Below are 56838 nucleotides of genomic sequence, written 5' to 3'. Positions count from 1 at the left end.
CCACAACGTACTGTCGACCCTGGCTCATATAGGTCAAGGGCGAAGCCTGATTGCCTGCCGGAAGGCGTTCTTCCCAGAGCAGTTCGCCGCTTTCGCTGTTGTAAGCCCGCATAAACCGGTCAATAGCGGCACCGATAAACGTCACGCCGCCGGCGGTTGTCACACCCGTTGCATCACTCGGTGTACCGATTTCGAAGCGCATCCGGGAGGCGATCCCCCAAGGTCCGCTGTCATAGCCTGTGCCGAACGGGCGGCTCCAGACGACATCGCGAGTGCGCAGGTCGATACCGGAGATAAAGCCCCAGGGTGGCGCAATGCAAGGCTGGTCAAGGGATGACATCCACGGATCTTTAATCGCGCCGTAAGGCAAGCCGGCCTGGACGCGGAAGCCCTGGGCATTGCCCGGCGACTCCTGGAACGACTTGGCATTGATGGCGTCGAGTTGTTCGCGAGGCACCAGCCCCTGCATATAAGGGAGGCGCTGGTTATTGATGATCAGCAGCCCTCGCTTGAGGTCTACCATCACACCGCCCCAGTTCAAGCCCCCATGATGGCCGGGGAAGATCAGGCTTTGCTGGCCCACGACCGGCGGGGTGAAGATCCCTTCGTAGCGTGCCTGGCGAAATTCGAGGCGACATTGCATCTGATCGAAAGGTGTCAGGCCCCAGGCATTGGCTTCGGTCAGCACTTCCGGTGTTTTCGATGGGCGCCCCATGGTGCTCGGCATATCAGGGGACAGTGGCTGGGTGGCTGCGGTGTAGTCTCCCGGGGCTGTGCCCTGTGGGACGGGAGCTTGCACGACATCCACCAGCGGTTCGCCGGTGGCGCGGTCAAGCACGAACAACTGGCCGGATTTGGTCGCTTGGATCACGGCCGGGCGTGGCCCGGCAGCCGACGGAAAATCAATCAGGCTGGGTTGCGGGCTCAGGTCGTAGTCCCATAGATCATGGTGGACTGTCTGGAAGTGCCAGCGGACCTTACCGGTGGTGGCGTCCAGTGCGACCAAAGAAGAGCTGAACTTGTCTTCTTGTTCTGTGCGAGTGCCGCCATAGAAGTCGCCCGCTGCGTTGCCGGTGGTGACGTATACCAGGCCCAGCTCATCGTCGGCCGACAACGGTGCCCACGAGTTGGGCGTGCTGAGGGTGTAGGTTTCGTTGTCGCGAGCGGGGGCGTTGGTGTCTGGACGGCCCAAATCCCAGGCCCACTTCTGTTTGCCGGTCACTGCATCGTAGGCGCGCACCACGCCCGAGGGGGCAGGGCGCACATCCGAGTCGAGCACTCGGCCCCCGGTGATCACGACCCCGCGAATGACCAGAGGGGCAGACGTAATGCCCGTCGAGCCTTTTCTGAAGGTGCCCAGCCCTTCTTTCAAATCCGCAAAACCTGCGTTGCCGAAGTCGGGGCAAGCCTGGCCGGTCAGGGCGTCTACCGCTCCCAGGCGAATATCATTGGTGCCCCAGATGATGCGCGAGGCGCACAAGCCACTGGCATTGGGGACTTCGAAATAAGAGACACCACGGCAGTAGGCGCCGCCATTGGCAAAGTAGTCCGGGTCGACTTTGGAGTCGAACCGCCAGTTCTCCTTTCCGGTGGTGGCATCCAGGGAAATGATGATTTGCTTGGGGGTGCAGGTGTAGAGCGAATTACCTACCTTGATCGGCGTGGCTTCGTTCAAGTACTTGGTTTTCTCACCGGGTTGCTTCACGTCGCCGTGGTGGTATTCCCAGGCTTTGACCAGGCCCGACACATTTGAAGGCGTGATTTGCGACGCGGCTGAATAGTGGTTGCCCAGGTTGGAGCCTGCATAGGCGGTCCAGTTGGTCTCGGTGTGTGACGCGGCAGTATTGCCGTCTGGAGAAGCGACGGTACTGCGGCTGAAGGCGGCGGTGGGGCGTATGGTGGCGAGCGCCGAGTCGGCGAGGTGAACGCTTTTGGGGAAGAACAGCGGCACCAGGATGGTGGCCCCCATCACCAGCGGCAGCATTCCCATGATGATCAAGTAATGACTTTTTCTGGCATTGGCAAAATCACGCCGTACCAAGGGCCAGAACGCCAGGAACGGCACGCTGAGAATCGCCAGCCAGGCCAGGCGTGGAATATAGGCCCAGCCATCGTAACCAGACTCCCACACCGCCCAGGCGTAGGTGGCCACAGAGGCTGCGCCATAAAGGTAGAGACCGAGGGACTTTTTCAGGCCCATGAGGATGGCCGATAACAACAACGCGGTGCCCATCATCGCGTAATAGGGTGAGCCGCCCGCGGTCATCAGCGCGCCGCCGTTATAGGCCAGCATCACGCCAAGCAGGGCAACCACTGTGTTGTACACCCCGAACAGGAGGTTTGAGACTCCCGCTGCGCTACCCAACGTCCTTTCGTTCATGGCAACCATCCCTGTGCGATTCGATACGGATCCGTGTCCGAGCGGCGCGCATGATTGCCTATTGTTGTAATGAAATACAATATGCAGTGGAAAAATTAACTGTTTGGTGATTTTTTTGTATTCTGCTTTGAGAGGAAACAATTGTGCTAGGCTGCTTGGCCCCGTTATTGGGCGGGATGGCGAAGCTCCGGCACTGACGGGTAGTCAGTGACGTGCTCTAGATTTGGCTATCTTCTGGCATGACGCGCTGATCAGTCTTGAGTCGGCCGACTTGATCCAGGTGGCGCCAGAGAAACTGTGCGGCTTCTTCACGCCGGTCAGACTCGATGAGGTCGAGCAAATGGATGTGTTCCTGGCATTGCGCCTTCAGACGCGTGCGATCGATGTTGGCCTTGTAGCCCATAAAGCGCCTGAGCTGATTCTGGTGGCGTATGGCGTCGATGAAAAACACATTGCCGGAACACTGCACGATCATTTCGTGAAACTGGGCGCCCACCTGGAACAATTGCGCGCGGGACAAAGTCTGGATCTCGCCGTCGATCAGGGCTTGTTGCTGTTGCCTGGCCTGGGCAAACGCGGCGTGATCGATCTGATAACCGGGCTCAAGCAGCGCCGCCGGTTCGATGGCCATTCGGAAACGGTAGCTTTGAATGTGCGCCTGCGTGTTATGCACGAAGTCCTTGAGGCCCCACCCTTGGCCCGGCTTACGCTCCACCATGGCTTCGCTGGCCAGCCTGTTCAGCACCTTGAGCAACTGCCCTCGGGGCACCTCGTAACGCCGCAACAACTGCGCTTCGAAAAAGTGCGCAGGTATTTCCCCGCTCAGGATGTCGTCGACCACACGCAGGTAAAAGTCCTCGAAAGGATCGCTGGCGCAAGGGACTGCGGCTTCCTGAATCTGCCCGGCACCTTGTTTAAGGAAGTAGCCACGATTGGGCTCCTGAATGGCAAGGTCCCATTCGGCGAGCAAGGCGAAAACCCGCCGGATCGGCGAGCGCGACACCCCAAGCGCTTGCGCAAATGTCTGCTCGCGCAAGGGCTCACCGGCTTTCATCGAACGGGCGCGAACCATGTCGATGACGCGTGGGGCCAACTGCAGGGCGAGGTCTTTCTTGATCACAGGTTTTATTCCGAATGGTTAGCTTCAGTCCGTTCCCGTCGGGGCAGATGCCCCCACCGCACTGGAGTGGGAAAATACCATACGAAGAGCATGAGTATTTGCACTGACCACTTTCGATAGCGTGGCGCTGGAGCCGCGAAGGAGGCTCCAGGCTGATGATTTGTTTATTCCCAGGATGGATATTTACCCATGCTCAAATTCAATGCTCACCTCGGTTTTCAATTTAACGAATTGCCTTTTCTGCAACGCATCGAAGCCGCTGCCGCTGCCGGTTTCAGTGCGGTGGAGTTCCCGTCACCCTATGAATTCGACGCAAGCCTGCTCGCCGACCACCTGGCCCAATACAACCTGCCGTTGATTCAGTTCGCGGCACCGGCTGGTGTTACCAAGGGCATCGCTGCCTTGCAAGGCAAGGAGCAGGAATTTCGCGATGGGCTGCGCGAGGCGGCCCGCTATGCGAAGGCGCTGAACTGCTCGGATGTGCACATCATGTCTGGCGTGACCACGCCCCAGGATGAGAGCGCGCCTGCCTATGCAAGTAACTTGGAATACGCGGTCAAGTACCTCGAAGATCAGGGTTTGCGAACGCTGATTGAAGTGATCAGCCCGCAAGCGATGCCAGGCTATTACCTGTCCGACTTCAGCAAGGCCCAACAGGTGCTGGAAACCTTTACGAGTGTCGGACTGATTCTGGATCTTTACCATGCTCAGCTGTTGACCGGCGACGCAGCCGGGGTGCTGGCGCAGTTTTACGACAGAACCGTCCATGTACAAATCGCCGACAACCCGGGGCGTCATGAGCCGGGCACTGGGAACATGGACTTTGCCGCCTTGTTCGCGGCGCTGGAGCAGCGTGGCTACCCTGGGTGGATCGGCTGTGAATACCGCCCATCCGGCACCACTGTTGCCAGCCTTGAGTGGCTTAAGCCGCTGCATGCCTAGGTGTTGAAAGGCTAGGGGTCATTGCGCGGCAGGCAGCAGGAACCGGCCAATCACCGGCAAATGGTTGGAAATACGCAACGTGTCTTCCTGCCTTACCTTGGCCGCCACCCGCTTGATCCGCGAGCTGTAGAACAGGTAATCCAGCGTACGGTCCGGCCCGTCGAGGCTTGGGTCATTGGGGAAATGCGTCAGCCATTTCTCTCGGTCGATCCCGCTGGATTCACTGTTGCTCGGGATCATCGGGTATCTGTCCCACAGCAGATGCAGCTCACTGTCCGGCGAATATTGGCCGCGTTTTTGCGCATCCAGGCGCAGGAATTGGCCCAGCGGCAGCGCATTGAAATCCCCGCCAATCACCCAGGGCGTGCCACGGCCTTCCAGTTTATCCAACAACTTCACGGTGGCCTGCACTTGCTCCTGCACGGCACTGCGTCCAGGCATGCCGCCGTCCAGCCGCGTGTTGAGCACCGCCAGTTGGCCACCGTCGCTCAGGGGCAGGTAAGTCAACAACAGGGCAGGCTTGGGCTGGAATTGGCGGCTGATGAAGTTGGCCTGCGGGGTCGGCAATTGCAGGCGCTCGGCGTGTTCGATCTGGTAGCGGCTGAGGGTCGCCAATTTGCGGCCGACGCTGCCGAAGATATGCAGGTTGGGCACAAAGTCAGCTTTCCAGTCGAAGGCCTGGGCGCTGCAGGGGTAGAGGTCGACCAGGCGCTCCTGCAGTAAGGCAAGCTGGTCCTGATAGTGGGAAGGCTTTGCGCCTTCGTCGATTTCCTGCAACAGCAGGATGTCGGGCTGTTCGTCGCGGATCACCCGTGCCACTTCGTCAAGGCTGAAGGCCATGTCTTCAACCGTGGGGCGCTCGTCCGGGCCGCTGCCGTCGGCGGTGTCGTACCAGAACACGTAGTTCTTGCCGGCCAGGTATTGCACGTTCCAGGTCATCACCTTGAGTGCCTGCCCCGGCAGCAGGGTCGGCGCACGCGGCGCGACACAGCTGACGGGCAGGGTTTCCTTGGCGACGGGGCGCCAGGTCAGGCTGTAGACCAGGGCCGTCAGCAGGCCCGCAATCAGCAGCAGGCTCAACAGGGTGATGCGCAATAAACGGGTCATCGGCTCGGCTTATGTGCGTTTCAGGATGGGCACGGAGCATATCACCGCACGTCGGCGTCGCCACCGATCAACATGAATAAACGGAACAGCACCACACTGGTGAACAGTTGCAGGAAACTGTGGGCGCTGTCCATTAACAGCCCCAGCAATGGCGCGGGTTCGGGATAGGCCGCCACGCTGGCGCCCTTGAGCAGCCACAGCGGGGTCATCACGCACAATAGGCACACCAGGATTCGCCAGAAGTGCCCACGGGTCAGGCGCAGGCTTTCCTTCATCGCTTCAAGCGCCGACATGCCGCGCAAAACCAGCAGGTACTCGGCGAACGCCAGCACCACCATCAGCCACAGGCCCGGCAGGAAATACAGCGACAGCCCGAGCAGAATCAGCAGCGTGCTCATGGCGGTCAGCAGGGCGAAGCGCGGCCACATCGCCAGCGCCATGGCCCACACGTCCTTGGTGCGTGGCGATTCGCCACGGGTGCGAGCGTCGAGAAACAGGATCAGCGCGCCGGTATACAACGGGTACACCAGCAGTCCCACTACCACGCTGTAACCGCTGAAGGCATCCGGGCCCAGCGTGTGGTCGAGCACCTGTTGCAGCAGGGCTTCGAGGATTACCAGCGGCAGGCACAGCTGGACGATGGCGCCCAGGTTGCGTTGGGTGAAGCGCAAGGAGTCGCGCAGTACGTCTAGCGGATTCATCAGAGTCATCACAGGCCGAAAAAGCAGGGGCACACTTTAACCGATAGCGGGCCTGGGCAAGCAAACGTAAACCTTGCGTAAAGACCATTGAAACAATTGGTAACAGCCCCATAACTAGGGCGTACCTTGCCTGACGCCAGGCGGGACCCTGATTTTTACCGGCAATCTAACGAGGTCGCCATGAACAGCGAAGAACAAACCCTGATCGACGGACTGTTTTCACGGTTGCAGCAAGCCGAAACGGACTCAGCCCCCCGCGACGCCCAGGCCGAAGCGCGGATCAAGGAACACATGACTCGCCAACCGGCCGCCGGCTACTACATGACCCAGTCGCTGCTGGTGCAGGAACACGCGCTGCAGAGCCTCGATGCGCAAAACAAGCAGCAGGCCCAGCAGATCCAGCAATTGCAGGAAGAGCTGCAGCGCGCCAAGTCCGCGCCAGCGGCCCCGGCGAGCGGCGGCGGGTTTCTCTCGAGCATCTTTGGCGGCGGCGGTTCGCGCGATGCACAGCCTGCACCGAGCAACGCGGGCGGCGGTTGGCGTGAACCGGCGCGGCCAGCCTTCAACCAGCCGGCACCGCAACAGAATTATCAACAGCCGCAACCACCGGCCGCCGCCGCGCCTGCGGGCAGCGGGTTCCTCGGTGGCGCGATGAAAACCGCTGCCGGCGTGGCCGGTGGTGTGTTGCTCGCCGAAGGCATCAGCAGCCTGTTCCACCACAACCAGCAGCCGCAGGTGGTGGAAGAAATCATCGAGCAACCGGCGCCTGCCAGTGATCAAGGTGGCTGGGGCAACGATGATCAGAAAATCGCAGGCAATGACAGCTGGGGCAACAACAACGCGGACAGCTTCGCCGACAGCGATTATTCCGACGATTCCTCCTCCTTTGGCGATGACGATTCCTTCGTCTGACACACCCGGCCGGGGCGCTACGGCGCTCCGGTCTGATTTTTTCCCGGAAACCTTCCCTTGGCTGGCATACTGGCACCCTTTCCGGGCGCTGGCGCCTGGCTGTCATTGAGGAAGTGCGGTGAAGAAAATTGCAGTGTTCGCCGATGTGCAAAACCTCTATTACACCGTTCGCCAGGCCTATGGCTGCCACTTCAACTACGCGGCGCTGTGGGCGGATATCAGTGCCCATGGGCAGATCGTGGAGGCGTACGCCTACGCCATTGACCGTGGCGACAGCAAACAGCAGCAGTTCCAGCAGATCCTGCGCAACCTCGGCTTTATCGTGAAGCTCAAGCCTTACATCCAGCGCAGTGACGGCTCGGCCAAGGGCGACTGGGACGTCGGCATCACCATCGACATCATGGACGCCGCCGCGAACGTCGACGAAGTGGTGCTGGCCTCCGGCGATGGCGATTTCGACATGCTGCTCGACCGCATCATCCACAAGCATGGCGTGCAGGCCGTGGCCTACGGCGTGCCGGGGCTGACGGCCAACTCACTGATACGCGCCGCCAGCCGCTACGTGCCGATCGAAGGCGCGTTGCTGCTTAAATAAGCGCTGTGGCTCACTCAATTGTCAGACGGAGTTGGAACAGGTTTGGAACGTATAGCGGTCATCGACTTTGAAACCACCGGCATCACCCCGAGCAACCACTGCCGGGCCACGGAAATTGGCGTGGTCATCCTTGAGCGCGGGCAAATCGTCGACCGCTACCAGAGCCTGATGAATGCCGGCGTACGCGTGCCAGGCTTTATCGAACAACTCACCGGCATCAGCAACGCCATGCTGCGCAGCGCGCCGCCGGCCGAGCGGGTGATGAACGAGGTCAACGAGTTCGTCGGCACCACGCCGTTGATGGCGCACAACGCCGCGTTCGACCAGAAGTTCTGGGATTTTGAGCTGAGCCTGATCCGCCGCACCCGCCTGCAGAAATTCGCCTGTTCTTTATTGCTGGCTCGTCGGTTGATGCCTTCGGCGCCAAACCACAAGCTCGGCACCCTCAACACCTACGCCCAACTGCCCCACACCGGCAAGGCTCACCGGGCGCTGGCGGATGCGGAAATGGCCGCCAACCTCACCGCGCACCTGGCCCAGGAACTGCGCCAGACCCATGGCCTGCGTGAGCTGTCGCATGATTTGCTGTGCACCTTGCAGAAAGTGCCGGCGGCGAAGATCAATGAGCACCTGAAGAAACATCGCGGGTTCTGAAAACCCCGCAATTCCAAATGTGGGAGGGGGCTTGCTCCCGATAGCTGAGTGTCAGTCGCCAGATGTACTGGCTGACATACTGCCGGGAGCAAGCCCCCTCCCACATTAGTTATGTGTTGTTCATCGAGGCTGTGTGCACGCCAACGCCTGGTCCACCACCCCCTTCGCCATCTCCACCAAATGCATCACCGCCCGCTGCGGCGCCTTCATCACCTCTCCCGAGGCATGTGCCGTCTCCACCGCGCAATGCAACAGATCCGCCGCATGGGCCAGGGCTTCTTCGAAGCTCAGGTTGTCATTCAGGATAAAAATGGGCGCATCCGGGGCGGATGCTTTGAGGTAGTAGTCGATGGCGCGACGGTGAAGCAGGGCGTCTTCGCTGAGGAAGTCGGCTTTGGACTTGGGTGGAGCGGGGGTGACTTTGACCATGGTGAAACTCCTTTGAGAAAAAGAAGCCATGACCACTCGCTTGCACGCGAATAGGTGGCAGCTGTACGCAGGTGTGCAAGACCGGGGCAAAGGAAACCCGGCAGACCCGAAGGTCTCCAGCGCACAGCCGCCATAACAGATGAACGCCGCCATAAAAAATGGGCGTTGAGATGTAGGGCGCTTGTGCACCTTTGCTGGTCGGACTTGCACGTCCGGTCACCGAACATTCGATGACGGGGCGAGACTAGCTACCGAATCCGACGGAAACAAGGCCGTGGGATTCTCTAGGAATCGTCCCGCAAATGAAAGAGATCGGTCTTGCTGGCTATGGAATATCGGCCTTTTTTCAGCTCGTTCCCACGCTCTGCGTGGGAATGCCGCTTGCGACGCTCCGCGTTGCGATCAGCTCCACGACCAAGTGTACGGGCGGTTTAAACAGGTTTTGTAACTTATGTTTATCCCTCTGCCTTTCTAGAATAAGCCTCCCACCTCCTGCCATAGAGCCGCCCAATGCCTGGCCCACGTCGCTTTCCCTTACCGTTGATCGCCGCCTTTTTTGCGTTGTATGTGATCTGGGGTTCCACTTACCTGGTGATTCGCATCGGCGTGGAGTACTGGCCGCCGTTGTTGCTGGCGGGGATTCGGTTTTGCACGGCGGGCGCGTTGATGTATGGCTACCTCAGGTGGCGGGGCGCGCCCGCGCCGACGTGGGCGCAGTGGAAGGCTGCCGGGATGATCGGCATCTTGCTGCTCACCGTGGGCAATGGCGGCGTCAGCGTGGCGGAACATATGGGCGTGTCGTCCGGCGTGGCCGCGTTGGCGGTGGCGACGGTACCGTTGTTTACCTTGTTGTTCGGTTTTTTCTGGGGCGCGCGTAATACGCGGCTGGAATGGGCCGGGGTGATCCTGGGGATTATCGGCATCGCCATGCTGAATATGGGCAGCACTCTGCAATCGAGCCCGATGGGCGCGGTGTTGCTGTTGATGGCGGCGGCTTCCTGGGCGTTCGGTTCGGTGTGGAGCCGCCACTTGCCGCTGCCCCAGGGCGCGATGGCGAGCGCTGCGGAAATGCTGGTGGCCGGCGTGGCGTTGTTGATTGTCAGCGTGGCGTCAGGTGAGCAGTTGCAGGCGATGCCGCCATTGGAAGGCTGGCTGGCCCTGGCCTATCTGACGGTGTTTGGCTCGATCATCGCCTTCAACGCCTACATGTACCTGCTCAAGCATGTGCGCCCGGCGGCGGCCACCAGCTATGCCTATGTGAACCCCGCCGTGGCGGTGTTGCTGGGGATTGTGTTCGTCGGCGAGTCCATCGGCCTGGAAGAAGCCCTGGCGATGCTGGTGATCATCAGTGCCGTATTGCTGATCAGCCTGCCGCAGTGGCGCAAGCCGAAGGCGGAAATAAGGTAAACTGCCGCGCATTACGCCCTTGCGCTGAATTTTTCCTACGGTAAACACATGACTTTCGCCTCCCTTGGCCTGATCGAACCCTTGCTGCGCGCCCTTGAGACGCTTGGCTACCAGACCCCGACGCCGGTGCAGGCGCAAGCCATTCCGGCGGTGCTGGCCGGTCGTGACCTGATGGCCGCGGCCCAGACCGGCACCGGCAAGACCGCCGGCTTTGCCTTGCCGCTGCTGCAACTGCTGACGATGGAAGGGCCGAAAGTCGCCGCCAATTCGGCGCGTGCGCTGATCCTGTGTCCCACCCGCGAACTGGCCGAGCAGGTTCACGCCAGCGTCGCCGAGTACGCCCAACACCTGCCACTGACCACTTACGCGGTATATGGCGGCGTGAGCATCAACCCGCAGATGATGAAGCTGCGCAAGGGCGTGGACATCCTGGTTGCCACGCCGGGTCGCCTGATCGACCTGTTTCGCCAGAACGCGCTGAAACTCAATCAGCTGCAAACCCTGGTACTGGATGAAGCCGACCGCATGCTCGACCTGGGCTTCTCCGAAGAGCTTGCGAATATCTACCGCATGCTGCCGAAAAAGCGCCAGACCCTGCTGTTCTCCGCCACTTTCTCCGATGACATCCGCCTGCTGGCCGGGCAGATGCTCAACGACCCGCTGAGCATCGAAGTCAGCCCGCGCAACGTCGCCGCCAACACCGTGAAACAGTGGGTGGTGCCGGTGGATAAAAAGCGCAAGGCGGAGCTGTTCGTGCACCTGATGCGCAAGGGCCGTTGGAAACAGGTGCTGGTGTTTGCCAAAACCCGCAACGGCGTGGATGCGCTGGTGGATAAGTTGCAGGGGCTGGGCATCAACGCCGACGGCATCCATGGCGACAAACCCCAGGCCACCCGCCAGCGTGCGCTGGACCGCTTCAAGGCCAGCGACGTGCAGATTCTGGTCGCCACCGACGTGGCGGCCCGTGGCCTGGACATCGAAGACTTGCCGCTTGTGGTCAATTTCGACCTGCCGATCGTCGCAGAAGACTACATCCACCGCATCGGCCGCACCGGTCGCGCGGGCAACACCGGCGAGGCGATTTCGCTGGTGTGCGCCGATGAAGTGAACATGCTCTCGGCGATCGAAATGCTGACCCGCCAGACCCTGACCCGCAAGATGGAACCGGACTTCGAGCCGGAACACCGCGTGCCGGATACCGATGCCAGCGGGCAGGTGGTAAAGAAGCCGAAAAAGCCGAAGAAGCCCAAGACGTCGGGTGGCGGTGGTAAGCGCAATTTGGGCAAGTGGGTGGACAGCGGCGACGTGGCGCCGGCGGAGCCTTCGATCAAGCCGGTGCGCAAAGTGCCGGTTTTCAACACCGGGCCGCGTAAGAAGAAGTGATTTTGCGGTGTGGCTGATGGCCTCATCGGGGGCTTGCCCCCGATGGCGGCTTCGAATCCACCACCCCTCTCAGCTATTAAGCCATTCCAACAGCCCAAGCCCAGCCGCCCGGCCACTGGCAAAACACCCCGTCAGCAAATACCCGCCGGTCGGCGCCTCCCAGTCCAGCATCTCCCCGGCACAAAACACGCCCGGCATTTGCTTGAGCATCAGCCGCTCATCCAGCGCTTCGAACGGCACACCGCCGGCCGTGCTGATGGCTTCATCCAGTGGCCGCGTCCTGACCAGTTTCAATGGCAACGCTTTGATATCCACCGCCAACTGCGCCGGGTCATTGAAGTGCTCAGCAGGTGCCAGCTCACGCAACAGCGCCGCCTTGACCCCATCCAGGCCCAGTTGACTGTGTAAATGCTTGCTCATCGACCGCGACCCGCGCGGCTTGGCCAGTGCCGCCTGCACCTTGTGCAACGGCTTGCTCGGCAGCAGATCGATATGCACGGTGGCGGCGCCGTCGCGGTTGATCGTTTCCCGAATCGGCGCTGACAGGGCATAGATCAGGCTGCCTTCGATACCCGTGGCGGTCACTACGCATTCGCCCAGGCGAGGTTTATCGTCGCCCAGCCCAATGGCGACGTTTTTCAACGGCGCCCCGGCGAATTTGCTGACCATCAAGTCGCTCCACGCCGACACCTCGAAACCGCAGTTGCTCGGCTGCAGGCGCACATAAGGCACGCCACGCTCTTCGAATAAATTGAGCCAGGCGCCATCGGAGCCCAGGCGCGACCAGCTGCCGCCGCCCAAGGCCAGGAGCACCGCAGCGCTGCGCACGGTTTTCTCGCCCTCCGGGCTGTGGATAAGTAAGTCGCCTTCAGCATTCCACCCCAGCCAACGATGCCGGGTGTGGATAACCACACCTTGTTCACGCAGGCGCTTGAGCCAGGCCCGCAGCAGCGGCGCGGCTTTCATGTCCGTAGGAAATACGCGGCCAGAGGTGCCGATAAAGGTTTCGATGCCCAGGCCGTGAATCCACTCGCACAATGCTTCGGCACCGAAGCTGCGCAATAACGGCGCCATGTGCGGCGCGCGGTCGGCATAGCGCGAGAGGAACGCCGGGTAGGCTTCGGAGTGGGTGATATTCATGCCGCCCACGCCGGCCAGCAGGAACTTGCGCCCCACGGAAGGCATGCCGTCATACAGCTCCACGCGCACGCCCGCCCGGCTCAGGACTTCTGCGGCCATCAGCCCGGCAGGGCCGCCGCCGATGATGGAGACAGGGTGAGGAGAAGTCTGAGGCATGGGCAGGGCTACGGTGCTGTGAATAGGCCGAGCATTCTACCCGACGAAGGCGTAGCTGCCTGATCAAAAAACGTACACTTTCCTACAAGCCATACGGCTAAGCGCTTTCAGGCCGTTACGCTCAAGTTATCCACAGCTGGTTCCACAGGCATTGTGGGTAACGTCCACAGTTCAATGACAACCTGATGACGTCCACACGCGCTGCGCGCTGTGGTGCAGGATGCCGTGGCGGCGGGCCAGGGCAGGGCGGTCCTTGCTGTAGCCGCCACCGATCACGCCCATCAGCGGAATGTCGCGGCCCAGGCAGTGCCGCATCACGCTTTCATCGCGGGCGGCGACACCGGCATCGGTCAGCTTGAGGTAACCGAGTGCATCGTCCTTGTGTACATCCACGCCGGCGTCGTACAGCACCAGGTCCGGCTGGTAGAGCGGCAGCAGGTAGTTGAGCGCGTCATCCACCACCTTTAGGTAGTCGGCATCGCCCATGCCCATCGGCAACGGAATGTCCCAGTCGCTCTGGGCCTTGCGCGCCGGAAAGTTTTTTTCGCAGTGCAGCGATACGGTGATGGCATCCGGCGTGTCGTGCAGGATGCGCGCGGTGCCGTCGCCCTGGTGTACGTCGCAGTCGAAGATCAGCACACGGTTGACCCGACCGCTGGCCAGCAGGTAATGGCTGATCACGGCCAGGTCATTGAAGATGCAAAAGCCCGCCGGGTAATCGTAGTGGGCATGATGGGTGCCACCGGCGAGGTGGCAGGCCAGGCCGTGCTCCAGCGCCTGCTCCGCCGCGAGGATCGAGCCGCCCACCGCGCGCACGGTGCGGCGCGCCAGGGCTTCGCTCCACGGCAGGCCGAGGCGCCGTTGGTCCTCGCGAGACAACTCGCCGCTCATATAGCGTTCGATATACCCAGGTTCATGGGCCAGGCCCAGAATCTCTGCCGGGCACAACTGCGGGCGCAGCAAATGGCTGTCCTCGGTCAGGCCGCTGTCCACCAGGTGATCGCGCAACAGGCGAAACTTGTCCATGGGGAAGCGGTGGTCCGCAGGGAACTCGGGGCTGTAGTCATCGTGGTAGATCAATGGCAAGGGCATGGGATTTTCTGACTGGAATCTGCGTCGGATCTTACCAGCGCTGTACACTCACGCACATGGCAAGGGAGGGGACCCATGGAGCCGATACTGGAATTGGAAAGCGCACGGCTGGTCATGCGCCAATGGCGTGACAGCGACCTGCTGGCCTTTGCGCAAATGTGCGCCGACCCGCAGGTGATGCGTTATTTCCCGGCTAAATTGAGCCACCTGGAAAGCGCTGCACTGATTGGCCGGATCCGCGGCCACTTCGCCGAATATGGTTTTGGCTTTTGGGCTTTGCAGCGCAAGGACACCGGTGAATTCATCGGCCTCACCGGGCTGCAGAACGTCAGTTTTGAAGCGAATTTCACCCCGGCGGTGGAAATCGGCTGGCGTCTGGCCCGCGAGCACTGGGGCCTGGGTTACGCCAGCGAGGCGGCCTGGACCGCATTGCGCTGTGGTTTCGATCGCTTGAGCCTGGATGAGGTCGTCGCCTTCACCACCGAAGCCAATCTGCCATCACAAAAAGTCATGCAGGCCATCGGTATGCATTACGATCCGCAGGCAGATTTCGAACACCCCAAAGTCGCAGCCGATGACCCGCTGCGTCCGCATGTTTTATACCGCATCACCCGCGCCCAATGGTTGGACACGCTGCACGGATAAGCAGCCCGGAATGCCCTATCGAGTTTAGGAGTTGCTCTATGAGCCAAGTATTGGAAGATCTGGTGGACTTGCTGACCCTGGAGCCGATCGAGGAAAACCTCTTTCGCGGCCGCAGCCAGGACCTGGGTTTTCGCCAATTGTTCGGTGGCCAGGTGCTCGGCCAGTCGCTGTCAGCGGCCAGCCAGACTGTAGAAGAAGCGCGCCACGTGCATTCGCTGCACGGTTATTTCCTGCGTCCAGGCGACGCCGCATTGCCGGTGGTGTATTCGGTGGACCGCGTGCGCGACGGCGGCAGTTTCAGCACGCGCCGCGTCACGGCGATCCAGAAGGGCCACCCGATTTTCACCTGCACCACCTCGTTCCAGTACGACGAAGCAGGTTTCGAACACCAGACCACCATGCCCGTGGTGGTCGGCCCGGAGAACCTGCCGTCGGAGCTGGAACTGACTCAGCAGCGTGCGCACCTGATCCCGGAGCATATGCGCGACAAGCTGCTGTGCCCCAAGCCCATCGAAGTGCGGCCTGTTACCGAAAAAGACCCGTTCAACCCGCAGCCGTCCGACCCGGTCAAGTACGTGTGGTTTCGTGCCGACGGCGCCCTGGCCGATGCGCCGGCGTTGCATAAATACCTGCTGGCCTACGCCTCGGACTTCGGCCTGTTGACCACCTCGCTGCTGCCCCATGGCAAGACCGTGTGGCACAAAGATATGCAGGTCGCCAGCCTCGACCACGCGCTGTGGTTCCACGCTGATCTGCGCGCCGATGATTGGTTGCTGTATGCCATGGACAGCCCATGGGCCGGCAATTCCCGAGGGTTTTCCCGGGGCAGCGTGTACAACCGCGCCGGGCAACTGGTGGCGTCGGTGACCCAGGAAGGCTTGATTCGTCATCGCAAGGACTGGGCATGAGCCTGGCCGACGTCCGGCATTGGGTGTTTGATATGGACGGCACCCTCACGGTGGCCGTGCATGATTTTGCGGCCATCCGCGTGGCGCTGGAGATTCCTGCTGAAGACGATATTCTCACGCACCTTGCCGCATTGCCGGCGGATATCGCGGCGGCCAAGCATGCCTGGTTGCTGGAACACGAGCGCGAACTGGCGCTGGGTTCGGTCGCCGCCGCGGGCGCGGTGGAACTGGTGCGCGAGCTGGCCGCACGCGGTTATCGCCTGGGCATTTTGACGCGCAATGCGCAGGAACTGGCGCATGTCACCCTGGCAGCGATTGGCTTGGCGGACTGTTTTGCCGCCGATGACGTGCTGGGGCGTGAGGACGCACCGCCCAAGCCGGATCCGGGCGGCTTGTTGAAGCTGGCGGCGGCCTGGGATGTCACACCGAGCGAGATGGTGATGGTTGGCGATTACCGCTTCGACCTGGATTGCGGCCGGGCGGCCGGGACGCGGACGGTGCTGGTTAATTTGCCGCAGAACCCGTGGCCGGAACTGGCGGATTGGCATGCCGAGGATTGTGCGGCGTTGCGCCGAATGATCTAGCCCAGGCAATGAAGGTCAACTGTGGGAGGGGGCTTGCTCCCGATAGCGGTCTGTCAGCTAAATATGTGCTGGTTGACACACCGCCATCGGGAGCAAGCCCCCTCCCACATGTTTATCCGGTTTCGGCAGTTATTGCGCGAACAGGACTTTCTGGCCCTCGGGCGAGGTAAACATTTTATCCCCGTCATGCCCCACTCCCGGTACTTCTACCAGCCTGTGACCCAACTGCGGATGCCGCTGCTTGAGGGCGTCAAAATAGTTGTGCCCGCGAATCAGCCTATACGCACCCTGGGTTTCGGCTTCGCAGCTTTTGTCCAGCGCCGGGTGGTTGGGGTCGGTGTCTTGTTGGCCCAGCAGGTACGTGACATCGCGTGAAACATAAGCCTGCTCCAGTTGCTCGGCGCCCTGGCCCTTGGCGTAGTCCGGTACACCTTGCATGCCGTACTTCCAGTCGTTGAAATCAGGGCAACCGGCCGTTTCGAACTTCACCGGCCGTTGTGGGCTGAAGTAGGCGTAGGACGATGGGTTGGCCACCACATACCGCAGGCGGATGCCTTCGGTCTGCAGCATTGGGTGAGCGTGGCCGGTGACCGCGAAGCGCTGTACCACCTGGCCGCCACCGGAATGGCCGGCGACGACGATTTCTTTCAGATGCGGGAACAGTGCGCGGTTGCCCAGGTGTTGGATGATCTGGTCGAGGGCGCCAAAAGAGCTGACCGCGCCCGGACCGATGGACGGCGCGCCGGCCATCCAGTCATTGCCCTTCCAGCGCAGCACCTGGTCATCCAGGTGGTGACGTTCAACGTCCGACTGGTTGAGAAACTGCGGCGCAATCACCAGCACGGTACCGCCAGCCCCGGCATGGGCCGCGGCATCGATCCCGCTTTTCAGATAGGTCTGCGCATTGCGCAGGCGGCCGTGCACGATAATCAGCGCGCGGGTGACCTCCGGCAGCGGCTGGCGCCAATCCTGGCTCAAGCCCAGGCTGAGCTCGCCCGCATCCACATGAAAACGCTCAGGGCTGACCAGGTTGACGCCGTGTTCGGCAGCCAACGCTGAACAGGACATCAACCACGCCAGCAGCCAGCCCACGCGTTTATGCATTTAAAGACTCTTGGCCGTAAAGGTATCGCACTGGGCGATCTGCCCCTGGGCGAAGCCGGTCTTGAACCAGCGCACGCGCTGAGCCGACGTGCCGTGGGTAAACGAGTCCGGCACCACGCGCCCTTGGCCCTGCTGCTGCAGGCGGTCGTCGCCAATGGCGTTGGCGGCATTCAGTGCTTCTTCGATATCGCCGGGTTCCAGCCAATTCAGGCGCTTTTGCGCGCGGTTGGCCCAGACGCCGGCAAAGCAGTCGGCTTGCAGCTCCTGGCGGACCAGCAGGCCGCCGTCGCCTTGCATCGGCCGACCCTGCTGGCGCGCGGCCTGGATCTTGGACGAGATGCCAAGCAGGGTTTGTACGTGATGCCCGACTTCGTGGGCGATCACATACGCCTGGGCGAAATCGCCTGCGGCCTGGAAGCGTTGCGACATTTCACGGAAGAAATCCAGGTCCAGGTACACCTGCTGGTCAGCCGGGCAATAGAACGGGCCGCTGGCCGAGGTGGCGCCCCCGCAGGCGGAGTTCACCCGGCCACGGAACAGGATCAGTTTCGGGTTCTTGTAAGCCAGGCCGTTCTCCTGGAACACCTGGCCCCAGGTGTCTTCGGTATCGCCCAGCACCGCGCGCACGAAGTCGGCCTGCTCGTCGTTGGCCGGCGGAGCCTGACGCGATTGCGTGCTGACCGACGGCGCCTGCTCCATCTGGCCGGTCAATTGGCCGAGGATCTGCATCGGGTCCTGGCCGGTGAGCCAGCCGATGCCGACGATCAGCACGATAGCGGTCAGGCTCAGGCCCTTGCCGCCACCGAAGCGCATCCCGCCACCGCCGCCACCGCCGCCACCGCCGCTGTCATCGCGGGCATCCACCACGTTGTCGCTGCGTCGGCCTTTTTTCCATAGCATGGGGCAATCCTCTTGTTAACGGTCCGGCAAAAATATGGATGGAGTATGGTCGTAGTTAGCGGCAATAGCCTTCGCCGCTGGCGACAATCAGGCAGTCTTTTTTATCGGCCAGCCATTTCAAGCCAGTGGCTGCGCCATCCCCGGCGCGCAGCACCTGCGGGCCGTCAGGGCGGGTAAAGGCGATGCCATCATCGGTTGCCTGGCCTTTGAACGTGCCGGATGCATCGGCATCCAGGCCATACTGCATGGTCAGAAGGTAGTGGCCGCGGCCGATGCTGTCGTCCTTGGCGATGTTCAGGTTCAAGCCTTCGACGCCGATCCACTTGCCCACCCATTTATCGGTGGGTGGCGTTTCGGGTACAAGGGTCGCCTGCACGGACGCGGGGGCGGTCTTGGGGGCTTCTTTCGGCGTTTTATCGCAGGCAGAGAGCAGGGCGAGGGCAGACAGCACAAACAGGATTTTTTTCATAGCGGCAGGGCCTTGATTAAAAAGTGTGCAACGCCGGGGCGCGCGTGCAGGGTTGGACTCAAATCCACTGATTTAGTGCGCTGTTCGCCCGGTGTTTGGTTATGCTCTTGGGGCAGACGCATGCCCGGCTGCTAGATTACTTCGGTTGAGTGCCACCGTGTTCAGCTCGCCACACAAGAGAATTCAATGACTGTCAGTACCCCGCTTTCCGGCGTCAATCATCCCTTCAAAGGCATCCTGCTGATTGTGCTGGCGACGTTCCTGTTCTCCAGCCACGACGCCCTGTCCAAATACCTGGCCGGGTTCTACCCGATCGTGATGGTGGTGTGGGCGCGGTACATGGTGCACACCTTGCTGATGGCCGGGATCTTCCTGCCGCAATCGGGCCTGCGCGTGCTGCGCAGCAAACGGCCGGGGATGCAGGTGGTGCGGGCGTTGTGCTTGTTGGGCACCAGCCTGTTCTTCACCACGGCGCTGCATTACATCCCGTTGGCGGAAGCCACGGCGGTGAACTTCCTTGCGCCGATCCTGGTGACCGCGCTCTCGGTGCCACTGCTCGGCGAGCACGTCACGCGTGGCCAATGGCTGGCGGTGATCTGCGGGTTTATCGGCGTGGTGATCATCATCCATCCGGGCGGTGAGCTGTTCACCCCGGCGGTGCTGCTGCCACTGTGCTCGGCGCTGTTCTTCTGCTTCTACCAACTGCTCACGCGCATCCTCAGCCAATACGACAGCCCCACCACCAGCAACTTCTTCGCCGGCCTGTGCAACACCCTGGTGATGAGTGCGATGGTGCCGTTCTTCTGGCAGGTACCGACCCTGTGGCATGGGGTGATGATGCTGGCGCTGGGCACCTGCGGGATGACCGCGCACTTGATGCTCACCCAGGCGTTCCGCTTCGCGGCGCCGGCCTTGCTGGCGCCGTTCGGCTATTGCCAGATCGTGTTTGCGGGGTTGTTGGGTTGGCTGGTGTTCAGTCATACCCCCGACATGACCACGGTGGTCGGTATCGGGGTGATCTGCATGAGCGGCTTGGCCGCTGCCTGGCAGCAGCGGCGGCGTTGATTACACCTCTACCGTAGGAATCTTGCGCGGCGCCATGAAGTACATCCACACCAGTGCGATGAAATACATCGCCGGAATCAGGGTGAACAACAGCGTGTAGTTGTTGTTGGTCACGGTCAGGATATGGCCGACGATCTGGGTCATGAACATGCCGCCGATGGCCGCGCACATGCCGCCGAAGCCGAACACCGTGCTCATCATGTGCTTGGGCGTGTAGTCCATCACCAGGCTCCAGATGTTGGCGGTCCAGGCCTGGTGCGCGCCGATGGCCAGGGAGATGGCGAACACCGCGACCCACAGCTGGCTGGAACCGGCCGCCATGATCACGCCGACGATGCAGCAGGCGAACAAGAACATCGACAGCAGCCGCGCCTTGATCGAGTTCATCCCGCGACCGATCAGGAACGAGGACAGAATTCCGCCGCCCACGCTGCCGAAGTCGGCGGTGAGGTAGATGATGATCAGCGGGATGCCCATCTGCGTCACGTTGATGCCCAGGTTGTATTGCTGGTTCAGGAATGGCGGTAGCCAGTACAGGTAGAACCAGAACACCGGCGCGGTCAGCGAGTACGCCAGTGCGAAGGCCCAGGTGCCGCGCATGCGCAGGATGCGGCTGAACGGTACGCGGGGTTGTTCCGGCTCGACTTCCTGTTGCACGTAGTCCAATTCGGATTGTTTAACGGTGGGATGCTCTTCCGGGTTGTAGTACTTCAAGCCCCACAACACCAGCCAGATACCCCCGAGCGCCGACATGCACAGGAACGCCGCCTGCCAGCCCCACACGTGCAGGATCAACGGCAGCAGCATGGGCGTCATCATCGCGCCGACGTTGGTGCCGGCGTTGAAGATACCGGTCGCCACCGCGCGCTCGCCGGCCGGGAACCACAGGCGCGTAGTTTTCACGCACGCCGGGTAGTTGGCGGCCTCGGTCAGCCCGAGGATAAACCGGCAGACCATGAAGCCGACTGCCGAGGTGGCCAGGCCGTGGGCGCCGGTGGCCAGGCTCCACAGCAGCACCGCGCAGAAAAACACGCGCTTGACGCCTACCCGGTCGATCAAGCGGCCCTGCAGCACAAAGCCGATGGCGTAGCCGACCTGGAACCAGAAGTTGATGTTGGCGTAATCCATCGCCGTCCAGCTCATTTCCTTGGCCAGAATCGGTTGCATCACGCCCAGGGCGGCGCGGTCGATGTAGTTGAGGGTGGTGGCGAAGAACACCAGGGCCAGCATGCCCCAGCGGGTTTTACCCACGGCCAGGGCGCCGCGGATCTTGTCGCCGATGCCGGCGTGCGGGGTGCCGGGGCGCGCGGCCAGGGCGGAGTTTTGCAGAGGCATGAGGTCGTACCCGTTTTTGAAATTTTTATGGTGTGTTCTGGGTCTTGATGCAGGTTCGATGGTGCGCAGTGGTTAAAAAGTCGTCAATTCGCCAAAGGGGCATAGTGTTCGATAATCGCACCAAAAACTAACCGGTTCGTACATTTTAATTGCCGCGTGTAGGCTGTGGGCGAATAATTTGCCATAAACAACAATTGCCGGGAGTGACCCATGCAACGTTCCATCGCTACCGTGTCGTTGAGCGGCACCCTGCCGGAAAAGCTCGAAGCCATTGCCGCCGCCGGGTTTGATGGCGTTGAGATTTTTGAAAACGACCTGCTGTACTACGACGGCAGCCCGCGTGAAGTCAGGCAGATGTGCGCCGACTTGGGCATTGCCATCACCCTGTTCCAGCCGTTTCGAGACTTCGAGGGCTGCCGCCGTGATCGTCTGGCGCGCAACCTCGAGCGCGCCGAGCGCAAATTCGATCTGATGCAGGAGCTGGGCACCGACCTGGTGCTGGTGTGCAGTAATGCCTCAGCCGATTGCGTGGGCGATGAGCGCATCCTGCTGGACGACCTCAGCCTGCTGGCCGAACACGCGGGCCGCCGCGGCTTGCGAATCGGCTATGAAGCGCTGGCCTGGGGCAAGCATGTGAACACCTGGCAGCAGGTGTGGAACCTGGTGCGCCAGGTGGACCATCCCAGCCTGGGTGTGCTGCTCGACAGTTTCCACACCTTGTCGCTCAAGGGCGACCCGAGTGGCATCGCCGAGATCCCCGGCGACAAAATCTTCTTCGTGCAAATGGCCGACGCGCCGATCCTGGCCATGGATGTGCTGGAGTGGAGCCGGCATTTTCGCTGCTTCCCCGGCCAGGGTGAGTTCGACCTGGCTGGGTTTCTCGCGCCGATCATCCAGAGTGGCTACACCGGGCCGTTGTCCCTGGAGATTTTCAACGACGGCTTTCGCGCCGCACCGACCCGGGCCAACGCGGCAGATGGTTTGCGCTCGTTGCTGTACCTGGAAGAGAAAACCCGCCAGCGCCTGGCGGCGGAGCAACCCGCCGCGCCCGTGGATATCCTGTTCGAAACCCCGGCGGCCAGCGAGTACGACGGCATCGAATTCCTCGAATTTGCGGTGGATGAAAGCCTCGGCGCGAAGCTGACCCATTGGTTGGAACGCCTGGGCTTCGCCAAGGCCGGCCAGCATCGTTCCAAGAACGTGAGCCTGTTGCGCCAGGGCGATATCAACCTGATCCTCAATTGCGAACCCTATTCCTTTGCCCACAACTTTTTCGAGGCCCATGGCCCGTCGCTGTGCGCCACGGCGATTCGGGTCAAGGACAGCGCCAAGGCGTTGGAGCGGGCGGTGGCCTACAAGGGCCAGCCCTATCGCGGCCTGGTCGGGCCCAATGAGCTGGAGTTGGCGGCCGTACGCGCGCCGGATGGCAGCTTGATTTACCTGGTGGACCAAAGCGAAGGCGGGCTATACGACACCGATTTCAACCTGCAACCCGTCACCGCCAGCGGCGGCTTGCTGCGCATCGACCATATGGCCATGGCCCTGCCGGCCGACAGCCTCGACAGCTGGGTGCTGTTCTACAAAAGCTTGCTGGATTTTGAAGCTGATGACGAAGTGGTGCTGCCCGACCCTTACGGCCTGGTCAAAAGCCGCGCACTGCGCAGCCGCTGCAGTTCGATTCGCCTGCCGCTGAATATTTCCGAGAACCGCAATACGGCGATTTCCCACGCGCTTTCGAGCTATCGCGGCTCGGGCGTGCACCACATTGCCTTCGATTGCGCGGATATTTTCGCCGAGGTGCGCCGGGCCAAGGAGGCCGGGGTGCCGCTGTTGGATATCCCGCTCAACTACTACGACGATTTGGCTGCACGCTTTGATTTCGACGATGAGTTCCTCAGCGAGCTGGCGTACTACAACGTGCTGTACGACCGCGACGCCCAGGGCGGTGAGCTGTTTCATGTCTACACCGAAGCCTTCGAGGGGCGGTTTTTCTTCGAGATCATCCAGCGCAAGAACGGCTATGCCGGTTATGGCGCGGCCAACGTGGCGGTGCGTTTGGCGGCAATGGCCAAGTCGCGCAGCGGTGCGGTGCGTCAGGCACGTTTATAACGGTGGGGAGGTGCTTCCTTCGGGGAGCGCCTCGGCCCATAATCGGGCCTGCATAAAAACGCCGTGAGCGCACCATGACCCTGACTCCCGACCTCTCTGCCGTGTCAGACGCACCGCGCAAGAGTCGCAAGAACAATCCGGAAAAGACCCGCGAGAATATTCTCCAGGAAGCCATTGTCGAGTTCGTTCAGCAGGGCCTGTCCGGCGCCCGCGTGGACGCCATCGCCGAGCGCATCCACACCTCCAAGCGCATGATCTATTACTACTTCGGCAGCAAGGAACAGCTCTACGTCGAGGTGCTGGAGAAGCTCTACGGCGATATCCGCAACACCGAGACCCGCATGAACCTCACGGCCCTGGAACCGCGCGAAGCGATCCGCCGGCTGGTGGAGTTCACCTTCGACCACCATGACCAGAACGTGGATTTCGTGCGCATTGTCAGCATCGAAAATATCCACAACGCCGAGTACGTAAAGCGCACCAGTACGATCAAGGACATGAACAGCAAAATCCTCGAGGGGCTCGGTGAGACCCTGCGTCGCGGCGCTGAAATGGGGCTGTTTCGCGAAGGGTTGGAGCCGCTGGATGTGCACCTGCTGATCAACTCGTTCAGTTTTTACCGTGTCTCCAACCGGCATACCTTCAGTGAGATCTTTCAGATTGAACTGTCGGACGAGGCGATCAAGCAGCGGCACCGGGAGATGATCTGCGAGTCGGTGTTGCGTTATCTGCAAGCTTGAGAACTGGCTGTACGCGGTCAATGTGGGAGGGGGCTTGCTCCCGATAGCGGTCTGTCAGCGCAACATGGGGTGGCTGACACACCGCTATCGGGAGCAAGCCCCCTCCCACATTTGGATTTCTGTTTCTACAGTGGCGTATTCATGCTCTGAAAGTGCGCCAACATCCTGCCAGCATCCGCCGCCTCGCCACTGAACAACTCAAACGCCTTCACTGCCTGAAACACCGCCATATTGCCGCCATCCAACGTGCGGCAACCCAAGGCGCGTGCGTCGCGCAGCAACTCGGTTTCCAATGGGAAATACACGATTTCCGCCACCCACAGCCCGGCGTGCAATAGCGCGGCGGGCACGGGTGTGCCGGGCAGCTTGGCCATGCCCATCGGGGTGGTATTGACCAGGCCGTCCGCCTCCACCATGGCGTTGGTCAAGTCGCCGCCGACCTGAGCACGACCGTTGCCAAAACGCCGGGCGAGGTTATCCACAAGCTCGCCGGCGCGGAGGCTGTCCAGGTCAAAAATGCTCAGCTGTTCAACGCCCTCGGCCAGCAGCGCGTGCGCCACCGCCGCGCCTGCGCCGCCGGCGCCCATTTGCACCACGCGCTGGCGCGGCACGTCATTCAAGTTGCGTCGGAAACCCTCAGCAAACCCCAGGCAATCGGTGTTATGGCCGATGCGCTTGCCGTCCTTGAACACCACGGTGTTGACCGCGCCAATGCCCTTTGCCTCGTCGGACAATTCATCGAGCAACGGCAGGATCGCTTGCTTGCACGGGTAGGTAATGTTCAAGCCGGTGAAGTGCATCTGCTCGGCGGCACGTAGCAGTTCGGGCAGGGCGTGGCTGTCCAGGCGCAGCGCTTCCAGGTCGATCAGGCGATACAGGTAGCGCAGGCCCTGGGCGTCACCTTCCTGTTCATGCAGGGCGGGCGTGCGGGAAGCCTGGATGCCGGCGCCGATCAGGCCGGCGAGAACGCGCGGTTTCATCAGGCGCATCCTTTCAACGAGTGGCTGAAATGTTCCAGGGCCAAGTGGTAGCCATGGCTGCCGAACCCGGCCAGTACCGCCTTGGCGATGGGCGAGACAAAGGAGTGATGACGAAACGCCTCACGGGCATGCACGTTGGACAGATGCACCTCGATCACCGGCACTTCGCTGGCCACCAGCGCATCGCGAATCGCCACCGAGGTATGAGTCCAGGCCGCCGGGTTGATCACGATCCCGGCGCAACGGGCGCGGGCGGCGTGGATCCAGTCGAGCAGTTCGCCCTCGTGGTTGGTCTGGCGAAACTCGATGGTCAGCCCGAGCTTTTCCGCGCTGCGCCCGCACAGGGCGGCGATATCGGCCAGGGTTTCGTGGCCGTAAGTAGCAGGCTCGCGGGTACCGAGCAGGTTGAGGTTGGGGCCGTTGAGCACCAGCACGATAGGCGGCATAGAGGGTCTCCACAGTTTTTATTGGTTGTGGAGACAAAATGTACTGAATGGTTAGTTTGGTCAAATGAAGTCACTGGATCTGTTCGATTATCGAACCGTTAATTAGCAGGGGCAGCTTTTGATGAAGTGTTACGCCGGATTGCAGTGCGAACACGATTTACGGGCGTGGCCGGAGTCTCCCCAGCTGTCGGCATGAGTGGTTACAACCCGGCGTTCGCTGGTTTGTTCGTCGTTACTAATCTTTGAAGCAGCTTCGTGAGCATGAAGCCGGTTGTCGGGTGACACGGAAAAATTGTTACCTGACGGAAAATAACCTAACGGATGGGTTACGATGAGAGTGGCTGCTTACAAGGGATATGTAATCTCGGTATTTCTCAGGGATGAGCATTGCCCGCCCCATGTGCATGTCAGGGGAAGGGCGTGGGATGCGCGTTTTCGTTTCAGCTTTCTGGATGGGGACGTGGAGCTGTGGGATGTAAACCCTGAACGCTGCCGACCACCCAAGGCGGTCTTGGAGGAATTACGCGAGGCAATAATGCAGCCGCACTACTTGGCGCGGGCACGCAGGATCTGGTGGGAAAACCTGCAAACGGTTTGCCTGGAGAACCATTCCTGGAATTGGGAAACCAGTGAGTTGTTGCCGGGGTTGATCATTCAGCGGGGTGTTTATGTGATTGCACGTGCCCGGCACGATGTCGTAGGGCAAAAAACAATTTTGAGCCTGGTCAGGGCACCGGGGTCTGTGGAGATTGAATTATGAAAAAAATCGTAAAAGCCAACGTCAAACCCTACGTGCCTCTCAGCGATGCCGACGTTGACAAGGCAATCGCCCGTGGGCGCAAGCTGAAGCGTCTGTATGCCAACGCCAGCAACGTGCGCTATCAAGACGACTGCATCTCCATTGGCTTCAGCGATGGCAGCCGTGTCATGTTGCCGGTGGCCGGTCTGCCGGAGTTCGAGAAGTTTTCCCAGCAGGACTTCCAGCAATTGGAGGTCGGTTTCGGCGGCAAGGCGCTTTGCTGTGAGGCCCAGGACCTGGACGTTTCGATCACTGGCCTTATCGCCACAAGCCAGCCTCTGATGGACCTTGCCACGAGCCTGGTAGCCTCCCGAAACGGTCGCAAACGCAGCGCCGCCAAATCGGCCGCCGCCCGGGCCAATGGCAAGAAGGGCGGCCGGCCGCGCAAGGAAGTTTTGGAACCTGGCGACTCGACGGACACATGAATTTCAGTGTGGGAGCTGATGATGCCTGACAGAGTTATCGACGGGTCAGCAACACACCCGATTCCATATGGTGCGTCCACGGGAACTGGTCAAACATTGCGCATTGGGTAATGCGATGCGTGTCGTGCAACTGCGCGATGTTCGCTGCCAGTGTTTCGGGGTTGCAGGAGATATACAGGATGTTGTCGAAGCGCCGGGTCAGTTCGCAGGTGTCCGGGTCCATGCCGGCGCGCGGCGGGTCGACGAAGACGCTGCCGAATGCGTAGCTTTTCAGGTCGATGCCGTGCAGACGGCGGAACGGGCGCACTTCATTCAGGGCCGCGGTGAGTTCTTCGGCGGAGAGGCGCACCAGGGTGACGTTATCCACGGCATTTTCATCGAGGTTGCTCAGGGCCGCATTCACCGAGGTCTTGCTGATTTCGGTGGCCAGCACGTTACGCACGCGGGTCGCCAGCGGCAGGGTGAAGTTGCCGTTGCCGCAGTAGAGTTCCAGCAAGTCGTCCGGGCGATCACCCAGGGCGTCGTACGCCCAGTTGAGCATCTTCTGGTTCACCGTGCCGTTAGGCTGGGTGAAGGCGCCCTCGGGTTGGCGGTAGCTGAATGTGCGGCCACCGACCTCGATTTTTTCCACCACGTAGTCGCGGCCGATCACATCGCGCTTGCCCTTGGAACGGCCAATGATGCTCACGTTCAGCTCAGCCGCCAGCTTGTTCGCTGCGGTGTGCCAGTGTTCATCCAGCGGGCGGTGATAGCACAGGGTGATCATCGCGTCGCCGGCCAGGGTGGTGAGGAACTCCACCTGGAACAGTTTGTGGCTCAGGGCGGCGCTGGCTTGCCAGGCGGCCTTGAGCTGCGGCATCAACTGGTTGATGCGCTGGCTGGCGATGGGAAACGCTTCGATCAGGATCGGCGTGCGCTTGTCGTCCTGGGCGAACATCGCGTAGTGGCGCTCGCCGCCTTCGCGCCACAGGCGAAACTCCGCGCGCAGGCGGAAGTGCTGCAGCGGCGAGTCGAAGACCTGCGGCTCGGGGGCGTCGAACGGTGCCAGCAGGTCACGCAGGCGCGTGACCTTGTCTTGCAGTTGAGCGGTGTAGTGTGCGGCGTCGAAAGTCATGCGTTGAACCAGCCCAGCTTGATCACGAACAGAATCGACAGAATCACCAGGGCCGGGTTCAGCTCACGGTAGCGGCCCGAAAGCAGCTTGATGGCGGTCCAGGCGATGAAACCGAAGGCGATGCCGTTGGCGATGGAGTAAGTGAAGGGCATCGCCAGGGCGGTGATTACCACCGGCGCGGCCACAGTAATGTCATCCCAGTCGATTTCGGCCAGGCCGGACGTCATCAAGACGGCCACGAACAGCAGCGCCGGCGCGGTGGCGAAGGCCGGTACGCTGGCCGCCAGCGGTGAGAAGAACAGCGCCAGCAGGAACAGGATCGCGACCACGATGGCGGTCAAGCCGGTACGGCCACCGGCGCTCACGCCAGCGGCAGATTCGATGTAGCTGGTGGTGGTCGAAGTACCCAGCAGCGAGCCGGCCATGGCCGCCGTACTGTCGGCGATCAGCGCACGGCCCATTTTCGGCATGTGGCCGTCCTTGCCCATCAGGCCGGCGCGCTTGGCGACGCCGATCAGGGTGCCGGAGTTGTCGAACAGGTCGACGAACAGGAACGCGAAGATCACGCTGACCAGGCCGATGTCCAGCGCGCCCTTGATATCCAGTTGCAGGAAGGTCGGGGCCAGGGACGGTGGCATCGAGGTCACGCCGCCGAACGGGGTGAAGCCCATCACAATGGACACGATGGTCACCGCCAGGATGCCGATCAGCACCGCACCACGCACGGCCAGGGCTTCCAGGGCCACGATCAGCACAAAACCGAGGGTGGCCAGGATCGGCGCCGGTTGTTTCAGGTCGCCCAGGCCCACCAGCGTGGCCGGATTGGCGACCACGATACCGGCGTTGTGCAAGGCGATCAGCGCCAGGAACAGGCCAATACCGGCGGCAATCGCCGAGCGCAGGGGCAGGGGAATGCTGTTGATGATCCACTCACGGATACGGAAGATCGACAGCAGGAAGAACAGCACCGCCGAAATGAACACCGCGCCCAATGCCACCTGCCAGGTGTGGCCCATGTGCAGGACCACGGTGTAGGTGAAGAAAGCATTGAGGCCCATGCCCGGCGCGAGAGCGATCGGGTAGTTGGCGATCAGGCCCATCACGGTCGAACCGATGGCCGCCGCGAGGCAAGTCGCGACAAACACCGCGCCTTTGTCCATGCCGGTTTCGCCGAGGATGCTCGGGTTCACGAACAGGATGTAGGCCATGGCCAGGAATGTCGTGATACCCGCGAGAATCTCGGTGCGCACGTTGGTGTTGTGGGCTTTGAGTTGAAACAGCTTTTCCAGCATGCCGGCTCCCTGTGACGCTATCTTGCGTCGTGATTTGTTGACCTCTAAGTCAAAGCACAAACTGCGCCAAGCGCTTGTGGCTTCAGAGAGGATCGGAAAAAGCGGCGCATCATACCAGCAGCCGAGGCTGTGTGGCGCATGGCCTTGAGGCATACTGCGCCGACGTTCAACAGCAGGTCATCGACAGCATGAAAAAAGCCAACGCGTGGAGTCTAGCTCTGATCCCTTGTCTGAGCCTGTGGCTCGGCGCGGCACCGGTGTGGAGCGCGGCTGCACCGGCCTTGAGCGAGGTCCGGGTGTTCAAGGTCGAATCGGCGAAGTGCAGCGAGACCATTCCGGACCGTGTGCAGACCACCCAGATGTGCGAGCACCGTGGGCCCACGAAGGTCTCGGTGATGGAGGTCGGCCTGGGCAACAGCCCGATGGGCCGCTTCAACGGCGCCGAGTTGAACGGGCAACGCACGGCGGTGTGCCAGGTGGGCAACATCAGTGAGGCCTGTAACGGCGTGGGCACGCTGATGGGCTACATCTATGTGTTTGACCTCAACGTGCAAGCCCAGGGTTGGTTCGAATTCACCAATACCTCGATCAATCCTCCGCAAAATACCCTGAAAGCCCAGCTCAATATCCGCTGATCAATTGTCTTGAACGCTCAAAACCCTGGGAAGTCGTACCCCTGAGACGGCGATTTCCCTGAACGCCGCGGATGTACATCAACCCGTGAGGTGTTTATGAGCGCGACCCCCAATGGCGCGGCGGCCCAGCCGTTCGTCGCCCACCCGATACGCTTGACCTTGAACGGCCAGGATCGCCAATTGAGTGTGTTGCCCTGGACCACCTTGCTGGACCTGCTGCGCGAACAATTGGACCTGGTCGGCAGCAAAAAGGGCTGCGACCACGGCCAGTGCGGCGCGTGCACCGTCTTGCGTGACGGCAAGCGCGTAAACGCCTGCCTGACCCTGGCCGTGATGTGCGACGGCGCCGAGCTGACCACCATCGAAGGCCTGGCCGACGGCGACCAGTTGCACCCGATGCAGCAAGCCTTCATCAAGCACGATGCCTTCCAGTGCGGCTACTGCACCCCCGGCCAGATTTGCTCGGCGGTCGGCCTGGCCAACGAAGGCCGCGCCCACGACAGTGCGCAGGTGCAGGAATTGATGAGCGGCAATCTGTGCCGCTGCGGTGCCTACAGCAATATCCGCGCGGCCATCGAAGAGGCGCTGCCGGCGTGCGGCAACCGGGGAGGTGAGCAATGAACCCCTTCCATTACAGCAAGCCGGCAGACGTGCACGAGGCGGTGCACCTGAGCAGCGCGGCATCGCGCTTCATTGCCGGGGGCACCAACCTGCTGGACCTGATGAAAGAGAACATCAGCCGGCCCGAACACCTGATCGATATCACCGGGCTGCCGCTCAATGCCATCGAAGAAACCGCCGAGGGCGGCCTGCGTATCGGCGCGCTGGTCAGTAATGCCGACCTGGCCTGGCACCCGCTGATTGAGCAGCGTTACCCATTGCTGTCCCAAGCCATTCTTGCCGGAGCCTCGCCGCAACTGCGCAACATGGCCAGTACCGGTGGCAACCTGCTGCAGCGCACCCGTTGCTACTATTTCTATGACGCCACGGTGCCGTGCAACAAGCGTGAGCCTGGCAGCGGCTGCCCGGCGCGCACCGGCTTGAACCGCATCCATGCGATCCTCGGCGCCAGCGAGCAGTGCGTCGCCACCCACCCTTCGGACATGTGCGTGGCCCTGGCGGCGCTGGAGGCGCGGGTGCATGTCGAAGGGCGCGGCGGGGCGCGGGTCATCGAGTTCGCCGACTTCCACCGCCTGCCCGGCGATGCACCGCAACGCGACAACCAATTGGCCGACGACGAACTGATCACCGCCATTGAATTGCCTGCCGATAACCTGGCCCGCCACAGCCATTACCTGAAAATTCGCGACCGTGCGTCCTACGCATTCGCGCTGGTGTCGGTTGCCGCCGCCTTGGAATTGAACGGCGACGAGATCATCGACGCCCGCCTGGCCCTTGGCGGTGTGGCGCACAAACCCTGGCGCGACCGCGCGGTAGAGGCGTCGCTGATAGGTCGCAGCGTCAGCCGCGAAACCTTCAGTAACGCTGCCGATGCCCTGCTGCGGGATGCCGAGCCGCTGCAACACAACGGCTTCAAGATCAAGCTGGCGCGCCGCGCAATCATTCGTGCACTGAGCGACGCTGCGGTCGCAGGAGAACGGCCATGAGCGCCATCGGCAAACCCCTGGACCGTGTCGACGGTCTGCTCAAGGTCACCGGCAAAGCGCGTTATGCCGGTGAATTTCCCGAGGACGGCCTGCTGCATGGCAGCGTGGTGTCGAGCACGATCGCCAAAGGCCGTGTCCTGCGCATCGATGCCTCAAGGGCTTTGGCACTGCCGGGTGTGGTGGAGGTCATCCATCACCTCAATCGCCCGAAAATTGCCAGCTACGACGATGCGTTCGCCGATGCGGATGCTGCCGACGGCTCGCCATTTCGCCCGCTGTATAACGACCGCGTGCTCTACAGCGGCCAGCCCCTGGCCCTGGTGATCGCCGATAACCTGGAGCTGGCGCGGCATGCCGGCTCGCTGGTCGACATCGAATACGCGGCGGAAGATTTTGAAACCGACCTGATCGCCCAGCAGCAATCGGCTCACCCTTCGCCCCAGACACCGCCCGGGCCGCGCGGCAACTTCCAGGCTGAATGGGCGGGTGCCGCTATCAGCCTCGATCTGCACTACAGCACGCCCATCGAACACCATAACCCGATGGAACCCCACGCCAGCACCGTGCTGTACCAGCCCGACGGCACCCTGCATATCCACGACAAAACCCAGGGCCCGCAGAACTGCCAGGCGTATGTGCAAAAAGTCTTTGGCCTGGACAAGAGCCAGGTACGCATCTTCGCCGCGTTCGTCGGTGGCGCCTTTGGTTCGGGTCTGCGCCCGCAGTACCAATTGCCGCTGGCGGTGATGGCATCGCTGGCGCTCAAGCGCTCGGTGCGCGTGACCCTGACCCGCCAACAGATGTTCACCTTCGGCTACCGCCCACGCACCTTGCAGCGCTTGCAGATGGGCGCCGCCGCCAACGGGCGCTTGCTGGCCCTGGGGCATACCGCGATTGGGCAGACTTCGCGCTTCGAGGATTTCAGCGAACACGTGGTGGAATGGAGCGGCATGCTCTACCACTGCGACAATGTGCAATTGACCTACAAGCTGGTGCCGCTGGACGTGTTCACCCCACTGGACATGCGCGCTCCCGGCGCCGCTCTGGGCGTGATCGGCCTGGAGTGCGCCATGGACGAACTGGCCTGCGCCCTGGCCATCGACCCGGTGCAACTGCGCCTGATCAACTACGCCGAACGTAACCAGAATGAAGACAAGCCCTGGTCGAGCAAAGCCCTGCGCGAGTGTTACAGCGAAGGTGCCGAGCGTTTTGGCTGGAGCCAGCGCAACTCCGAACCGCGCAGCATGCGCGACGGCCGCCAGTTGATCGGCTGGGGCATGGCCGGTGGTGTGTGGGAAGCCATGCAGATGAAAGCCAGCGCCAAGGCGCGCCTCGATACGAGCGGCAAACTCACCGTCAGCAGCGCCACCACCGATATCGGCACGGGCACCTACACCGTGATGACCCAGATCGCGGCGCAGGCCAGCGGTGTGGCGGTGGAGGATGTGGTGTTCATGCTCGGTGATTCCTCACTGCCTACCGCGCCGCTGCAAGGCGGCTCGTTTACCGTGTCGTCCGTCGGCACCGCCGTGCAGCAAGCCTGCGAGGCCTTGACCGCCAAACTGCTGGCCGTTGCCCGGCAGACTTACCCGGTGTTCCAGGATGCCGAGTCCGTGCGCTTTGAAGACGGCCACCTGCACACCGGCGACGTGAGTGTGTCGTTGGCCCAACTGGTCAAGGACAGCGGCGAGGACGGGCTTGAGGTGCAGGTCGAGAGCGAGCCCGACAAGAAGCGCGAGGGCTATGCCACGGCCACCCATTCGGCGGTGTATGTCGAAGTGCGGGTAGATGAAGACTTGGGCACCATCAAGGTCAGCCGCGTAGTCAGCGCGATTGCGGCCGGGCGCGTGGTCAACCCGAAAATGGCGCGCAGCCAGATCCTCGGCGGGGTGGTGTGGGGCATCGGCATGGCGCTGCACGAAGAGACCCAGGTCGACCATCAGCTGGGTCGCTACATGAACCACAGCCTGGCCGAGTACCACATCCCGGTGAATGCCGATATCGGTGAGATTGACGTGGTGTTTGTCGAAGAGCACGACCAGATCGTCAATGCGCTCGGGTCCAAGGGCGTGGGCGAAATCGGCATTGTTGGGGTGGCGGCGGCGGTGGCGAATGCGATCTACCACGCCACTGGCAAGCGGGTTCGGGAGTTTCCGATCACCCTGGACAAGGTGCTCTAAAACACACCGCGTAACTCATGTGGGAGGGGGCTTGCTCCCGATGACGGAGTATCAGTCGAGGATGATGTGACTGATCTACCGCTATCGGGGGCTTGCCCTAATGCCAGTCAGTTAAGGCTTTTTGTAGGAACGAGGCGGGCGGCTAGCCCTTGCTCGCGAAAAACTCACAGGCACCGCGTTCATTCAGAAAGCACGCATTATCGTTGACGTTTTTCGCGAGCAAGCTCGCTCCTACAGACGGCGGTGTACGCTTGCCTGACTGGCATTAGGGCAAGCCCCCTCCCACATTTATCTTGTTCAAGGCTCAGGTTATGCGGTGGGCTTCAGCCCGGGCTCTTCTACCGGCACATGCATCCGGTCCCGATTCGCCAGGGTCGGGAACAGCTTGATCCACACCCCGGTCACCACCAGCGTACCAATCCCGCCCATGACGACGGCGGGCACGGTGCCGAACCAATGGGCGGTGATCCCCGATTCGAACTCACCCAATTGATTCGATGCCCCGATAAACAAGCCGTTGACTGCGCTCACCCGGCCGCGCATCTCATCCGGCGTTTCCAACTGCACGAACGAAGCCCGGATCACCATGCTGATCATATCCGCCGCGCCCAGCACCACTAGCACCCCCAGGGAAAACCAGAACGAGGTCGACAGCCCGAACGCGATGGTTGCCACGCCGAACACCCCGACTGCGGTGAACATCACGCGGCCGACCTTGCGGTCCACCGAGAAACGCGCCAGCCACAACGACATCAACAGCGCCCCCACCGCTGGTGCCGAGCGCAACAGGCCCAGGCCCCAGGGGCCGGTCAGCAGGATGTCCTTGGCGAACACCGGCAACAACGCGGTGGCGCCGCCCAGCAGCACGGCAAACAGGTCCAGGGAAATGGCGCCGAGGATGTCCGGCCGGCTGCGGATAAAGCGAATCCCGGCCAGCAGCGAATCCAGGGTGGCCTTGCCTTTGTTCAGCGGCGTCTGGCGCGCAGGCAGGTTCAGGGTCAAGCCGCAGGCGATCAGGTACAGCACCACCGTCGGGCCGTACACCCAAACGCTGCCGAACGCATAGAGCAAACCACCGAGGGCCGGGGCGACGATCGTCGCCAATTGCTGGGCCGATTGCGACGAGGCCACGGCCCGGGGGAACAGCGCGCTGGGCACGATACTCGGCAGCAGCGCCTGGGTGGTGGGCATTTCGAATGAACGCGCGGCGCCCAGCAGGAAAGCGAGGATGAAGATCATCTCGCGGGTCACGTTGCCGGTCAGACCGCCGATGGCCAGGGACAGGGCAATCAGCGCCTGTACGGTCTGGCAGATGGCGGCGACTTTGCGTCGCTCATAGCGATCGGCCACATGCCCGGTATGCAGCATGAACAGCACGCGCGGCACGAACTCCACCAGGCCGACCAGCCCCAGGTCCAGCACATTGCCAGTCAGTTGGTAGAGGTTCCAGCCGATGGCCACGGTCAGCATCTGGAAGCCGCTGGCGGTAAAGATCCGCGCCAGCCAGAACGCGATGAAGGGGCGGTGGTGACGTAACAGCAACGCAGGTTCACTAGGCATTGGGAGTAAAGGTCGAGACCGAAAGGAATGGCGAGATTAGCATTGTGTTGTAACAAATAGTTGCAATAACCCTGGTGAGGCAAGCTGTCACGCGGCAAAAGACCACACAACCGGGCAGCGCAAATGGGACTACTCTTTCAACGATGCTTGATCCAGATCAACACCCGCACCGGGATTGTTCTGGCGGCCGAAAGGCCAGATTCCCTACGTGACGGGTAAAAAAAGAAACGAATTGAAATTCGTCACACTCCATATCCGTGGGGGCAGTGGGTGCAGGCTCCGAGCCCGCAACCGGTATTACCTGACAGAGGAAGACTTATGTTCGGTTTGGAGGCGCTAGATCTCGCCCGAATTCAATTTGCGTTCACCATCTCGTTTCACATCCTGTTCCCGGCGATCACCATCGGCCTGGCCAGTTACCTTGCGGTGCTGGAGGGTTTGTGGCTCAAGACCCGTAACGACACTTACCGCGACCTCTACCATTTCTGGTCGAAGATCTTTGCCGTCAACTTCGGCATGGGCGTGGTCTCGGGCCTGGTCATGGCGTATCAGTTCGGCACCAACTGGAGCCGCTTCTCCGACTTCGCTGGCGCCGTCACCGGGCCGCTGCTGACGTACGAAGTGCTCACGGCCTTCTTCCTCGAGGCGGGTTTCCTCGGCGTGATGCTGTTCGGCTGGAACAAGGTGGGGCGCAACCTGCACTTCTTCTCCACCGTGATGGTGGCTATCGGTACGCTGATCTCGACCTTCTGGATCCTCTCATCCAACAGCTGGATGCAGACGCCCCAAGGCTTTGAAATCGTCGATGGCCGAGTGATCCCCACCGATTGGTTCGCCGTGGTCTTCAACCCATCGTTCCCCTACCGCCTGGCGCACATGGCTACTGCGGCCTTCGTGGCCACGGCGTTCTTCGTCGGCTCGTCGGCGGCCTGGCACCTGCTGCGCGGCAAGGACAACCCGGCGATCCGCAAGATGCTCTCGATGGCGATGTGGATGGCACTGATCGTCGCGCCTATCCAGGCGGTGATCGGCGACTTCCACGGCCTCAACACCTTGAAGCACCAGCCGGCAAAAATCGCCGCGATTGAAGGCCACTGGGAAAACATCGGCAATGAACCCACGCCGCTGATCCTGTTCGGCTGGCCGGACATGAAGGCTGAAAAAACCAAGTACGCGGTGGAAATTCCCTACCTGGGCAGCCTGATCCTGACCCACTCGTTGGATAAACAGGTGCCGGCGCTCAAGGAATTCCCGCCTGAAGACCGTCCTAATTCGACCGTGGTGTTCTGGTCGTTCCGGGTAATGGTCGGCCTGGGCTTCCTGATGATCTTCACCGGCTTGTTCAGCCTGTGGCTGCGCCGGGGCGACAAAATGTACACGTCCAGGCCGTTCCTGTACCTGGCCTTGTGGATGGGCCCGTCCGGCCTGATCGCGATTCTCGCCGGTTGGTTCACTACCGAAATCGGTCGCCAGCCGTGGGTGGTCTACGGGCTGATGCGCACGGCGGATGCATCCTCCGGGCATAGCCTGGCGCAGATGACCATCACCCTGGTGCTGTTCGTGGTGGTGTACTTCGCGCTGTTCGGTGCGGGCCTGGGTTACATGATGCGTCTGGTACGCAAAGGGCCTGTGATTCACGAGGTCACTGAGCCGACTCATGGCGGTCCTGGCCAGAAACGCACACCGGCCCGTCCGCTGTCCGCTGCCGATGATGGCACCGACAACGACCACGACGACATCCAGCACAAGGGGAATTGAGATGGGCATTGATCTTCCGCTGATCTGGGCTGTGATCATCATTTTCGGGATCATGATGTACGTGGTCATGGACGGTTTCGACCTGGGGATCGGCATCCTGTTTCCGTTCGTACCGGGCAAGACCGACCGCGACGTCATGATGAACACCGTGGCACCGGTATGGGATGGCAATGAAACCTGGCTGGTATTGGGCGGCGCGGGACTGTTTGGTGCGTTCCCGCTGGCCTATTCGGTGGTGTTGTCGGCGTTGTACCTGCCGCTGATCCTGATGCTGATCGGGCTGATCTTTCGTGGCGTGGCCTTTGAGTTCCGCTTCAAGGCCAAGGACCACAAGCGTCACCTGTGGGACAAGGCGTTTATCGGCGGTTCGCTGACGGCCACGTTCTTCCAGGGCGTGGCGCTGGGGGCGTTTATCGATGGGATTCCGGTGGTCAACCGCCAGTTCGCCGGAGGCTCGCTGGACTGGCTCACGCCGTTCACGATGTTCTGTGGCGTGGCATTGATCGTGGCGTATGCGCTGCTCGGCTGCACCTGGCTGATCATGAAGACCGAAGGCAAGTTGCAGGAACAGATGCATAACCTGGCGCGGCCGCTGGCCTTCGTGGTGCTGGCGGTGATCGGTATCGTCAGTATCTGGACACCGCTGACCCACCCGGAAATCGCCTCGCGCTGGTTCACCCTGCCGAACCTGTTCTGGTTCCTGCCGGTACCGGTGCTGGTACTGGTGACCATGTACGGGCTGATCCGCGCCGTGGCACGCAATGCGCACTACACGCCGTTCCTGCTGACGCTGGTATTGATTTTCCTGGGTTATAGCGGCCTGGGGATCAGCCTGTGGCCGAACATCATCCCACCGTCGGTATCGATCTGGGACGCCGCCGCACCGCCGCAAAGCCAGGGCTTCATGCTGGTGGGCACCTTGTTCATCATCCCGTTCATCCTGGGCTACACCTTCTGGAGCTACTACGTGTTCCGGGGCAAGGTCACCCACGAAGACGGTTATCACTAGGAGGGTCGCGACATGGCGGGCAAACCTTCGTTGCACGACATCGAACAGGCCGAGAAACAGCCGCTGTGGCGGCGCCTTGGGTGGTTGGCGATGATCTGGACCGGCAGTGTGCTGGCCCTGTTTATCGTCGCCAGCCTGATGCGCATGTTCATGAACGCAGCGGGCCTTACCACGCACTGACATCCCGATCCGGGCCGTGCGGCCCGGCTCTTTCGGCCCTGTTCTTCTATAGAAGGCAGGGCTTTTTTATTTGCGCGCCTTGAGAATGACGAACTTGGGCGTGGCCGCCACCTGTTCGACGCCGCGGAACAGGCGCGCCAATTTGCTGTGATAACCCAGGTGACGGTTACCCACGATATACAACGCGCCGCCCACCACCAGGGCTTCCCGCGCCTGCTGGAACATGCGCCAGGCGAGGAAATCGCCCACCACCTGCTGCTGGTGGAACGGCGGATTGCATAGCACCACGTCCAACGACTGCGCTTGCTGGCCGGCCAGGCCGTCGTCGGCACGCACGATCACGTTGCGTTCACCCAGGGCGGCCTGCCAATTCTCGGTGGCGGACTGCACCGCCATGAACGACTCATCCACCAGGGTGTAGTGCGCGTCGGGGTTGTGCAGCGCGCTGGCAATCGCCAATACGCCGTTGCCGCAGCCCAGGTCCGCCACGCGGGCGCTGCCCAGGTTGTTCGGCAGGTGCGGCAGGAAGGCGCGCGTGCCGATGTCCAGGCCTTCGCGGCAGAACACGTTGGCGTGGTTGAGCAGTTCGATGGCCGGCGTATCCAGCGTGTAGCGGGTAGGGTAGGGCGATACTGCCGCAGGGCGATCGGCAACGGTGGCGATCAGCAGCCGTGCCTTTTTGACCGCAAGCGTGGCGTGCATCGGCCCGATATAACGTTCCAGCAATTCACCGGCGGCGCGTGGCAGGTGTTTGAGCATGGCCCCGGCGATCACTTCGGCGCCCGGCGCCAGCTGCCCCTGCAGCCGAATCAACTGTTCTTCCAGCAGCGCCAGGGTTTTTGGCACACGCAGCAGCACCCGATCGAAAGGCCCGACCGGCACTTGGCTGGACGGCACGAACGCCACTGCATCAAACGCTTTGCCGTTGCGCACCAGGTTTTTCTCCAGGCCCTGGGCGGCGAGGAACGAGTCCCCGCTGGTGGTCACCTGCACCTGGCCTTCAAGGCTGGCCGCAAGCGCGCCGAAGCTGTCATTAAGGACCAGCACACGGGTCGCCGCGTTGGGTTGCTGGCTGGCGAGGTGGCTGAGCAGGTACTCATCGGCGGCATCGAAGGCTTGCAGCGGGTCATTGGATTGCTCGGGCTGACGAATCAAATCGAGTTGAGCGAAGGGGCTGTCAAGCAGGGGCATGGCGGGGGAGGCTCTGGGTAATCGACGGAACCGTCTGAGTGAACAGCGAAGCAACCTCTGAAAGGGCAGCATCAACACTCAGAATTGGCCGTAAATGTTACTTTTTTTTGACCGTGATGACATGCGGTGTTTCTGGTCAGGGCTAAAACAGTCCTGCTTTAGAGGCGCTGAGTACGGCCTGGATCTTATTGTGAACCCCTAACTTCTTGAAAGTGCTGCTGATATGAAAGCCCACCGTGCGCTCGGACAGGCAGAGAATGGCGGCGATCTCGGAAGCGGTCTTGCCCATGGCGGACCACTTGAGCACTTCCGTTTCGCGTGCCGTTAACTTGCTGGGCGCGTTGACATGGGTTTCGTCGGCGTATTTTTTTGCCACGACCGCATGCATCGCATGGCAGAGCCACAACACCTGCCCGGCTTTTTCGTAAAGCTCTTCAGGGCTGACCTCGTCTGTGCCACGCGCCAGGGTCAGCATGCTGAACACGCCCTGGAAGTCATGAACCGCTTGGGTCCAGCCTAAGTGAACGCCAAACGACCGGGCCAAGTCCCACAAATGAGGGGCGTTCTTAAAGATCTTCTTGTCCCAGACAACGGGCAGCACACTATTTTTACAATGGGATACAACGGGATCTATATCGAAGAAGTGCGCTTGTTGGTAAAGACTCCTCCATTCATTTGGATGATTACTAAGATAAACAGGCTCTGTTTGATTGCTATGGGCTTGGGTACTCATCGTAAATGAGCAATATTGGAACCCCAACTCATAGGTGTGATTGACCACCATTTCAAACACGCTGGTGATTTCGCTTTCGCCTTCCAGCTTGGGCAGCCGTGTATTGCGCCATCTGACCATCGGTAACTCTCCACAGGTTTCCATGTGCCTTGGGTACGCCCAGATCCCAGTGCTGCTCGAAACCAAGTGTAGGAGAGGTCCTACAAATGAGCCTTGAAATATTTTCATTTGTTGGCTTGTTTTAGGCCTTCAACGCTGAATACGGAGTCAGCTTTTGTAGGCGTTAGTGGGGGAGGACTTGTTTTTTCAAGAGCTTGTAAATGCTATCAAAATGACATCCCTTGCAGACTCGGCTTCAACTTGTGGTGTACTGCAAGTGCGGTAATAGCAAAATATTTAGTTCAATGCAGCGCGGCGCTGATTTGCCACTTTTTTCATAGCGCTGAAACATCGTCGGCGTTGGGATCGCGGTAATGCCAGTACAAATCAACGGTGTTTGCGCGGCCTGCTTTGAGGGACACTAAGGCCCTGTGCAAAACGGAGCCTCCCATGACGGCCAGTGCTGAGAAATTTACCCGCCAGACCTTGCTCGACGTGCAATCGCTGACCCCCAGCCTCTTCACCCTGCGTACCACGCGCGACGCCGGTTTTCGGTTTACCGCCGGCCAGTTCGTGCGCCTGGGCGTCACCAGGGCGGATGGCAGTACCGTATGGCGCGCTTACTCCATCGTGTCTTCGCCGTTTGACGAACACCTCGATTTCTTTTCCATTGTCGTTCCGGGGGGCGAGTTCACCAGTGAGTTAAGCCGTCTTAAGGTGGGCGATACCTTGCTGGTGGAGCGCCAGGCCACCGGTTTCCTGACCTTGAACCGCTTTGTAGACGGGCGTGATCTGTGGCTGTTGGGCACCGGTACCGGTGTGGCGCCGTTCCTGTCGATCCTGCAGGATTTCCAGGTATGGGAGAAATTCGAGCGTATCGTCCTGGTGTACAGCGCCCGAGAGGCCAAGGAGCTGGCGTACCAATCGCTGATCACTGAACTGGGCGCGCGTGAATACCTGGCCGACTATGCCCACAAGCTCATCTACATCCCTATCGTCACCCGTGAACGGCATCCGGGCGCGTTGAACGGGCGCATCACCACGTTGATCGAGAACGGCGAACTGGAGCGCGCAGCCGGCGTCGCGCTGGCCCCGGAGTACTCCCGGGTGCTGATTTGCGGCAACCCGCAGATGGTCGACGACACTCGCCAGTTGCTCAAGCAGCGCGATATGCAACTGAGCCTGAGCCGACGCCCGGGCCAGGTGGCGGTGGAAAACTACTGGTAAAAAAAAGGCGCCTCATGAGGCGCCTTTTGCTTTGAGCCGCAGCTCAGAGCGGTTTGTCATGCTGTGCCTTGAGCAAATCGCGGATCTCGCCCAGCAGCACCTCTTCCTTGGTCGGCGTCGGCGGCAAGCTCGGGGCTACGGCCTCTTCGCGCTTGAGGCGGTTGATGGCCTTTACACCCATGAAGATGGCGAAGGCGACGATCAAAAAGTCGACCACGCTCTGGATGAACTTGCCGTACGCCAGCACCACGGCGGGTACATCGCCTTGCGCGGCTTTAAGCGTGATTGCCAGGTCGCCGAAGTCCACGCCACCGATCAACAGGCCGAGCGGCGGCATCACCACGTCCCCTACAAATGAGGAAACAATTTTGCCGAACGCGGCGCCGATGATGATACCGACGGCCATGTCGACCACATTACCTTTGACCGCAAAGGCCTTGAACTCACTGATCACGCCCATAAGTTATTCCTTGTTACAGATGAGAAGGGTGGAGGTCAGTGTAAGTCAGTCGTAGCGGGCTCGCGCGACACAACCGTTAACACTGTTGGTTTTTATCGACACATTAAATCGCAATTAGTTTGCAAAGTGCCACCAATCGCGCGCGAAATACGCCGTATTTCAGCGGGTTACCATATTTTTTTCTCAATCGGCCCTGTGGTGTTTTTCTATTTATCTTCTGACCCGCAGGTCACTAGCCTCTGGCAAGCACAACTGAATGTGCACTAAAAAAACCAGAGGAAACCTTGATGAACATTTCAATCAACCGCAGGCCCGTGTCCGCGCGCCATGCGCTGGTGTTGGTGACCGCCAGCCTGCTGACCCTCTCCGTACAGGCCGCCAACCTGACCCGCGATAACGGCGCCAACGTTGGGGATAACCAGAATTCGCAGACCGCCGGCGCCAATGGCCCTGTGCTGCTGCAGGATGTCCAACTGATTCAGAAGCTGCAGCGCTTCGACCGCGAACGCATCCCCGAGCGCGTGGTTCACGCTCGTGGTACGGGCGCCCATGGCACGTTCACCGTCACCGACAACCTCAGCGACCTGACCAAGGCCAAGGTGTTCGCCGCCGGTGAAGCCACGCCGGTGTTCGTGCGCTTCTCGGCCGTGGTCCACGGTAACCATTCCCCCGAGACACTGCGCGACCCGCGGGGCTTCGCGACCAAGTTCTACACGGCAGAAGGCAACTGGGACCTGGTCGGCAATAACTTCCCGACCTTCTTCATTCGCGATGCCATCAAGTTCCCGGACATGGTCCACGCGTTCAAACCCGACCCGCGCACTAACCTGGACGACGACTCGCGTCGTTTCGACTTCTTCTCCCATGTTCCAGAATCCACTCGTACACTGACCGAGCTGTACTCGGACTCCGGCACACCGGCCAGTTATCGGGAAATGGACGGCAATGGCGTACATGCCTACAAGTTGATCAACGCCAAGGGCGAAGTGCACTACGTCAAGTTCCACTGGAAGAGCCTGCAAGGCATCAAGAATCTTGATCCCAAGCAAGTCACCGAAGTGCAAGGGCGTGACTACAGCCACATGACCAACGACTTGGTCACCCACATCAACAAGGGCGACTTCCCCAAGTGGGACTTGTATGTGCAGGTGTTGAAACCCGAAGACTTGGCCAAGTTCGATTTCGACCCGCTGGACGCCACCAAGATCTGGCCGAATGTGCCGGAGCGCAAGGTCGGGCAAATGGTGCTCAACCGCAACCCGGCCAATGTGTTCCAGGAGACCGAACAGGTCGCGATGGCCCCGGCCAACCTGGTGCCGGGTATCGAGCCGTCGGAAGACCGCCTGTTGCAAGGGCGGGTGTTCTCCTACGCCGATACGCAAATGTACCGCCTGGGCGCCAACGCCCTGCAACTGCCGATCAACGCGCCACGGGTGACCGTCAACAACGGTAACCAGGACGGCGCGCTGAATTTCGGCAAGACCACCACCGGCGTGAACTACCAGCCAAGCCGCCTGCTGCCACGGGAAGAGCCGCAGACTGCGCGCTACAGCCAGTCGCCGCTGTCGGGCAGCACCCAGCAGGCGAAGATCCAGCGTGAGCAGAACTTCAAACAGGCCGGTGACTTGTATCGCTCCTACAGCAAGAAAGAGCGTCAGGACCTGATCGACAACTTCGGCGGCTCCCTGGCGACCACGGACGATGAGAGCAAGCACATCATCCTCTCGTTCCTCTACAAGGCCGATCCGGAATACGGCACCGGCGTGGCCAAGGTGGCCAAGGGCGACCTGGCTCGTGTGAAAGCACTGGCTGAAAAACTGAGCGACTAACCGCGCCCTCCTGTAGGAGCGAGCTTGCTCGCGAAGAACTCAAAGGCAACGCATTTATCCAGGATGCACGCGTTATCGTTGACGTTTTTCGCGAGCAAGCTCGCTCCTACAAGAGGATATTTCTCAAGGATCTTGATCATGCGTACGTTCATATGGGCACTTCTGGCCTGCTGTTCGTTCAGTGTGCTGGCCGAACAACCCCCCTCCAATGACCCTGGTGCGCTCAAGGCGCAGCTTCAGGACTACTATTTCGACGCCGCCCGTCGTGGCGATCTCGACATGCTTAACACTTTCATTGAATCGGGCTACGCCCTGAATACTCAGGACGACAAGGGCTACACTGCCCTGATCCTGGCCGCTTATCACGGCGAAGGTGCCTACGTGGAGCGTTTGCTCGCCGCCGGCGCCGACGCGTGCGTGCAGGACAAACGCGGCAACACTGCGCTCATGGGAGCCATCTTCAAAGGCGAGCTGAGCATCGCCCAGCGCTTGCTGGCAACCGACTGTAACCCTGACCAACGCAATGGCGCGGGGCAGACCGCCGCCATGTACGCCGGGCTGTTCAAGCGGGTCGAACTGCTCGGTGAACTCAAGGCCAAAGGCGCTGACCTCAACGCCCAAGACCCCATCGGTAACACGGCTTCACGCTTGGCCAACGGCGAAATCCGGACCCCGGCGCCGCGCTGAGCTATCATCGCGGTTTTTCGGTTGGAGGTTTCTCGAATGGCAAAGGCCAAGCGCATGTACGGCTGCACGGAGTGCGGCGCGACCTTTCCCAAATGGGCGGGCCAGTGCGGCGAGTGCGGTGCGTGGAACACCCTGACTGAAACCATGATTGAAAGCGGTGGCGCTGCGGCCCCTGCCGGCCGCACCGGCTGGACCGGGCAACAGGCGCAGATCAAGACCCTGGCCGAAGTCAGCGTCGAAGAGGTGCCGCGCTTCTCCACGGCCTCCGGTGAGCTGGACCGGGTATTGGGCGGTGGCCTGGTGGACGGCTCCGTCGTGTTGATCGGCGGCGACCCGGGCATCGGTAAGTCCACGATCCTGCTGCAAACCCTGTGCAGCATCGCCAGCCGCATGCCGGCGCTGTACGTCACCGGCGAGGAATCCCAGCAACAAGTGGCGATGCGTGCTCGTCGCCTGGGCTTGCCCCAGGACCAACTGCGGGTCATGACCGAAACCTGCATCGAAACCATCATCGCCACGGCGCGGATCGAGAAGCCAAAGGTCATGGTGATCGACTCGATCCAGACGATTTTCACCGAGCAACTGCAATCGGCCCCTGGCGGCGTCTCCCAGGTGCGTGAAAGTGCGGCGCTGTTGGTGCGCTATGCCAAGCAGAGCGGTACGGCGATCTTCCTGGTCGGCCACGTGACCAAGGAAGGCGCGCTGGCCGGGCCGCGCGTGCTGGAACACATGGTGGATACCGTTTTGTATTTTGAGGGTGAGTCCGATGGCCGCCTACGGTTGCTGCGGGCAGTGAAAAACCGCTTTGGCGCGGTGAACGAGTTGGGGGTGTTCGCCATGACTGACCGGGGGCTGAAAGAAGTCTCCAATCCATCGGCGATTTTTCTTACCCGCGCCCAGGAAGAAGTCCCCGGCAGCGTGGTGATGGCGACGTGGGAAGGCACCCGGCCGATGCTGGTGGAGGTCCAGGCGCTGGTGGATGACAGCCATCTGGCCAACCCTCGCCGGGTCACACTTGGGCTGGATCAAAACCGCCTGGCGATGCTGCTGGCGGTATTGCACCGTCATGGCGGTATTCCGACCCACGACCAGGACGTGTTCCTTAACGTGGTCGGCGGGGTCAAGGTGTTGGAGACCGCGTCTGATCTGGCGCTGATGGCGGCGGTGATGTCCAGCCTGCGTAACCGGCCCTTGCCCCATGATTTGCTGGTGTTTGGTGAAGTGGGCCTGTCGGGCGAAGTGCGCCCGGTGCCCAGCGGCCAGGAGCGCTTGAAGGAAGCGGCCAAGCACGGCTTCAAACGCGCGATCGTGCCCAAGGGCAATGCGCCAAAGGAAATGCCGCCGGGGTTGCAGGTGATTGGGGTCACGCGCCTGGAGCAAGCCTTGGATGCCTTGTTTGAGTAGCGCCCACACCACAAAACCAATGTGGGAGGGGGCTTGCTCCCGATAGCAGTGTGTCAGGCACTTATAGGTCACTGATACACCGCCATCGGGAGCAAGCCCCCTCCCACATTTTGGTCTGTGTTGGATTTTAGATTTCCAGCAATGCCGAATAGGCAAATTGTAGCCCTACGCCATCATTCGGCAGTTATTTCTGCTTTTTTTGCGCCGGCAAGGCTCTAGACCAACGTAGGGGGGTGGCCTTTAAGGCCAACAGCGCTAAACTCGGGCTGGCTGTCCTTTCTGTCCACCCTGGCTGGAATATAAAAATGAAAAATAATAATAGCCTGCTACGCCATCTACCCTGGCTGGTGCTGGCAATCGTAGGAGCGTGCGCCCTTGGCGTAGTGGCCTTGCGCCGCGGCGAGGCGATCAACGCCTTGTGGATTGTAGTCGCTGCAGTGGCCATCTACTTGGTTGCGTACCGTTACTACAGTCTGTTCATCGCCAATAACGTGATGCAACTGGACCCACGACGGGCCACCCCCGCAGTGATCAACAACGATGGTCTGGACTATGTGCCGACCAACAAACACATCCTTTTCGGTCACCACTTTGCGGCGATTGCCGGCGCAGGCCCTCTGGTCGGCCCGGTATTGGCAGCGCAAATGGGTTACCTGCCCGGCACCCTGTGGCTGATCGCCGGCGTGGTGCTGGCCGGTGCGGTGCAGGATTTCATGATCCTGTTCCTGTCCACCCGGCGTAACGGCCGTTCCCTGGGCGACATGGTCCGCGAAGAAATGGGCCGCGTGCCGGGGACCATTGCGCTGTTTGGCTGCTTCCTGATCATGATCATCATCCTCGCGGTGCTGGCGCTGATCGTGGTCAAGGCCCTGGCCGAGAGCCCGTGGGGCATCTTCACGGTGATGGCGACCATCCCGATCGCGATGTTCATGGGCATCTACATGCGCTACATCCGCCCGGGCCGCATCGGTGAAATTTCGATCATCGGCGTGCTGTTGCTGCTCGGTTCGATCTGGCTGGGCGGGCAGATTGCCGCTGACCCGGTCTGGGCCAAGGCCTTCACCTTCACCGGGATCCAGATCACCTGGATGCTGATCGGCTATGGTTTCGTCGCGGCAGTGCTGCCGGTGTGGCTGATCCTGGCACCGCGTGACTACCTGTCGACCTTCCTGAAGATCGGCACCATCATCGCCCTGGCGATTGGCATCCTGGTCACCATGCCCGACCTGAAAATGCCGGCGCTCACTCAGTTCATCGACGGCACCGGCCCGGTGTGGAAAGGCGGCCTGTTCCCGTTCCTGTTCATCACCATCGCCTGTGGCGCGGTCTCCGGCTTCCATGCGCTGATCTCCTCGGGCACCACGCCCAAGCTGCTGGCCAATGAAGGCCACGCCCGTTACATCGGTTACGGCGGCATGCTGATGGAGTCATTCGTGGCCATCATGGCGATGGTTGCCGCGTCGGTGATCGAGCCTGGCGTGTACTTCGCCATGAACAGCCCGGCGGCGATCGTCGGTAGCGACGTTGTTACCGTGGCGCAGACCGTCAGCAGCTGGGGCTTTGCAATCACCCCCGAGGCGCTGTCGGCCGTGGCCCACGACATCGGTGAAACCACCATCCTGGCGCGTGCCGGCGGTGCGCCGACGCTGGCGGTCGGTATCGCGCAGATCCTGCACAGTGTGCTGCCGGGTGAAAACACCATGGCGTTCTGGTACCACTTTGCGATCCTGTTCGAAGCGCTGTTCATCCTGACGGCGGTTGACGCCGGTACCCGTGCCGGTCGCTTCATGCTGCAGGACCTGCTTGGCTCCTTCGTGCCGTCGCTCAAACGCACCGAATCCTGGACCGCCAACCTGATCGCCACCGCCGGTTGTGTGGCGATGTGGGGGTACCTGCTGTATCAGGGCGTGATCGACCCACTGGGTGGCATCAACACCTTGTGGCCGCTGTTCGGTATCTCCAACCAGATGCTGGCGGGTATCGCGTTGATGCTGGCCACGGTTGTGCTGATCAAAATGAAGCGCCAGCGCTACATTTGGGTGACCTTGCTGCCGGCGGTCTGGCTGCTGATCTGCACCACCACCGCAGGCTTCATCAAGCTGTTCGACGCCAACCCGGCGATCGGCTTCCTGTCGCTGGCGAAGAAATACAGCGATGCCCTGGCCAACGGCCAGATCCTGGCCCCGGCCAAGAGCATCGATCAGATGCAGCATGTGATCTATAACGCCTACACCAACGCAACGCTGACGGCGCTGTTCCTGTTCGTGGTGTTCAGCATCCTGTTCTATGCGCTCAAGGTCGGCATTGCCGCCTGGGGTAACAAAGAGCGTACGGATAAAGAAGCCCCGTTCCAGGCTGTACCGGACGCATAAACGAGGATTGCACCCATGTTCAATGACATCAGTCGCCTCGGTAAATACCTCGGTCAGGCTGCGCGCCTGATGGTCGGCATGCCCGACTACGACACTTACGTCGAGCATATGCAAACCAAACACCCGGACAAGCCGATGATGGACTACAAGGCGTTCTTCCGGGAACGCCAGGAAGCCCGTTACGGCGGCAAGGGTGGGCCCAAGTGCTGCTGAATTAAAGTAGCACCCCTTGTGGGAGGGGGCTTGCTCCCGATAGCGGTGTATCAGTGCCACATGAGTGCCTGACACACTGCTATCGGGGGCAAGCCCCCTCCCACATTTGTTTCTGTGTTTCTTCAAGGAGAATTTCTTTTGTCCTCTCCCATTCCCGTCACCGTTCTCAGCGGCTTCCTCGGCGCTGGCAAGACCACCTTGCTGCGCCATCTGCTCAAGGCCGAACACGGCTTGAAGATTGCCGTGATCGAAAACGAATTCAGTGACGCCGGCATCGATACCCAACTGCTGGGCGCCGAGCCGGTGCAAGTCATGACCCTGTCCAACGGCTGCGTGTGCTGCACCATCCACACCGACCTGACCAAAGCCCTCTACCTGCTGCTTGAGCGCCTGGACAGCGGCGAGATCGCCTTCGACCGTCTGGTGATCGAGTGCACCGGCCTGGCGGACCCTGCGCCCGTGGCGCAGACGTTCTTCATCGACGAGGAACTGCGCGACCGTTACATCCTCGACGGCATCATTACGCTGGTGGACGCCGCCCACGCCGAGCAACACTTGGCCCAAACCATCGCCCAGGCACAGATCGGCTTTGCCGACCGCCTGCTGGTGAGCAAGCGCGACCTGGTGGACGATGCCACCTTCGACGCCCTCAGCGAACGCCTGACCCGCATCAACCGCCGCGCCCCGATTCGGGTGGTGGACCATGGCGCCATCGACCTGGCCGAACTGCTCGATGTGCGAGGCTTCAACCTCAACGCCGGCATGAGCCTGCGCCCCGTCAGCGCAGCGCCGTCCATCGACCGCATCTCCAGCCTGGTGCTGCGCACCGACCAGCCGCTGGATATCGACCGCCTCAGTGAGTTCATGAACGAGTTGCTGGAAGACCACGGCAAGCAATTGCTGCGTTACAAGGGCGTGCTGAACATTGCCGGGGAAGAGCGGCGCATGGTGTTTCAGGGCGTGCTGAAGCTCTATGGCTTCGACTGGGACACCGAATGGGCCGAAGGCGAGGCACGGGAGAGCGTGATTGTGTTTATTGCCGATGAGTTGCCGGAGGACAAGATTCGCGAAGGCTTTGCCAGGGTCTACCAGGCATAAAAAAGCCCACCTGTAGGAGCGAGCTTGCTCGCGAAGAACTCACAGGTAACGCGTGCTTCCAGGATGCACGCGTTACCGTTGACGTTTTTCGCGAGCAAGCTCGCTCCTACAGTGGGCTTCTTAGTATTACGCGCCGTACACCGGCAGCTTCTTGCAGATAGCCTTGACCTTCTCACGTACCGCGTCGATCACGGCTTCGTTGTTCAGGTCCGCCAGGATGTCGCAGATCCAGCCGGCCAGTTCCTTGCACTCGGCTTCCTTGAAGCCACGAGTGGTCACAGCCGGGGTGCCGAAGCGCAGGCCGGAGGTGACGAATGGCGAGCGTGGATCGTTCGGCACGGAGTTCTTGTTCACGGTGATGAAGGCTTTGCCCAGGGCAGCGTCAGCATCTTTACCGGAAATGTCCTGCTTGATCAGCGACAGCAGGAATAGGTGGTTTTCAGTACCGCCGGACACCACGTCATAACCGCGTTCGATGAACACGCCGGCCATGGCCTTGGCGTTCTTGACCACTTGTTCCTGGTAGGTCTTGAACTCAGGCTGCAGCGCTTCCTTGAAGCAGATCGCCTTGGCGGCGATCACGTGCTCCAGCGGGCCACCCTGGGCGCCCGGGAATACCGCAGAGTTCAGCTTCTTCTCGATCTCGGCGTTGGCGCGCGCCAGGATCAGGCCGCCACGTGGACCGCGCAGGGTCTTGTGGGTTGTGGTGGTGACCACGTCAGCGTAAGGCACCGGGTTCGGGTAGACGCCAGCGGCGACCAGACCGGCCACGTGGGCCATGTCGACGAACAGGTAGGCGCCGACCTTGTCCGCGATTTCACGGAAGCGTGGGAAGTCCAGGATCTGCGAGTAGGCAGAGAAACCGGCCACGATCATTTTTGGCTTGTGCTCGACCGCCAGGCGCTCGACTTCGTCGTAGTCGATCAGGCCGTTGGCATCGATGCCGTATTGAACGGCGTTGTACAGCTTGCCCGAGGAAGAAACGCTGGCGCCGTGGGTCAGGTGACCGCCATGGGCCAGGCTCATGCCCAGGATGGTGTCGCCACCTTGCAGCAGGGCCAGGTACACCGCGCTGTTGGCTTGGGAACCGGCGTGCGGCTGGACATTGGCGTAATCGGCGCCGAACAGCTCTTTTGCACGGTCGATGGCCAACTGCTCAACCACGTCGACGTACTCGCAACCACCGTAGTAGCGCTTGCCTGGGTAGCCTTCGGCGTACTTGTTGGTCAGAACCGAACCTTGAGCCTCCATCACCGCAGGGCTGGTGTAGTTTTCCGAAGCGATCAGCTCAATGTGCTCTTCCTGGCGCACGGCTTCTTGCTCCATGGCGGCGAAGAGATCGGCGTCGTACTTGGCAATAGTCAAATCACGGCTGAACATGGCGGTCCTCAAGGATCGGGGCAGAAAAGGAGGGCATTCTAACCCAATGGGTTTTAGATGGCATATGAAAGGACATCATGTCGCGGACAAGCGGGGCTCATCTGGAATCGTGAGTGAATGTGCCGCCGCAATCGGGAGCAAGCCCCCTCCCACATTTGGAATGCATTTCAATGTGGGAGGGGCTTGCCCCCGATGAGGCCATCAGCCCCACACAAAATCTCAGTCGAACATGAAGAGCGCATCATTGCTGAACTGCGCCTCGAACCGGTTCGCCGGCATCGGCCGGCCGAACAGGTAACCCTGCACCTCATCGCAGCCATGCTCGCGCAGGAAGTCCAACTGCTCGTGGGTCTCCACGCCCTCGGCGATGACCGCCAGGTTCAGGCTGTGGGCCATGGCGATGATGGCGCGGGCGATCTGCGCGTCCTGCTCGCCGGAGGGCAGGCCATCGACGAACGTGCGGTCGATCTTCAACACGTCGATAGGGAATTGTTTGAGGTAGTTGAGCGACGAATAACCGGTGCCGAAATCATCGACTGCAATGCTCAGTCCCAGGTTTTTCAGGCTGGCGAGGATCTGCAGGGCTTCGTTGACTTCGCGCATCAGGATACTTTCGGTCAGCTCCAGCTCCAGGCACGCCGGCGGCAGGCCGGTGTCCTTGAGGATGGTGGCGATGCGCGTGCCCAGTTGCCCATCGGAGAACTGTCGCGCCGAGATGTTGACCGAGACTTTCGGCACCCGCACTTTGTTCTGGTGCCAGGTCTTGAGCTGACGACAGGCTTCGCTGATCACCCAGTCGCCCACGTCCACCACCAGCCCCAGCTCCTCCAGCACCGGGATGAAATCTCCCGGCGGCACCAGGCCCCGGCGCGGGTGGCGCCAGCGCAGCAGGGCTTCGGCGCCGGTCAGGCGTTTGCCGTCGCCGCTGAACTGCGGTTGGTAATAGAGCACGAATTCGTTCTGTTCCAGGGCGTGGCGCAGGTCGCTTTCCAGCTCCAGGCGTTCCAGGGCGCTGGCGTTCATGTCGGCCTGGTAGAACTGGAAGTTGTTCTTGCCGCGCTCCTTGGCGTGATACATCGCCGTATCGGCGTTTTTCATCAACTGGCTCAGCTCGTTGCCGTCCTGGGGGCTGAGGGCGATGCCAATACTGGCGGTTACGAAGAACTCGCGGCCCTCCAGCACGAATGGCTTCACCAGGCTGGCCAGAATCTGCTCGGCCACCGTGATCGCGCGGTTCAGCGCCAGTTCACGGCTGACGCGCGGTTGCAACAGCAAGGTGAACTCGTCGCCACCCATCCGCGCCACGGTGTCGTCTTCGGCCACGCAACCGAGCAGGCGCGTGGCCATTTCCTTGAGCATACGGTCGCCGGCGGCGTGGCCCAGGGAGTCGTTGATCGGCTTGAAACGGTCGAGGTCGAGGAACATCAACACCACCCACGACTTTTGCCGCTCCGCTGACTGCAATGCGGTGTGCAGGCGGTCCTGGAACAAGGTGCGGTTGGGCAGGTGGGTCAGGGCGTCGTAATAGGCCAGGCGGTGGATGCGCTGTTCACTGGCCTTGCGCTCGCTGATATCGCTGAAGAAACACACGTAGCTGGCCAGGTCGCCTTCATCGTCGAACACTGCCGTGATGCCGACCCAGGCCGGGTAGTGCTCGCCATTGCGGCGCTTGAGCCACACTTCGCCTTCCCAGGTGCTGTGCTGGTGCAGTTGCTTGAGCACGTAGCGCAGGTGGGCTTCTTGCTGTTCGTCGACGGTGAGCATGTTCGGCAGCTGGTCGAGTACATCGCTCACGGCGTAACCGCTGACCCGGCTGAAGGCCTCGTTGGCCTGCACGATATAGCCGGCCGGGTCGGTGATCAGGATGGCCGAGGTGGAGTGCTCGAATACCGTGGCCGCCATGCGCAGGTCTTTTTCGGCGCGGCGCTGTTGGCTGATATCGCGGCCTACGCCGAGAATGCCTTCAAACGCGCCATGTTCGTCCCACACCAGCACCACGCGCAGCTCGATGGGCACTTTGCGCCCATCGGCGCGCAGGCAGTCGAACAGGAACAGTTGGGTCTGCACCTCGTCGCGCAGGCTGTTCAGCGCTTCGGGATTGCCCACCGCGCGGCTGACCTGTTCCATCAGCCCATAAATACCGCTGAGCTGTTGCGGGTTGGCGATGATCGACTGCCAGCCGTTCTTGAACACCCAGTCCACGTCATACCCCAGCACGGCGTTGACCGAGGGGCTGACGTAGTTGAGGGCCAACTGGCTGTCGGTGGAACAGATCACGTCACTGATGCTTTCGGCCAGCATGCGGTAGCGCTGTTCGCTGTCACGCAGCGATTCGCTGGCCTCGATCTGGTCGGTGATGTCCTTGGCCACGCCGATGATCCGTGTGACCACCGCCGACGTGTCCCTGGCCAGGGCCTGTTCGCGGATATCGAAGCGTCGCCACTGGTTATTGCGGTGACGAAAGCGCAGTTGGCAGTGCAGTTGGGTGGTGTAAGCCACCTGGCGTTGCTGTTGACGCAAGTCGTGGTAATGCTCGGCGTCTTCGGGATGCAGCAGAATTTCCCAGAAGTACTCGCCCATTTTCTGCAGTTCGGCCTTGTCGTAGCCGAGGGTATGGCCCAGGTGATGGTTGCTGAAAATCATGCGCTGGCTGATCACGTCCTGCACATACAAGTGGTCGGGCACGGTGCGTACCACATCCGACCAGAAACTCTCGCGCTCGACCAGCGACAGCTCGATCAGCTTGCGACTGGTGATATCGCTGATGCTGAGGATCACCGCCTTGACGTCATCCTGCTGTTCCGGCAAACGCATCACGAGCCACAGGTACTGGTCATTGCCCGCCACATCGTTGAGCTGGATTTCCAGCTCCAGCTGTTTTTGCCGGGTCAGTACGGCTTCCAGCACCTGGTGGCCGATGGACGTGGCATTGCTCGGGCAATCGTCAATCAGGCGCTCCCAGGCCTGCTCGCAGGAGGCCACGTTCAACAGGCGCACCGCCATCTGGTTGACCTCGGTCACGCGCAGCTCTTTGAGCAGTTTGCGCCGCTCAGCGGGGTTGGCCCGCAGCCAGGCGTGCAATTGCTCGCGGCCCTGCACCTGGGTCTTGTCGCAGAACGCCTTAAACCCCGAAAGGTCGAGCACGCACAGGGCCACGCCGGTGCCTTCGAAAATATCCTGATAACGCCGCCGGCCTTCGTGCACCTGGCGCTGACGACGGCGCATGTTCAGCAGCACGATCACCGGGATCAGCGAAAAAGCCAGGCCCAGCAGGCATTTGCCGATGAACGCCGGCAGCAGTTGTTCGAGCACCGCGCTGCGGTCGAACAGCCCGCGCAGTTGCCAGTCGCTCTTGCTCAACGGCGTGACCAGCACGCTTTTATTCAATTCGTCCGGGGTCAACGCACCGGCCCACGGTGCCGGCATGCCGTTGTCACGGCTGACCACGCGCTGGTTCAGGCGGTTCTCGATCGCCCACATCGGGCGCTGGCCCTGGGCATCCTGGCGAGTCAGGTTGGCCAGGTAGGTGGGCGCCAGGCGCAGCGCCCAGTACATCTTCGAGCCGCCGCTGGGCTGGTGCAGCAACAGATAAATCACGTTGCCGTCGTTGTCGTTGCTCAGGTAATAGGCTTGGGCGTGGCTGCGCTTGACCAGTTCCTGGAGCAGGGCGCTGTCCTGGCTGTCGTTGGCGGTGTCGCTGATCAGGGCACCGCTGGGGGCGAGCAGGGCGACGCTGCGCAGTTCGGGCAATGAGCGCTGCAACGTTAGGATCAGGGCCTGGTGTTGTTCGGCGTTGCGCGGCGGCTCGACGATCGGCAGCAGATTCAGGGCAATCTGTGCGCTCAGGGCCATGTTCTGGCTGATCTGCTCGGCCAGGTCGGCGCTGTAATCGATGGTGTATTGCTGCTGGTTTTTCTGGTTTTGCTGCAATTGATCAAGCAGTTGCCAGAACAATAACGCGAGCAACATCAGCACAAGCGTCGCCAATGCGCCTTTGAGGGTGCCATGCAGGGGCGCTCCCGGCGCTATATGAGCGGCGCGCAAGGGAGTAGGCGACGTGACTTTGGACAAGCTGTAATCCTGCGGTTTGGCTGGACTGGCGCGCGACGTGCACTATAAGCCGGACGCCCGGAGGGCGGCTAGCATGCCTTGAGTTGTGGCAAAGTGCCAGTCCCGCCTGGCTGGACTGCCCCAGCGCATTCAGGTAGCTTTGCCGGTTACGCGGGGGCGTTCCAGCCCCAGACATTCAGGCTTTTTCCGCTCGCCGGCATTGATGATAGTCAACGGCCCGCGCAGCGCATGGCCTGGCACGGGCTTCGCCCGCTTAATTCATCAGTCACTGACGCTAGGTTCACCATGGCTCAATACGTCTTCACCATGCATCGGCTGGGAAAAGTTGTTCCGCCGAAGCGGGAAATCCTGAAAAACATTTCACTGTCCTTTTTTCCGGGCGCCAAGATCGGCGTGCTCGGCCTCAACGGTTCGGGTAAATCCACGCTGCTGAAAATCATGGCCGGCGTCGACACCGAGTTCGAAGGCGAAGCCCGCCCGATGCCCGAACTGAACATCGGTTACCTGCCCCAGGAGCCGATCCTGGACCCGACCAAGACCGTACGTGAAGTGGTCGAGGAAGCGGTTGCCGTGATCAAGAACGCCCAGGCCCGCCTGGACGAAGTCTACGCCGCTTACGCCGAGGAAGATGCTGACTTCGACAAGCTGGCCGCCGAACAGGCCAAGCTCGAGGCGATCCTGCAGGCCAGCGACGGTCACAACCTGGAGCGCCAGCTGGAAGTCGCCGCCGACGCGCTACGCCTGCCGGCGTGGGACGCCAAGGTCGAATTCCTGTCCGGCGGTGAAAAACGCCGTGTGGCCCTGTGCCGCCTGCTGCTGTCGGCTCCCGACATGTTGCTGCTCGACGAACCGACCAACCACTTGGACGCCGATTCCGTCGCCTGGCTGGAACATTTCCTTCACGACTTCCCAGGCACCGTGGTTGCGATCACGCACGACCGCTACTTCCTGGACAACGTCGCCGGCTGGATCCTCGAGCTCGACCGTGGCGCCGGTATCCCTTACGAGGGTAACTACTCCGGTTGGCTGGAAGCCAAGTCCGACCGTCTGGCCGCCGAATCCAAGCAGCAATCGGCCCATGAAAAAGCCATGAAGGAAGAACTGGAGTGGGTGCGCAAAGGCGCCAAGGCCCGTCAGTCCAAATCCAAGGCCCGTCTGCAGCGCTTTGAAGAAATGCAGTCGCAGGAATTCCAGAAGCGCAGCGAAACCAACGAGATCTACATCCCGGCCGGCCCGCGCCTGGGTGACAAGGTCATCGAATTCAAGAACGTCAGCAAAGGCTACGGCGACCGTGTGTTGATCGACAACCTGTCGTTCTCCATGCCAAAAGGCGCAATCGTCGGCGTTATCGGCGGTAACGGTGCGGGTAAATCCACGCTGTTCCGCATGCTGATGGGCAAGGAAACCCCGGACTCCGGCAGCATCGAGATCGGCGAAACCGTGCAACTGGCCTGTGTGGACCAGAGCCGCGACGACCTCGACGGCAGCAAGACGGTGTTCCAGCAGATTTCCGACGGTTCCGACCAGATCCGTATCGGCAACTACGAAATTCCGTCGCGCACCTATGTTGGTCGCTTCAACTTCAAGGGCGGCGACCAGCAGAAGTTCGTCAAGGACCTGTCCGGTGGTGAGCGTGGTCGCTTGCACCTGGCCCTGACCTTGAAAGAAGGCGGCAACGTCTTGCTGCTCGACGAACCGTCCAACGACCTCGACGTTGAAACCCTGCGCTCCCTGGAAGAAGCCCTGCTGGACTTCCCGGGCGCCGCCATTGTGATCTCTCACGATCGGTGGTTCCTTGACCGTGTCGCGACCCACATCCTGGCGTACGAAGACGACTCCCAGGCGGTGTTCTTCGAGGGTAACTACACCGAGTATGAAGCCGACCGCAAGAAGCGTTTGGGCGACGCGGCGGCCCAGCCGCACCGCGTACGCCACAAGAAACTGGCCTGATTCGGGTTGGTGGTTTGAAAGAGCGGAGCCTTCGGGCTCCGTTTTTTTTGCGTGTTTTTTCAGTGAGACCGAGTTGGAGCCATCGGGGGCTTGCCCCCGATGGCTATCTAACTATTGGTGCATGGCTCTGCCTGAAATCAACCCCCGGGCTCGATACGCAACACTTCAATCAACTGATCGCCGACGGGGCGCTGCCACAGCACCTCGTCCCCCACCTGGGCGCCGAGCAACGCGCGCCCGAGGGGCGAACCCCAGTTGATCA

General features: G+C 61.2%; 51 protein-coding genes (2 of these 51 running past the window's edge). 29 read left to right on the top strand and 22 right to left on the bottom strand.

Annotated elements, in window-relative coordinates; all coding sequences use genetic code 11:
- Positions 1-2380, bottom strand: the 5' portion of a protein-coding gene (locus C4J85_RS23640) for a membrane-bound PQQ-dependent dehydrogenase, glucose/quinate/shikimate family (protein ID WP_124410853.1). Its footprint begins 77 nt before the window's first position; only the first 2380 of its 2457 coding nucleotides appear in the window; its start codon is at positions 2378-2380; the stop codon falls past the left edge of the window.
- Positions 2381-2597: 217 nt separating this feature from the next.
- Entirely contained in the window at positions 2598-3500 is a 903-nt protein-coding gene (locus tag C4J85_RS23635; RefSeq protein WP_124410852.1) for a GntR family transcriptional regulator, read from the bottom strand.
- A gap of 189 nt (positions 3501-3689) precedes the next feature.
- Here C4J85_RS23635 and C4J85_RS23630 point away from each other — a divergent pair, with 189 nt between their 5' ends.
- Positions 3690-4442 carry a hydroxypyruvate isomerase family protein gene (locus C4J85_RS23630; protein WP_124410851.1) on the top strand — a complete coding sequence of 251 codons (753 nt, stop codon included), beginning with the start codon at positions 3690-3692 and terminating at the stop codon, positions 4440-4442.
- Between the two features lie 18 nt (positions 4443-4460).
- Here the strand turns inward: C4J85_RS23630 and C4J85_RS23625 are convergent, their stop codons facing one another.
- Together C4J85_RS23625 and C4J85_RS23620 are read right to left on the bottom strand one after the other, a co-directional pair.
- Positions 4461-5549: an endonuclease/exonuclease/phosphatase family protein gene (locus C4J85_RS23625; RefSeq protein WP_124410850.1), complete on the bottom strand. Its 1089-nt coding sequence runs from the start codon at positions 5547-5549 to the stop codon at positions 4461-4463.
- Positions 5550-5590: 41 nt separating this feature from the next.
- Positions 5591-6250, bottom strand: coding sequence for a YciC family protein (locus tag C4J85_RS23620; RefSeq protein WP_124408250.1), 660 nt, complete (start codon positions 6248-6250; stop codon positions 5591-5593).
- A gap of 180 nt (positions 6251-6430) precedes the next feature.
- On the opposite strand from C4J85_RS23620, the gene C4J85_RS23615 reads away from it, so the two are divergent.
- From C4J85_RS23615 to C4J85_RS23605, 3 genes are all read left to right on the top strand, one after another.
- Entirely contained in the window at positions 6431-7162 is a 732-nt protein-coding gene (locus C4J85_RS23615; protein ID WP_124410849.1) for a DUF2076 domain-containing protein, read from the top strand.
- 118 nt (positions 7163-7280) lie between these two features.
- On the top strand, positions 7281-7757 hold the full coding sequence (locus tag C4J85_RS23610; RefSeq protein WP_124410848.1) for an NYN domain-containing protein: 477 nt from the start codon (positions 7281-7283) through the stop codon (positions 7755-7757).
- Positions 7758-7799: 42 nt separating this feature from the next.
- Positions 7800-8411: a PolC-type DNA polymerase III gene (locus C4J85_RS23605; RefSeq protein ID WP_124371950.1), complete on the top strand. Its 612-nt coding sequence runs from the start codon at positions 7800-7802 to the stop codon at positions 8409-8411.
- Between the two features lie 120 nt (positions 8412-8531).
- Here C4J85_RS23605 and C4J85_RS23600 read toward each other — a convergent pair whose 3' ends face one another.
- Positions 8532-8840 carry a DUF6124 family protein gene (locus C4J85_RS23600; RefSeq protein WP_124410847.1) on the bottom strand — a complete coding sequence of 103 codons (309 nt, stop codon included), beginning with the start codon at positions 8838-8840 and terminating at the stop codon, positions 8532-8534.
- A gap of 510 nt (positions 8841-9350) precedes the next feature.
- Here C4J85_RS23600 and yedA point away from each other — a divergent pair.
- Together yedA and C4J85_RS23590 are read left to right on the top strand one after the other, a co-directional pair.
- On the top strand, positions 9351-10247 hold the full coding sequence (gene yedA / locus C4J85_RS23595) for a drug/metabolite exporter YedA (protein ID WP_124410846.1): 897 nt from the start codon (positions 9351-9353) through the stop codon (positions 10245-10247).
- A gap of 48 nt (positions 10248-10295) precedes the next feature.
- Positions 10296-11630: a DEAD/DEAH box helicase gene (locus C4J85_RS23590; protein ID WP_124405361.1), complete on the top strand. Its 1335-nt coding sequence runs from the start codon at positions 10296-10298 to the stop codon at positions 11628-11630.
- A 69-nt stretch (positions 11631-11699) separates the two neighbouring features.
- On the opposite strand, the gene C4J85_RS23585 is transcribed toward C4J85_RS23590, so the two are convergent.
- Complete coding sequence (locus C4J85_RS23585) at positions 11700-12926, bottom strand: TIGR03862 family flavoprotein (protein WP_124410845.1); 1227 nt, start codon at positions 12924-12926, stop codon at positions 11700-11702.
- A 171-nt stretch (positions 12927-13097) separates the two neighbouring features.
- Entirely contained in the window at positions 13098-14018 is a 921-nt protein-coding gene (locus C4J85_RS23580; RefSeq protein WP_124410844.1) for a histone deacetylase, read from the bottom strand.
- 75 nt (positions 14019-14093) lie between these two features.
- On the opposite strand from C4J85_RS23580, the gene C4J85_RS23575 reads away from it, so the two are divergent.
- The 3 genes from C4J85_RS23575 to C4J85_RS23565 are packed head-to-tail and all read left to right on the top strand — an operon-like array spanning position 14094 to position 16155.
- Complete coding sequence (locus tag C4J85_RS23575) at positions 14094-14663, top strand: GNAT family N-acetyltransferase (RefSeq protein ID WP_124410843.1); 570 nt, start codon at positions 14094-14096, stop codon at positions 14661-14663.
- Between the two features lie 38 nt (positions 14664-14701).
- On the top strand, positions 14702-15571 hold the full coding sequence (gene tesB / locus C4J85_RS23570; RefSeq protein WP_124364513.1) for an acyl-CoA thioesterase II: 870 nt from the start codon (positions 14702-14704) through the stop codon (positions 15569-15571).
- Positions 15568-16155 (top strand): HAD family hydrolase, encoded by a 588-nt coding sequence (locus C4J85_RS23565; RefSeq protein ID WP_124410842.1) that lies wholly within the window; start codon positions 15568-15570, stop codon positions 16153-16155. The genes tesB and C4J85_RS23565 overlap by 4 nt, the downstream gene beginning before the upstream one ends.
- A gap of 129 nt (positions 16156-16284) precedes the next feature.
- On the opposite strand, the gene C4J85_RS23560 is transcribed toward C4J85_RS23565, so the two are convergent.
- Genes C4J85_RS23560 through C4J85_RS23550 form a run of 3 tightly spaced genes read right to left on the bottom strand, consistent with a single transcriptional unit; the run spans position 16285 to position 18628 of the window.
- On the bottom strand, positions 16285-17259 hold the full coding sequence (locus C4J85_RS23560; protein WP_124368443.1) for an alpha/beta hydrolase: 975 nt from the start codon (positions 17257-17259) through the stop codon (positions 16285-16287).
- Positions 17260-18159: a neutral zinc metallopeptidase gene (locus C4J85_RS23555; RefSeq protein ID WP_124410841.1), complete on the bottom strand. Its 900-nt coding sequence runs from the start codon at positions 18157-18159 to the stop codon at positions 17260-17262. It abuts the gene before it with no gap.
- A gap of 55 nt (positions 18160-18214) precedes the next feature.
- Entirely contained in the window at positions 18215-18628 is a 414-nt protein-coding gene (locus C4J85_RS23550; RefSeq protein WP_124410840.1) for a membrane lipoprotein lipid attachment site-containing protein, read from the bottom strand.
- Between the two features lie 186 nt (positions 18629-18814).
- Between C4J85_RS23550 and C4J85_RS23545 the strand changes: the two genes are divergently transcribed.
- Positions 18815-19693 carry a DMT family transporter gene (locus tag C4J85_RS23545; RefSeq protein ID WP_124408239.1) on the top strand — a complete coding sequence of 293 codons (879 nt, stop codon included), beginning with the start codon at positions 18815-18817 and terminating at the stop codon, positions 19691-19693.
- Here the strand turns inward: C4J85_RS23545 and C4J85_RS23540 are convergent, their stop codons facing one another.
- Positions 19694-21028: an MFS transporter gene (locus C4J85_RS23540; RefSeq protein WP_124364508.1), complete on the bottom strand. Its 1335-nt coding sequence runs from the start codon at positions 21026-21028 to the stop codon at positions 19694-19696.
- 210 nt (positions 21029-21238) lie between these two features.
- Between C4J85_RS23540 and quiC the strand changes: the two genes are divergently transcribed.
- Positions 21239-23137: a 3-dehydroshikimate dehydratase QuiC gene (gene quiC / locus C4J85_RS23535; protein ID WP_124410839.1), complete on the top strand. Its 1899-nt coding sequence runs from the start codon at positions 21239-21241 to the stop codon at positions 23135-23137.
- Between the two features lie 74 nt (positions 23138-23211).
- Positions 23212-23877 carry a TetR/AcrR family transcriptional regulator gene (locus C4J85_RS23530; RefSeq protein ID WP_124364506.1) on the top strand — a complete coding sequence of 222 codons (666 nt, stop codon included), beginning with the start codon at positions 23212-23214 and terminating at the stop codon, positions 23875-23877.
- A gap of 125 nt (positions 23878-24002) precedes the next feature.
- Here the strand turns inward: C4J85_RS23530 and C4J85_RS23525 are convergent, their stop codons facing one another.
- Together C4J85_RS23525 and aroQ are read right to left on the bottom strand one after the other, a co-directional pair.
- Positions 24003-24857 carry a shikimate dehydrogenase gene (locus C4J85_RS23525; protein WP_124410838.1) on the bottom strand — a complete coding sequence of 285 codons (855 nt, stop codon included), beginning with the start codon at positions 24855-24857 and terminating at the stop codon, positions 24003-24005.
- Positions 24857-25303 (bottom strand): type II 3-dehydroquinate dehydratase, encoded by a 447-nt coding sequence (aroQ, locus tag C4J85_RS23520; RefSeq protein WP_124364504.1) that lies wholly within the window; start codon positions 25301-25303, stop codon positions 24857-24859. The genes C4J85_RS23525 and aroQ overlap by 1 nt, the downstream gene beginning before the upstream one ends.
- Positions 25304-25634: 331 nt before the next feature.
- On the opposite strand from aroQ, the gene C4J85_RS23515 reads away from it, so the two are divergent.
- Positions 25635-26063: a DUF4160 domain-containing protein gene (locus tag C4J85_RS23515; RefSeq protein WP_124410837.1), complete on the top strand. Its 429-nt coding sequence runs from the start codon at positions 25635-25637 to the stop codon at positions 26061-26063.
- A complete protein-coding gene (locus C4J85_RS23510) occupies positions 26060-26527 on the top strand; it encodes a DUF2442 domain-containing protein (protein WP_124410836.1) in 468 nt (155 codons plus the stop codon). The genes C4J85_RS23515 and C4J85_RS23510 overlap by 4 nt, the downstream gene beginning before the upstream one ends.
- A gap of 34 nt (positions 26528-26561) precedes the next feature.
- Here C4J85_RS23510 and trmA read toward each other — a convergent pair whose 3' ends face one another.
- Both trmA and C4J85_RS23500 read right to left on the bottom strand, forming a co-directional pair.
- Positions 26562-27641 (bottom strand): tRNA (uridine(54)-C5)-methyltransferase TrmA, encoded by a 1080-nt coding sequence (gene trmA / locus C4J85_RS23505; RefSeq protein ID WP_124408234.1) that lies wholly within the window; start codon positions 27639-27641, stop codon positions 26562-26564.
- A complete protein-coding gene (locus C4J85_RS23500) occupies positions 27638-28933 on the bottom strand; it encodes an NCS2 family permease (protein ID WP_124364502.1) in 1296 nt (431 codons plus the stop codon). The genes trmA and C4J85_RS23500 overlap by 4 nt, the downstream gene beginning before the upstream one ends.
- Positions 28934-29121: 188 nt before the next feature.
- On the opposite strand from C4J85_RS23500, the gene C4J85_RS23495 reads away from it, so the two are divergent.
- The 4 genes from C4J85_RS23495 to C4J85_RS23480 all read left to right on the top strand — a co-directional run bounded on the left by C4J85_RS23495 (position 29122) and on the right by C4J85_RS23480 (position 33355).
- Complete coding sequence (locus C4J85_RS23495; protein WP_124410835.1) at positions 29122-29568, top strand: DUF4879 domain-containing protein; 447 nt, start codon at positions 29122-29124, stop codon at positions 29566-29568.
- Between the two features lie 96 nt (positions 29569-29664).
- Positions 29665-30189 carry a (2Fe-2S)-binding protein gene (locus C4J85_RS23490; RefSeq protein WP_124368435.1) on the top strand — a complete coding sequence of 175 codons (525 nt, stop codon included), beginning with the start codon at positions 29665-29667 and terminating at the stop codon, positions 30187-30189.
- Positions 30186-31175, top strand: coding sequence for a xanthine dehydrogenase family protein subunit M (locus C4J85_RS23485; RefSeq protein WP_124410834.1), 990 nt, complete (start codon positions 30186-30188; stop codon positions 31173-31175). Before C4J85_RS23490 ends, C4J85_RS23485 begins: the two co-directional genes overlap by 4 nt.
- On the top strand, positions 31172-33355 hold the full coding sequence (locus C4J85_RS23480) for a xanthine dehydrogenase family protein molybdopterin-binding subunit (RefSeq protein WP_124410833.1): 2184 nt from the start codon (positions 31172-31174) through the stop codon (positions 33353-33355). The genes C4J85_RS23485 and C4J85_RS23480 overlap by 4 nt, the downstream gene beginning before the upstream one ends.
- A 309-nt stretch (positions 33356-33664) precedes the next feature.
- Here the strand turns inward: C4J85_RS23480 and C4J85_RS23475 are convergent, their stop codons facing one another.
- The gene (locus tag C4J85_RS23475; protein WP_124364497.1) at positions 33665-34915 is read right to left on the bottom strand and encodes an MFS transporter; all 1251 of its coding nucleotides are present in this window, start codon (positions 34913-34915) and stop codon (positions 33665-33667) included.
- A gap of 318 nt (positions 34916-35233) precedes the next feature.
- Here C4J85_RS23475 and C4J85_RS23470 point away from each other — a divergent pair, with 318 nt between their 5' ends.
- From C4J85_RS23470 to C4J85_RS23460, 3 genes are read left to right on the top strand one after another with little or no spacing between them, the layout of a single operon-like run.
- The gene (locus tag C4J85_RS23470; protein ID WP_124410832.1) at positions 35234-36673 is read left to right on the top strand and encodes a cytochrome ubiquinol oxidase subunit I; all 1440 of its coding nucleotides are present in this window, start codon (positions 35234-35236) and stop codon (positions 36671-36673) included.
- 1 nt (position 36674) lies between these two features.
- Positions 36675-37682 carry a cytochrome d ubiquinol oxidase subunit II gene (cydB, locus tag C4J85_RS23465; RefSeq protein WP_124364495.1) on the top strand — a complete coding sequence of 336 codons (1008 nt, stop codon included), beginning with the start codon at positions 36675-36677 and terminating at the stop codon, positions 37680-37682.
- A 12-nt stretch (positions 37683-37694) separates the two neighbouring features.
- Positions 37695-37862: a DUF2474 domain-containing protein gene (locus C4J85_RS23460; RefSeq protein ID WP_065886906.1), complete on the top strand. Its 168-nt coding sequence runs from the start codon at positions 37695-37697 to the stop codon at positions 37860-37862.
- Between the two features lie 66 nt (positions 37863-37928).
- Here C4J85_RS23460 and C4J85_RS23455 read toward each other — a convergent pair whose 3' ends face one another.
- Together C4J85_RS23455 and C4J85_RS23450 are read right to left on the bottom strand one after the other, a co-directional pair.
- Positions 37929-39053 (bottom strand): class I SAM-dependent methyltransferase, encoded by a 1125-nt coding sequence (locus C4J85_RS23455; protein WP_124410831.1) that lies wholly within the window; start codon positions 39051-39053, stop codon positions 37929-37931.
- A gap of 142 nt (positions 39054-39195) precedes the next feature.
- Complete coding sequence (locus tag C4J85_RS23450; protein ID WP_124410830.1) at positions 39196-39906, bottom strand: LuxR family transcriptional regulator; 711 nt, start codon at positions 39904-39906, stop codon at positions 39196-39198.
- 429 nt (positions 39907-40335) lie between these two features.
- Here C4J85_RS23450 and C4J85_RS23445 point away from each other — a divergent pair, with 429 nt between their 5' ends.
- Positions 40336-41112: a ferredoxin--NADP reductase gene (locus tag C4J85_RS23445; RefSeq protein ID WP_124410829.1), complete on the top strand. Its 777-nt coding sequence runs from the start codon at positions 40336-40338 to the stop codon at positions 41110-41112.
- A gap of 43 nt (positions 41113-41155) precedes the next feature.
- On the opposite strand, the gene mscL is transcribed toward C4J85_RS23445, so the two are convergent.
- Complete coding sequence (gene mscL / locus C4J85_RS23440; protein WP_124368428.1) at positions 41156-41572, bottom strand: large-conductance mechanosensitive channel protein MscL; 417 nt, start codon at positions 41570-41572, stop codon at positions 41156-41158.
- 287 nt (positions 41573-41859) lie between these two features.
- On the opposite strand from mscL, the gene katB reads away from it, so the two are divergent.
- From katB to yjiA, 6 genes are all read left to right on the top strand, one after another.
- The gene (gene katB / locus C4J85_RS23435; RefSeq protein ID WP_124410828.1) at positions 41860-43401 is read left to right on the top strand and encodes a catalase KatB; all 1542 of its coding nucleotides are present in this window, start codon (positions 41860-41862) and stop codon (positions 43399-43401) included.
- 138 nt (positions 43402-43539) lie between these two features.
- A complete protein-coding gene (locus tag C4J85_RS23430; protein WP_124410827.1) occupies positions 43540-44088 on the top strand; it encodes an ankyrin repeat domain-containing protein in 549 nt (182 codons plus the stop codon).
- Between the two features lie 36 nt (positions 44089-44124).
- Entirely contained in the window at positions 44125-45492 is a 1368-nt protein-coding gene (gene radA / locus C4J85_RS23425) for a DNA repair protein RadA (RefSeq protein WP_124368425.1), read from the top strand.
- A 305-nt stretch (positions 45493-45797) separates the two neighbouring features.
- On the top strand, positions 45798-47864 hold the full coding sequence (locus C4J85_RS23420) for a carbon starvation CstA family protein (RefSeq protein WP_124364489.1): 2067 nt from the start codon (positions 45798-45800) through the stop codon (positions 47862-47864).
- Positions 47865-47879: 15 nt separating this feature from the next.
- Positions 47880-48077 carry a YbdD/YjiX family protein gene (locus C4J85_RS23415; RefSeq protein WP_003176208.1) on the top strand — a complete coding sequence of 66 codons (198 nt, stop codon included), beginning with the start codon at positions 47880-47882 and terminating at the stop codon, positions 48075-48077.
- Between the two features lie 138 nt (positions 48078-48215).
- Positions 48216-49175: a GTPase gene (yjiA, locus tag C4J85_RS23410; protein ID WP_124410826.1), complete on the top strand. Its 960-nt coding sequence runs from the start codon at positions 48216-48218 to the stop codon at positions 49173-49175.
- 126 nt (positions 49176-49301) lie between these two features.
- On the opposite strand, the gene glyA is transcribed toward yjiA, so the two are convergent.
- The gene (gene glyA, locus C4J85_RS23405; RefSeq protein WP_124368423.1) at positions 49302-50555 is read right to left on the bottom strand and encodes a serine hydroxymethyltransferase; all 1254 of its coding nucleotides are present in this window, start codon (positions 50553-50555) and stop codon (positions 49302-49304) included.
- A 219-nt stretch (positions 50556-50774) separates the two neighbouring features.
- Positions 50775-54626, bottom strand: coding sequence for a bifunctional diguanylate cyclase/phosphodiesterase (locus tag C4J85_RS23400; protein WP_124410825.1), 3852 nt, complete (start codon positions 54624-54626; stop codon positions 50775-50777).
- 285 nt (positions 54627-54911) lie between these two features.
- Here C4J85_RS23400 and ettA point away from each other — a divergent pair, with 285 nt between their 5' ends.
- On the top strand, positions 54912-56576 hold the full coding sequence (ettA, locus tag C4J85_RS23395; protein WP_124368420.1) for an energy-dependent translational throttle protein EttA: 1665 nt from the start codon (positions 54912-54914) through the stop codon (positions 56574-56576).
- A gap of 137 nt (positions 56577-56713) precedes the next feature.
- On the opposite strand, the gene C4J85_RS23390 is transcribed toward ettA, so the two are convergent.
- Positions 56714-56838, bottom strand: the end of a protein-coding gene (locus C4J85_RS23390) for a GreA/GreB family elongation factor (RefSeq protein ID WP_124410824.1). 373 nt of this gene lie beyond the right edge of the window; 125 of the gene's 498 nt are visible here — the last part of the coding sequence; its start codon lies beyond the right edge, outside the window; its stop codon occupies positions 56714-56716.

The organism is Pseudomonas sp. R4-34-07 (assembly GCF_003852375.1).
Classification (GTDB): Bacteria; Pseudomonadota; Gammaproteobacteria; order Pseudomonadales; family Pseudomonadaceae; genus Aquipseudomonas.
This window is presented reverse-complemented; position numbering and strand designations above follow the sequence as displayed.

Excerpts from the sequence above, each read along its gene's own strand:
- C4J85_RS23630 (WP_124410851.1), top strand. The coding sequence starts at position 3,690 with ATGCTCAAATTCAATGCTCACCTCGGTTTTCAATTTAACGAATTGCCT.
- C4J85_RS23625 (WP_124410850.1), bottom strand. The coding sequence starts at position 5,549 with ATGACCCGTTTATTGCGCATCACCCTGTTGAGCCTGCTGCTGATTGCG.
- C4J85_RS23620 (WP_124408250.1), bottom strand. The coding sequence starts at position 6,250 with ATGAATCCGCTAGACGTACTGCGCGACTCCTTGCGCTTCACCCAACGC.
- C4J85_RS23615 (WP_124410849.1), top strand. The coding sequence starts at position 6,431 with ATGAACAGCGAAGAACAAACCCTGATCGACGGACTGTTTTCACGGTTG.
- C4J85_RS23600 (WP_124410847.1), bottom strand. The coding sequence starts at position 8,840 with ATGGTCAAAGTCACCCCCGCTCCACCCAAGTCCAAAGCCGACTTCCTC.
- yedA (WP_124410846.1), top strand. The coding sequence starts at position 9,351 with ATGCCTGGCCCACGTCGCTTTCCCTTACCGTTGATCGCCGCCTTTTTT.
- C4J85_RS23590 (WP_124405361.1), top strand. The coding sequence starts at position 10,296 with ATGACTTTCGCCTCCCTTGGCCTGATCGAACCCTTGCTGCGCGCCCTT.
- C4J85_RS23585 (WP_124410845.1), bottom strand. The coding sequence starts at position 12,926 with ATGCCTCAGACTTCTCCTCACCCTGTCTCCATCATCGGCGGCGGCCCT.
- C4J85_RS23580 (WP_124410844.1), bottom strand. The coding sequence starts at position 14,018 with ATGCCCTTGCCATTGATCTACCACGATGACTACAGCCCCGAGTTCCCT.
- C4J85_RS23575 (WP_124410843.1), top strand. The coding sequence starts at position 14,094 with ATGGAGCCGATACTGGAATTGGAAAGCGCACGGCTGGTCATGCGCCAA.
- tesB (WP_124364513.1), top strand. The coding sequence starts at position 14,702 with ATGAGCCAAGTATTGGAAGATCTGGTGGACTTGCTGACCCTGGAGCCG.
- C4J85_RS23565 (WP_124410842.1), top strand. The coding sequence starts at position 15,568 with ATGAGCCTGGCCGACGTCCGGCATTGGGTGTTTGATATGGACGGCACC.
- C4J85_RS23560 (WP_124368443.1), bottom strand. The coding sequence starts at position 17,259 with ATGCATAAACGCGTGGGCTGGCTGCTGGCGTGGTTGATGTCCTGTTCA.
- C4J85_RS23555 (WP_124410841.1), bottom strand. The coding sequence starts at position 18,159 with ATGCTATGGAAAAAAGGCCGACGCAGCGACAACGTGGTGGATGCCCGC.
- C4J85_RS23550 (WP_124410840.1), bottom strand. The coding sequence starts at position 18,628 with ATGAAAAAAATCCTGTTTGTGCTGTCTGCCCTCGCCCTGCTCTCTGCC.
- C4J85_RS23545 (WP_124408239.1), top strand. The coding sequence starts at position 18,815 with ATGACTGTCAGTACCCCGCTTTCCGGCGTCAATCATCCCTTCAAAGGC.
- C4J85_RS23540 (WP_124364508.1), bottom strand. The coding sequence starts at position 21,028 with ATGCCTCTGCAAAACTCCGCCCTGGCCGCGCGCCCCGGCACCCCGCAC.
- quiC (WP_124410839.1), top strand. The coding sequence starts at position 21,239 with ATGCAACGTTCCATCGCTACCGTGTCGTTGAGCGGCACCCTGCCGGAA.
- C4J85_RS23530 (WP_124364506.1), top strand. The coding sequence starts at position 23,212 with ATGACCCTGACTCCCGACCTCTCTGCCGTGTCAGACGCACCGCGCAAG.
- C4J85_RS23525 (WP_124410838.1), bottom strand. The coding sequence starts at position 24,857 with ATGAAACCGCGCGTTCTCGCCGGCCTGATCGGCGCCGGCATCCAGGCT.
- aroQ (WP_124364504.1), bottom strand. The coding sequence starts at position 25,303 with ATGCCGCCTATCGTGCTGGTGCTCAACGGCCCCAACCTCAACCTGCTC.
- C4J85_RS23515 (WP_124410837.1), top strand. The coding sequence starts at position 25,635 with ATGAGAGTGGCTGCTTACAAGGGATATGTAATCTCGGTATTTCTCAGG.
- C4J85_RS23510 (WP_124410836.1), top strand. The coding sequence starts at position 26,060 with ATGAAAAAAATCGTAAAAGCCAACGTCAAACCCTACGTGCCTCTCAGC.
- trmA (WP_124408234.1), bottom strand. The coding sequence starts at position 27,641 with ATGACTTTCGACGCCGCACACTACACCGCTCAACTGCAAGACAAGGTC.
- C4J85_RS23500 (WP_124364502.1), bottom strand. The coding sequence starts at position 28,933 with ATGCTGGAAAAGCTGTTTCAACTCAAAGCCCACAACACCAACGTGCGC.
- C4J85_RS23495 (WP_124410835.1), top strand. The coding sequence starts at position 29,122 with ATGAAAAAAGCCAACGCGTGGAGTCTAGCTCTGATCCCTTGTCTGAGC.
- C4J85_RS23490 (WP_124368435.1), top strand. The coding sequence starts at position 29,665 with ATGAGCGCGACCCCCAATGGCGCGGCGGCCCAGCCGTTCGTCGCCCAC.
- C4J85_RS23485 (WP_124410834.1), top strand. The coding sequence starts at position 30,186 with ATGAACCCCTTCCATTACAGCAAGCCGGCAGACGTGCACGAGGCGGTG.
- C4J85_RS23480 (WP_124410833.1), top strand. The coding sequence starts at position 31,172 with ATGAGCGCCATCGGCAAACCCCTGGACCGTGTCGACGGTCTGCTCAAG.
- C4J85_RS23475 (WP_124364497.1), bottom strand. The coding sequence starts at position 34,915 with ATGCCTAGTGAACCTGCGTTGCTGTTACGTCACCACCGCCCCTTCATC.
- C4J85_RS23470 (WP_124410832.1), top strand. The coding sequence starts at position 35,234 with ATGTTCGGTTTGGAGGCGCTAGATCTCGCCCGAATTCAATTTGCGTTC.
- cydB (WP_124364495.1), top strand. The coding sequence starts at position 36,675 with ATGGGCATTGATCTTCCGCTGATCTGGGCTGTGATCATCATTTTCGGG.
- C4J85_RS23460 (WP_065886906.1), top strand. The coding sequence starts at position 37,695 with ATGGCGGGCAAACCTTCGTTGCACGACATCGAACAGGCCGAGAAACAG.
- C4J85_RS23455 (WP_124410831.1), bottom strand. The coding sequence starts at position 39,053 with ATGCCCCTGCTTGACAGCCCCTTCGCTCAACTCGATTTGATTCGTCAG.
- C4J85_RS23450 (WP_124410830.1), bottom strand. The coding sequence starts at position 39,906 with ATGGTCAGATGGCGCAATACACGGCTGCCCAAGCTGGAAGGCGAAAGC.
- C4J85_RS23445 (WP_124410829.1), top strand. The coding sequence starts at position 40,336 with ATGACGGCCAGTGCTGAGAAATTTACCCGCCAGACCTTGCTCGACGTG.
- mscL (WP_124368428.1), bottom strand. The coding sequence starts at position 41,572 with ATGGGCGTGATCAGTGAGTTCAAGGCCTTTGCGGTCAAAGGTAATGTG.
- katB (WP_124410828.1), top strand. The coding sequence starts at position 41,860 with ATGAACATTTCAATCAACCGCAGGCCCGTGTCCGCGCGCCATGCGCTG.
- C4J85_RS23430 (WP_124410827.1), top strand. The coding sequence starts at position 43,540 with ATGCGTACGTTCATATGGGCACTTCTGGCCTGCTGTTCGTTCAGTGTG.
- radA (WP_124368425.1), top strand. The coding sequence starts at position 44,125 with ATGGCAAAGGCCAAGCGCATGTACGGCTGCACGGAGTGCGGCGCGACC.
- C4J85_RS23420 (WP_124364489.1), top strand. The coding sequence starts at position 45,798 with ATGAAAAATAATAATAGCCTGCTACGCCATCTACCCTGGCTGGTGCTG.
- C4J85_RS23415 (WP_003176208.1), top strand. The coding sequence starts at position 47,880 with ATGTTCAATGACATCAGTCGCCTCGGTAAATACCTCGGTCAGGCTGCG.
- glyA (WP_124368423.1), bottom strand. The coding sequence starts at position 50,555 with ATGTTCAGCCGTGATTTGACTATTGCCAAGTACGACGCCGATCTCTTC.
- ettA (WP_124368420.1), top strand. The coding sequence starts at position 54,912 with ATGGCTCAATACGTCTTCACCATGCATCGGCTGGGAAAAGTTGTTCCG.